Genomic DNA, 56,397 nt, shown 5'->3' with positions numbered 1-56,397 from the left:
ACGCGCCGTGACCGTGCCCCTCCAGACATACACAGGCGCGGGCGACGACCTTGAAGGTGAAGTTGTCCAGTGGTGCCTCGCCGGGCGCGAGCCGGGTCAGCCAGTCGATCAGGTTCTTCAGCATCCCCGGTATCGAACCGCCGTATTCCGGGGTGGCGACGAGCCAACCGTCGGCCCATCGGAGATGCTCCTTGAGTTCCAGAACGCCGGCGGGCAGCGGGATGCGATGCGGCGGACCGACTCGACCCCCTTCGTCGAACAGTCGATGTGGATCGCTGCTCACCGCGTCGAAGAGATCGGCGTCGAGCACCGGCACCGGAAAGTCCTTCAGGTCAAGGAAGCGCACCTCCGCGCCTGCACGCTCTGCGCCGACAGCCATGGCGCGCGCCAGCTTCTTGTTGGCCGAATCCGTGCGCAGGCTCCCGGCGAATGCGATGACGCGTGGACCTCTGGTCTCCATGCGACGCAACCTACCTGTGAAACCCACGAGGATGGCCCGATACAAGATTGCCCGCGCAATCTGGCGCCGCTCCTCTGGCGAGCAGCCGCAAAGTCCGCCGACACGCCGAGGAAAGTGCGCACTTTGCGTCTGCTCGCGAGAAGAGTCAGCCCGTCGGCAACGAGGAGTGGCACAAGCGCACTACGTAATCGCCAGAACCGACTTCAACTGCGTCGTGGCCGGTGTCTCTGGACATTCCCGCAGCCAGGCTTGGATGACGGCGACGTCGGGGTGGTCGGGCGACGGCGTCTCGACCTCTAGTCTCCCGTCGAGGATTTCGCCATCCGTCGCGTCGACCGTGACCGTCCGACCAGCGAGGTCCATCAGGGTGCCTTCACCGCATCCGACCACGCATACCCGGTTGAGCTCGCGGCTCACAACCGCCGCATGCGAGGTGGCACCGCCGATCTCGGTGATCACGGCGACGGCCGCGAGCATGCCGTGGACGTCGTTCGGGTCGGTCGTCGGCCGTGCCAGCACCACATCGACACCCGCGGCGGCCATGTCGTCGGCTTCGTCGGCGTCGGTCACGACAACACCTGACGCCACACCGGGACAGGCGGTCTCCCCGGCGGCCAGCAGCACCGCCTCTGCCTGTGCACGTGGCGCGAGGCGAGGACGGAGGAAGGCTGCCAACTGCTGCGGACTGATCATCGCCAAGGCTTCGCTCACAGAGACGATGCCCTCGCGTTCGAGCGCCACCGCGTGATGGATGGCGGCGGTTGCGGAGCGTTTCGCGACCCTGCATTGCAGGAGCCAGAGTGCTCCCGATTCGACAGTGAACTCGATGTCCAGCACGTTGCGCATCGAGCGCTCGAGTAACTGGGCGGCCGTCATCAATTCCTCGTGGACTTTCGGAAGGGAGCGGCGAAGTTCATCCAACGGCAGCGGTGTATGCCTGCCCGAGACGACGTCTTCACCCTGGCCGCCGGGCAGCCACTCACCGAACGGAGCCGAGGCAGAGCTCACGGGGTCGCGAGTGAACAGCACGCCCGTTCCGGACTTGTCGTCCAGGTTGCCGAACACCATCGCCTGCACCGTGACGGCCGTGCCACCGACATCGGGTATCCCATGGTGTCGTCGATACGCAATCGCGCGAGGCGACTGCCATGATTGGAAGACGGCACCCACCGCGGCTTCCAGTTGTTCCCACGGATCGTCGGGAGGTGCCACACCGACGACGCCGCGGAACTGGTCGGCGAATCTGCGATGAGTGTCCGCGGGATACCTGCTGTCACCGGTCCACTCACACAGACGCTGTTCGACGTCGGTGTTGATGCCCAGGTTGAGGATGGTGTCCATCATGCCGGGCATGCTGCGGGCGGCCCCGGACCGCACCGACACCAGCAGGGGTCGTTCGCCGCCGCCGAAGGTGCGATCGAGTGCTCGCTCCAATGCGGCGACCTCCGTGCGCAACCCCTGCCGTACCTCGTCGGTCAGGGTTCCGCCGGACAGGTAGCGGTTGCATTCGTCGACGGTGAGCACGAACGCCGGCGGTACGGGCAGACCCTGCCGCGCCATCGTGTTGAGGCTGAAGGCCTTGTTGCCGACCAACTCGCGGTTCACGTCGGCGTGATCGCCGATCTTGACGATGGACATCGCTTACCTCACGATGCCGACGGCCGGATCCAGGGCCGGGATGCCCGCCATCTGCGCTGTCGTGCCGACCTTCAAGGCTCTACGGTAATCCCGCCACAGGTTGTAGGACCAGATGTCCTGATCGCCGCCGTAGAACACCCGGCCGTCGCGCTCCCACTCGACCAGGCTGGTCCACGCGAACAGGTTGGGCCGCGGATGAAACGGGCCGCCGTTGAGGCATCGGCCATGTGCCGAGTAGACCCCGCCGTTCTCGTCCTCCAACGCAACCTCCATGACCTCAGGCTTACCGGTGCCCTTGGCACGTTCGACGATGCGGCGGCCGCTGCGGAGACGGATCGTTTCGCCGTCGATCACTCGGACGCCGCCGACAAACGTCAGGTCGCCGTTGCCCGCGCACGCCCAGATGGCGTGCACCCCGTCGGTTTCGTCGGCGACAGCGAAGCTGTACGCGGAGTAGCCGATCCCGTCACCCATATCGGGGCGAGCGCCCCAGGACCTGTCGCGGATCGAGAATTCGTCGAAGTCATAAGCCACTCCGTCGAGTTCCAGGCGGCCGGTGACCCGGCCCATCTGGTCGTAGTGCCCGGTGCCCACCCATGTGAGGGCCTCCATGCTGATCGGGTACACGGGGTGGATGCCGGTGAACGTGAAATCCAACTCGACTCGGCGATCGGTCTCCGCGGGCGACCGATACCTGATGCGATAGCGCTGCAGCGGTTCCAGGCAGTCGATCTCAATTCCGTTGGCAATCGAGATGTTCGGCAGCCTGCCTTCGGGCATGGGCAGTTGCCACTGCCAGTCCCACAACAACATCTCCCACGGCAGATCGGCGGTGTCGTCCCAAATCGCGACACCCGCAGCGCACATCCCGAGATTGGCACGCAGCCACGGATACAACGCCACCGAGATGCGTGGCTCCGGGATGTGGAACTGGAAGAAGTAGGTCTCGGACCACCAGAAGTCTTCCGTGGTCGGGAGATGAAACTCGTCATCGGCTGGGGTGAACATGTTCGGGTCCTTCCCGTCGCAGGATTTCAACGGCGCCGGTGCTGCCGTCCAGGCGAAGCCAATCACCGGACTTCACCCGATCGAGGACGTCGCGGGCGTTGACCACTGCGGGGACGCCGAGCTCGCGAGCGACAACAGCGCAATGCGACATCAGCCCGCCGGTTTCGATCACGATGCCCTCGGCGATCGCGAAGTAGGGCGTCCATCCGGCGTCGGTGTAGGGCGCGACGATGATCTGGCCGTCCTCTAGGTCGACGAGGTCGTCGAGGCCTTTGGCCACACATGCCCGACCCTCGACGACACCCGCGCAGACGCCGATTCCCTTGATCTCGCGCTGGTCATCGTCCTCGAGTTGCCAGTCGAGCGGCTCGGCCCCGTCGATGAACAGCGGAGGATCCGGCGCGTTCTCGAGGGCCTGGACCGCAGCGCTTCGATCGGCCACTATCCGCCGGAGCTCGACCGGCTTGCCGAGCAGCGCTGCTTCCAGTTCGTCAACCGTGAGCAAACCGACGTCGCCTTCGTCGTCCACGCGCCCCGCGGTGGCGATGCGGCGTGCGGCTTCCCTGACGCATTTGCGGATCGCGTCGACACGGATGACCATCACCGCCTTGGTGGCCTCCCGCGCTCGAACACCTGCACGAGCCCATGCCCACAGTGCCCGGGCAAGCGGTCGAACCCACCCCGGGATGCCCGCGAGCGCGACATCGACGTCACCGGACGGTGTTCCGTCGTTCGCGTCGCGTCCATCGCTACGCGTCAACATGCCGTAGAGCGACACGACAAGAGGTCCTGGATCCTCCCGCCACGACGGCGCGGTAGCCACGAACTCCGTCCCACTGCGGTAGCCGTACCGAGCGACGATCGCATCGAATCGGTCGGCGAACTCCGGCGCGACCTGCCGCAAGATGGTGACGGTGTGCTGGGGTGATTGTTCTCGCACCTTCGGAATGATGTCCGCCGCACGGCTGCGCACCTCTGCGGCGAGTTGGCGCAATTCGACTGTCGGCGCCGCGCTTTCAACGCGGCCCACCTTGGTCATCAGTTGGGTGAGAACGCTGTCGTCGGCGGGGGATCCGACCTTCTCGAGGGCGCGGCAGAGCAGCGCGAACACAGCGCTGCTGCCCAGGCTTGTGCGGGAGTGCTCGGCGTTGGCCGACTCCAGGTCCCTACGAAGCCGACGGAGTTCGTCGACGAGCTCGGAATCTTGGGCGCCGTCCAGGGACAGGGCGGCCCACTCGGCGCGCGCTTGCTCGAGCTGTCGGTCGCTGCGCCGGATGGCCCTGACGACATGCGCAACCGCCCGCACAACGAAGGGCGCCTTGATGATCCGTTCGGCAGCGCTTGGCCTTGGCGGTCGCGTCACCTGCATGTCGCGATCCTGCGAAAGGCCCAGGGCGAGGTCGCTGGGTCGAGCACCCGGGAGACGACCGTCCAGCTGCCAGTATGCCCAGGACAGGTTGATGTAGGCGCGCCCGCGATGCAACCGCATCGCCCACGATCCAGGCGGATCGTTCGTCATCATTCCGAGATCTCGCATCAACTGCCGGATTCCGCGGTCGCAGGGAATACCCACGGCCGTCCAATCGAGGGGCCGCACCACGCCCGGAAAGGCCTCACCGATGTTGACCCGGGTCCCGATCGGCATGGTGGGGTCAATTGGCGATTCGAAGGTGTCCGCTTCAGTCACCGAAAGGGCACTCCCGTCGTCGCGGTAGAGAACTAAGTTCACAATGGCCGATAGCGCCCTGTGGGTCAACCCCCAATTTTCCTTGCGGTGCCGTTTTAGGTGAACTAAGTTCAGTCCGGTGGTCGTGGTGAAGCGCGTCAGGGAACGGCCCGCACTCAACGAACGTCGGGTGGTCGACGCGGCCATCGGAATTGCCGACGAGGAAGGGCTGAGTCAACTCAACGCTCGCCGACTGGCGAAGGAACTCGGTGTCGTGGCGAGTGCGTTGTACCGGCACGTGCCGTCCATGGAGGCGTTACACCAGTTGATGCTGGCCGCGGTGTTCGACGAGATCGAGTTGCCGGAGTCTCGGGGACGTTCGCCGCAAGAGCAGATCGTGACAGCGCTTCTCGCGATGCGGCAGGTGCTCAGCCGTCATCCCGGGGTGCACCCGCTGTTCGCTTCGAACGCTCTGTTGACCCCGAACGCTCTGCACGTCATCGACGATGTGCTCGCGAATCTGCTGGCTGCGGGTATGTCACCGGCCGAGGCGATGAGTGCGCTGAGAACACTGGTGGCCTACCTGCTAGGGGACGTCCTGTTCGACCGGGCCCGCTCGGAAACGCTCGCATCCACCACGCTGGCGAAAAGCCGGGCATGGTTTCGACGGCTTCGGCCTGACGAATTTCCCGCGGTCGCAGCATGCGCCGACCAGTTCGTGGACGTCCACGGTGAGAAGACCTTCGAGTCGGCAGTCCGCGGCATACTCGCGGCGATGGTCGGTCCACGCAAACCGAATCCGAATGGGCGAACATGACCTCGGTCGAAACGACGTTCGTCATCTTCCACTTGCTGCGCGTCAAAGGACTCGCCACCACCGGTGCCATCGCCGCCATGGCAGGTGCATCGGAGGCCACCGTCGAGGAATGCCTTCGGGCAGCAGAGGCCGACGGCGAGGTGGTACACCGGTCCGGACGGATGACGGGATGGCGGTTGGCGCCGCAGGCGGCATCAGATCACGCCGCACGTGTACGAGGACTGATCGCTGAGGTGGGCTGCCAAGCCGACGTCGAGACGGCGTATGCCCGATTCCTGCCGCTGAACCAGGGCTTCAAAGAGTTCTGCACCCACTGGCAGGCCGCCCGTGACCTCGCCGATGCGCTACCGCGCCTCAAGGCCATTCACACCGACGTGACGTCGGCGCTTGTCTCTGTGAGCGAGGTGCTGCCGTGGTACTCGGGCTACCTGACCCGGCTGAACTCCGCGTCACAGCGCGCCGAAGCCGGTGATCCGGATGCACTCACCAAGCCGCTGTCGGACAGCTATCACGACGTGTGGATGGAGATCCACCAGGATCTGCTGCTGTTGTTGGGGCGGGAGCGAGCCGCCGCGGACGGCACCTGACGCACCTCCTCTGACGCCACCTCCTCTGGCGAGCAGACGCAAAGTCCGCCGACACGCCGAGGAAAGTGCGCACTTTGCGTCTGCTCGCGAGAAGAGTCAGCCCGTCGGCAATGGTCCGGCCAGGCCGCGTGGTGCGGTGCCGTACAACCAGCCGACCGCCTGGCCGAGCTCCGAAAACTCCAGCGAAACACCGTCTTTGGCGTGGTACCGGCCGGGTGCCTCGGCGAAGCCCTCGATGCGGCTGAGCTTGTGACCGTCGACGCGTAGGATCTGGCCGGTCAGCCACGACGACTCCGCCGACTGCAGCCACGCCACCACCTCGGAACTGCGGGCGGGATCCAGCGCGGGGTCGGCGGCGCGGTCGCCCTTGAAATAGTCCTCACTGATGCGGGTCACCGCCAGCGGTGAGATGGCGTTGGCCACCACGCCGTAGCGACGGCCCTCCATCGCGGTCACGACGGTGAGGTTGGCGATCGCGGCCTTGGCCGCCCCGTAAGCGGCCTGGCCGATGTTGCCCCACAGCCCCGCGCCCGACACGGTGTTGACAATCCGCGCGTCGATCGGGTTGCCCGCCTTCGCCTGTGTGCGCCAGTACGCGCATGCATGCTTGGTCACCGCGAAGGTGCCCTTGAGGTGCACTGCGATCACGGCGTCCCAGTCGTCCTCGGTGGCGTTGGCCACGGTCGCGTCACGCACGATCCCGGCGTTGTTCACCACGCCGGTAAGCGTGCCGAACGTGTCGACAGCGGTGGAGACCATGTCGGCGACGTCGTCCCACGATGCCACAGAACCGGTGTGCGCCACGGCTTTACCGCCCACCGCTTCGATCTCGGCGACCACCTCGGCGGCCGGGCCCGAGTCACCGGCGGTGCCGTCACGCCCGACGCCCGGATCGTTGACCACCACGGCGGCGCCGTGCGCGGCCAACGCCAGGCAGTGACTGCGCCCGATCCCGCGGCCACCACCGGTGACCAACACGACGCGTCCGGACAGTGCTTGGCTCATGGTTCTCCTTTACTCGAACAGGGCGGCGATGAGCCGCCTGCGTTGGGTCCAGTCGGCGCCGCGAAGGTCCGCGTGGCCGGTTTCGGTGACGATCACGTCGACGTCGTAGGCCGGCGTCGACGTCGGCCTGCTGAGTTGCTCGACGAGCGGCGAGCGCCCCTTCACCCTCGACGGGACGGCGATGATCGACAGGCCGCGGCCCATGCTCGCCGCCGCGCAGTAGTCGGGGTGGCCACCGATGCCGCCCACCACCTTCTCGCCGACACCTTCGACGTTGATCTGGCCGACGGGGTCGATCTCGATCGCGGTGTTGACCGCGACCAACGGCACGCCGCGCGACAGCCGCGAGATGTCGTGGGTGTACTCGACGCCCCGCAGGATCGGCTTCCCGTCGGCCCAGTCGAACAGCTCAGAGCTGCCGAGCAGGTATGTGGCCGACGGGATTCCGGTCAAGAGTCCGCGCTCGTCGAGGTCCACAACAGCGTCGGTGAGCAGCCCGGTGTCGACCTGCAGCGGCCGTCGCGCCTGGGCCAGCAGCGCGGTGCCCAACTGTCCCGGACCGTACTGAAGCCGGGTGCCGTCGGGAATGAAACGCAGCACGGCCTCGGCGAGGTTCTCGTGGACGGGCTTGGGGGGCGGCGACGAGAACTGAACTGGGCCGTCGGAGCAATGCCCGAGGATCTGCACCGCGGCCGGCTCAAGTTGCGGTCCGGCGTCGGCGCAGGGCGCGGCATCGTCCACCATCGCGAGCACCGGCACTCCCGCGTCGACGACCGCACGCTGCCACGACACCTCGGTGCCGAAGTGCCACGCGTTGTCGCGGTCGACCAGCCGGGTGATCAGCACGTCCGGACGCAACACCTCCGCGAGCAGCGCGGGCATACCGCTGAGTCGAACGGGTACGAAATGTGCACTGCCCGTGGCAAGTACGTCGCGCACACCCCACCCCGGCATCATCGCGACGACATCGGCGAACGCGTCCGCCGCGAGCCCGTCGAGCGCCGACGGATGCCAGCCCAGCACGAGTTTGACGTCACCGACTTCGCGCGCCACCTCGCTCAGCGCGGCACAGACCGACGTCGGCGTGCCGACGCCGTCTCCGAGCGCGACCGTCATACCGGGCCGCACATGGGCGCGCAGAGCAGCGGTGAGCTGCGTCGAGGTCGACATCTTGGCGGGATCTACTCGCAAGGGGGGCGGGTCACCGCGGCTCTTTGGGCAGGCCCAGCACCCGCTCCCCGAGGATGTTGCGCTGGATCTCGCTGGTTCCACCGAGGATGGTCTGCGCGCGGCCGACCAGCATGGCTCGGATCAACTCCGCCTCGTCGGAGCCCGCGTTGGGGTCGAGGCACGCATCGGTGCCCAGTACCTCCGTCGCGAGATCGCCCAGGCTCTGATCGGTCTCCGATGTCATGAGCTTGAGCACCGAGAACGCCGGCGAGGTCAGGTCGCCCTCGTCGATGGCGCGCTGCCAGGTATACCGCAGCAACCACATTCGCGCCCACAGCTTGGTCATCGACCGGGCCAGGACGGGGTCGAGGTGGTCACGGTCGCGGGCGGCTTGCAGCATCCGCTCGTGCAGCTTGAACATCGCCACGGCCTGCGATCCCAACGTGAGGCGCTCGCGACCCAGTGTGACGATCGCGATCGCCCAGCCCTGGCCGGGTTCGCCGATCAGCGCATCGTCGGACAGTTCGACGTTGTCCAGAAAGACCTCGTTGAACTTGCTCTCGCCGTCCATCTGCACCAGCGGCCGAACCGACACCCCGGGTGCGTCCATCGGGACGATGAACATGCTCAGCCCCGCATGCGATTCAGGTCCGGTGCGGGCGAGCAGCAGACCGTACTGCGCGGAGTTGGCGCCCGAACTCCACACCTTCTGCCCGTTGACCCGCCACCCCTTGGCCGTCTTCTCGGCCTTGGTCCGCACCCCGGCCAGATCCGAACCCGCGCCTGGTTCGGAGAACAACTGGGTCCAGATGTGATCGCCCAGCCTGATGGGCTCCAGATAGCGCGACTTCTGTTCGGCCGTACCGAATTTGATCAACACCGGACCGACCAGGTCGATGCCGGTGATGGCCAACTGGCGCGGGACTCCGGCGCGTGCACACTCCTCGGCGAAGATGGCCTGCAGCGCCACCGGGGCGTCGGCGCCGCCGTTTTCGACCGGCCAGTGCAGGCACGCGTAGCCGTGCTCGGCGAGGTACTTGTGCCATGCCCGGCCGGGGGCGATGTCGTCGGCCGTCGGGGTGGGCCCGTAGTTGCGCAACCCGTCGGGCCTGGGCGCGCGCTCAAGGAACGACCTGCACCGCGACCGCAGTTCGTCGAGGTCGTCGGTGGGTTCGAGCGTGGTGGTCACATCACTCTCCGCCGAGGTAGGCGCCGTACTCGTCGCGAATCGACTCCATCGCGTTCAGTCGGCGGGTCAGCAACAAGATCTCGGCGTCGTCGCCGTCGTCGCCCCGCAGTTGGGCCAGCCTGGCACGGGTGCGGTCGATCTCACCGACGAGGCGCTCGCGCGCCTCGTCCTTGGTCAACAGGTCCTGGTCGGTCCAGTCCGATACGGGTAGCTGCTCGACGGGTTCGACGCCGTCGGAGCTCATGACGCTCGCGGGAAGTTGTACAACTTGCGAGTGTTCAGTTCGACCATCTGATGGACTTCTTCGTCGGGGACGTTCTCGAAGGCCTGCGCGGCGCGCTCCCTGCTGTTCGGCCAGAAAGAGTCCGAGTGGGGGTAGTCGCATTCCCAGGTGATGTTGTCGATGCCGATCCGGTGGCGAGACTCGACTCCGAAGTCGTCCTCGATGAAGCAGCCGTGGAAGTGACGGCGGAACAGGTCGCTGGGCAACACATCCTGGTTGATGTTCTGGTAGTAGCGGTGCTTGCGCCAGGTGCTGTCGCAGCGTTCCAGGATGTAGGGGATCCAGCCGATGCCGCCCTCCGACAGCCCGATCTTGAGCTTGGGGTGCTTGTGCAGGGCGGGGGAGAACAGCCAATCGGTCATGGCGCCCATGCTGATCGTCCCCATCAGGACGATGAACACCGCGAACGGCGCATCCTCGGCGATCGGCGGCGGGAACCCGCCCGAACCGAAGTGCTGCGCGAGCACCAGGTCGGTCTCCTCGAACGCCGACCACAGCGGATCCCAGTGATCGCTGTGCAGCGACGGCAGCCCGAGCTTGTCCGGCAGGTCGGGGAAGCTCACGCACTTGGAGCCTTTTTCGGCCATCCGGTGCAGTTCCTTCACGCTGGCGTCGAGATCCCAGAACGGCAGAATCGAGACCGGGACGAACCGATCGGGCGCGGTCGCGGCCCACTCGTCAATGTGGAAGTCGTTCCAGGCCTGCGTGCACAGCAGCGCGAGTTCCTTGTCCTCGCCCTCGGCGAAGACCGCGCCCGCGAACCGGGGGAACGAGGGGAAGCAGGTCATCGCCTGCACGCCGTCGATGTCCATGTCGGCCACCCGCGCCTTGGGGTCATAGCAGCCGGGGATCATGTCGTCGTAGCGCACCGGTTCGATGCCGTACTCCTCGGGCTTCTTGCCCGCGACGGCGTTGAGCCCGATATAGGGGTAGATGCGGCCCTCGTAGTCCCACACCTGGCACATCTGGCCGGTGCCGGGGTTTTCCCACTCGATGATCTTCGGGCCGGCCTCGAGGTACTTCTTCGGGAGGCGGTCACTCCACACCTTGGGGTGCTCGATCAGGTGATCGTCTACGGAGATGAGCTGCATGTGGGGCTGCAGAGGCACGGGGGCTCCTTCAGAAGCTCTAAACAGGGAAATATTTAGCCATTTCCAGGGCCAGTTTACTCACCGTGCAAAGACGCAGCAAGTATCGTCTGGCTTCACCGATATACCCAGCTCAGATGAGGTTGACGATGGCACGACGTGTGGTGGTGGGCAACGGTGACGACGGCAGGTCTGCGGTGGTTGCCGATGGCCGACCCGATTTGGTTCTCCATGCGCCGCCGGGCGCGGCCGTGCAGGTGCTTACCGGCGGTTGGCCGTCCCAGGCGCTGTCCGAAGGGGAGGCGGTGGTGCACGAGATGTGGTCGGAGACCGCGGTGCCGTCGGGTCGCGCTGACGTCTTCCCGCGACCCGAGGACGCCGGGTTCGAGGTCGCCGAGGGAGCCACCAAATGGATCCTCACCGAGTTCGGTCCCCACGTCGAGGCGCCGATCCATCAGACCGCCACCGTCGACTACGGAACCGTGATCAGTGGTGAGGTGACGCTGGTGCTCGACACCGGCGACGTGGACCTCGCCGCGGGCGACGCGGTGGTGATCGCCGGGGTCAGGCATGGATGGCGGGCCGGGCCCGTCGGCGCCACGGTGAGTACGGTTCTGGTCGGCCTACCGCCTTCCGGCACCCACCGCACCGCGGACCTCCCCGAGATCCGGCGCGGCGCCGCGGATTAGGAGTTGGTCTTCGACTTGCGGCGCCGACGGGTGGCGGCGCCGGCCCGGCGGCGGGCCACCTCGCTGGCCGGCACGTCCGGGTCAATGGCCTTGAGGCAGAACGACACCAGGTAGTCCGCCTCGCGCTGGGTGGGCTGGGTGGCGGCCTCGACGTGTCGGCGCAGGGTGCCGAGCACGGTCGCGTAGACGGCGTCGGCCGCGTGTTCGGGTTCGGCGCAACCGGCCGCGATAATCTGCTCGACCAGCAGGTCGCGAAGCGGAGCGGCGATCTCGTTGTCCTTGTGCGCGGTGAAGTGGGTCATCACCGCCCTGCTCATACTGGTGAGATGGGGATCGCTGACCTGAGCCAGGGTGCCCTCGATCCACCGGGCCACCGCGGTCAGCGGCGTGGACTCCTTGGCCATCTGGTGTTCGAGATAGGACGCCACCAAACCGATCCCGCGCTCCATGACGGCAAGGATGAGATCGTCCTTGCCCGAGAAGTAGCGGTAGAACGCGGCGTTCGAGGTGCCCGCCTGCTCGACGATGTCACTGACCCGCGGCGCCGCGGGGGCCACCCGTTCCATCACCACCAACGCGGCCTCCAGGATCCGTTCCACCTCCTCGGTGGCCTCGCGCTGCCGCAGATCGAGGGCGCGGTCCACGGCCGCCGCTACGCGCGAATTCATCGTTCTCCCAACGCAGGATCGGTGATTCTCAAGGTTCAGAATTCTACTCTCTCGCCAGCCAATCACCACGTTGCCTGCTAGAACGTGATTCTTGTGCCCAAGTATGCCATTCTGTAACGTAAGTCACGCGGGCTTACAGGAGGTCGGAAGATGGATTACAACCCATTGACACCGGAAATGGCGGAAGACCCATTCCCCACGTTTCGGTGGCTGCGGGACAACGCTCCGGTCTACTACAACCGAGAGCTGAACTTCTACGCCCTCTCACGCTACGACGACGTGCTCGCCGCCAGCCTGGATCACGAAACCTACTGCAGCAGTCAGGGAGTCAGCATCGAAGGACTTGAGCAGGGCCTCGATGCGCTGATCATCAAGGACGAGCCCGAGCATGGATGGAACCGCAAGATCCTGACCCGGCGCTTCTCGGTGAGCCGCATCGCCGAACTCGAGCCGCGAGTGCGAGAGGTCTGCAGACAGCTGCTCGACGAGGCCGCGGTCAGGGGCTCGCTGGATGTGGTGTCGCAGTTCTCCTCACGGCTTCCGATGGAAGTGATCGGCGAATTGATGGGTCTGCCGACAGATCAGCGTGACCGGGTCCACGACCTGTGCAACCGCATGCTCACCCGCGAGGGCGCGCCGGGTACCCGGCAGCTTCCCGAGGACGCCACCACGGCGGGCGTCGAGTTGTTCGGGCTGATGTACGAGCTGGTGACCCAACGCCGCGCCGAACCGGGCGACGACCTGGCCAGCCTGCTGGTGCACACGCCCGTCGTCGACGACGACGGCAACGAGACGTACCTCGACGACGCGGTGCTGTGCGGCCGCCTCATCGAGTTGGTCATCGCCGGTCACGAAACGGTGATGAAGCTGGTGGCCAGCGGCACCGTCGCGCTGTGGCGAAACCCCGACCAGCGCGCCGAACTGTGCGCCGACCCGTCGTTGATCCCCAACGCCGTCGAGGAGATGTTGCGATTCGAGCCGCCGTCGGTATACCAGGGCCGGGTCACCACGCGCGAGGTCGAGTTGCACGGCACCGTCATCCCGGCCGGCAGCCGCGTGCTGTTGATGACCGGCGCCGCGGTGCGCGACGAACGGGAGTACGACGACCCCGACACATTCGACATTCATCGAAAGATCCGGCGCCAACTGGGATTCGGCTATGGCGTGCACCTATGCCTTGGCGCCGCGCTGGCGCGTCTGGAAAGCCGTGTCGCGTTCGAGGAACTGCTCGGTCGCTTTCCGGATTACGACGTCGACTGGGACGCGCGGCGCTACACCTACGGCAGCAGCGTGCGCGGTTACCGCAACCTGGTCATCAGGCCGCGCAAACACGCGCCGGTCGCCGGCTGACAAGGAGAGAACATATGGGCAAGCTGGATGGAAAGGTCGCGCTGATCACCGGCGCCGCCCGCGGACAGGGGCGGTCGCACGCCGCGCTGTTCGCCGAGGAGGGCGCCGACATCATCGCGGTCGACCTGTGCGGGAAAGTCGACACCGTCGAGTATCCGATGGCAACGCAGGCCGATCTCGACGAGACCAGCAGGCTGGTCGAGAAAAAGGGCCGCAGGGTCGTCGCCAAACAGGCCGATGTGCGCGACTTCGAGGCCATGAAAGGCGTTGTCGCCGAAGGTGTGGCTGAGCTTGGTCGACTCGACTTCGTGCTCGCCAACGCCGGGATCATGCCGATCATCGGGGAGAGCTCGCAGCAGATGGCCGCATGGCACGACGCCGTGGACATCATGCTGACCGGCGTGTTCAACACCGTCGAGGCCGCGCTGCCCACCCTGCTCGAACAGGACGAGGGCGGCGCCATCGTCATCACCAGTTCCACCGCCGGGCTGAAGGTCGGCGGCGCCCGCCTCAGCACGCTTTCGCGGGGCTCACTCGGATACGCCGCGGCCAAACACGGTGTGGTGGGCCTGATGCGGGCCTGGGCCAACGCGTTGGGGGAGAAGAACATCCGGGTCAACACCGTCCACCCGACTGGGGTCAACTCGCCCATGGTGGTCAACCAGCAGTTCGCGGAGTACACCGCCGAGCACCCCGAGTTCGGCCAGACCATGCAGAACCTGCTGCCCACGCCGCTGGTGGAGCCCGAGGACATTTCGCGGGCGATGCTCTACCTGTGCTCAGAAGACGGTCGCTACGTCACCGGCATCACGCTGTCGGTCGACGCCGGACTGGTCGTCGGGTGAGCGCGATCCTGGCCGCGGGGGACCTCTACCACACCGGAGTCGTGGTCAGCGATCTCGACGCCGCGATGGCGAAGCTGTCGTCGGTGGGCGGCTACCAATGGACCACGCCGCTGGCGTTCAGCTTGCCGGTCCGGGTCGGCGCCGTCGACCGGACCGTCGACTTCCGGTTCACGTATTCGCTGCAGGCACCACATCTGGAGTTGGTGCAGGAGATCCCCGGCACCATCTGGACCGCGAACCCCACCAACGCCGCCCACCACCTCGGGTACTTCGTCGACGACGTCGCGGCCAGGTCGGGGGAACTGGACGCGGCGGGATTCGTCCGGGAGGCCTGCGCGCTTTCAGATGACGGGGCACCGGCGGCGTTCGCCTACCACCTCGACCCGTCGGGCATCCGCATCGAGATCGTCGAGCGCTCGCTGTTCGGCGACTTCGACGACTTCCTGCAGCAGAACCGAGCCTGAGGAGAACCGTGGGAGAACTCGACGGCCGACGCATTCTGGTCACCGGGGCGGCGACCGGGATCGGTAGCGCAGCCGTGGAGGCGTTCGCCTCGCACGGTGCCGCCGTGGCCGCCACCTACCACCAGACCCCGGCACCGCAGCGGCTTGCGGACGCTGCGAGTTGGCTGCGATGTGACGTGCGGTCCGCCCACGACGTGCAGCGCGTCGTCGACACCGTCGTCGAAACCCTCGGCGGCCTCGATGTTCTCGTGCACGCCGCGGGGCTGTGGCAGCCGGGCATTCCCGGCCAGATCACCGCCGAGGACCTGGAGTCCCTGGTCGCGACGAACCTCACGTCCACCGTGCTGACCAATCAGGCCGCGTTCGCCGCAATGCAGGCCCACGGCGGCCGCATCATCAACGTCGGCTCCGCGGAGGGCGTCACCGGTAACCCGATCGCGGCCACCTATTCGGCGACCAAGGCCGCGGTGCACGCATGGACCCGCAGCGCCGCCAAGGCCTGGGCTTACAGCGGGGTCACGGTGAACGCGATCGCGCCTGCGGTGGAAACGCCTGGCGCTCAACGTCTGCGCGACTTTCTCGGGCCCGACGGTGCCGCCCTGCTGGACCAGCAACTGCAGGCCGCCATTCCCATCGGGGGCAAGTTGGGAGACCCGCTGCGCGATTTGACGCCGATGCTGGTGTTCCTCGCAGGCAGCGGATCGCGGTTCATCACCGGCCAACTGCTCGCCGTCGACGGCGGCGTGATGATGCTGGGCTGAGTTAGGAAATCTGGATGATGACCTTGCCCACCGCCCCGCGGTCCGCGACCAGTCGCAGGGCGCGGGCGGTGTCGGCCAGGGTGAACCGCTCGCCGATGTAGGGGCGGATCCCGCCGTCGGTGAACAGCGCGTCGAGTTCCGCTACGTCACGCGCGGACTCCTCGGGAAAGTCGTGGGCGAACGTCCGCAGCTCCATCCCGCGCACGCTGATCCCCTTGAGCAGAACAAGATTGAGTGGGATGGCGGGTATCGACCCGGCAGCATAGCCGAGTGTCACGAAGACACCGCCGCGGCGCAGGGCCCGCAGGGCGGGCTCCGAGTAGGGGCCGCCGACCGGATCGATGACGGCATGGGCCCCGCCGTCGGTGAGTTCTTTGATCCGGTCGCGCAGATCCTCACGTTCGTAGTCGACGACGGCGTCCGCTCCACGCTCGCGGCACACGGCGAGCTTGGTATCGGTGGACGCGGCCGCCAGCACCCTGACGTTCAGTATCTTGGCGATGTCCAGCGTGGCCATCCCGACGCCGCCGGCCGCGCCCAATACCACCACCCAATTGCCCGGTTGCACACCGGCGACCGACCTCAGTGCGTGATAGGCGGTGCGATAGGTGACACCGAACGCCGCGGCGTCGGCGAAGTCGACGCCGTCGGGTATCGGTGTGAGAAGATCGGCCTCGACGGCCACCTGTTCGGCGAAGCCGCCAGTCGGCAGCGCACCGGAGACCCGGTCACCCGGTCGCAGCGACACCCCGTCACCGACCGAGAGCACCTCCCCGGCGAATTCGCTGCCCGGAGTGAACGGCACCGGTTCGCGCACCTGGTACGCGCCGGCGATAAAGAGCACATCGGGGAAGTTCACCGCCGCGGCCCGCACCCGGACCACCGCCTGACCGGGTCCGGGCTCGGGATCGGCCAGCTCGACCAACTCGAGATCTTCGGGCGGACCGTAGCGCGTGCATCGGACGGCGATCACGATTGCACGCTTCCCACACCGTATTTGGCGGTGGCGGCGGCGACGCGATGTGGCAGGAACTCACCGGGCCATTCCGGATCCTCTGCGTCGTAGTGCTTGAGCAGGTGGCGCGCGAGGTTGACCTTGTGAGCCTCGGTGGGCCCGTCGGCCAACCCGAGCGCCAGACCGGACATGAACATCCCGGCCAGTGGTAGCTGATCGGTGAGCCCGAGGGCACCGTGGACCTGCATGGCCCGCAGCGTGATCGACTGAACGACCTTCGCCGCCAGGATCTTGCAGGCGCCGATCTCCGCGCGGGCGGCGGCCTCTCCGGCGGTGTCGATGAGCCAGGCGGCGTGCAGCACCGCCAGCCGGAACGGCATCAACTCGGTGTAGGAGTCGGCGATGAACACCTGTACCTGTTGCTTGTCGGCTAGCGAGCTGCCCTGGGTGAACCGGCTTTTTGCGCGGCGAGCCATCATGTCGATGGCTTTCTGGGCGACGCCGATGCACCGCATGGCGTGGTGCAACCGGCCGCCCGCCAACCGTGACTGCGCCACGTGGAAGCCCTGCCCGGGCTCACCGAGCATCGCGTCGGCGGGTACCCGCACGTTGTCGTAGTGCACCAGCGCGTGGCCGGGATCGCTGGGATGCGCACCGTAGAGATGGTGATTGGCCTCGATGGTCAACCCCGGCGTGCCCGCGGGAACGAGGAACGTCGAGGTGCCGCGGTGCACGGGAGCGTCGGGATCGGTGACGGCCAACACGATGAAGAACGACGCGACGGTGGCATTGGAGGAGAAGTACTTCCTGCCGGTGATCACCCAGTCACCCTCCGACCCGTCGCGGACAGCGCGGGTGGTGAACACCCGTGGGTCGGCGCCGCCTTGCGGTTCGGTCATCGAGAAGCAGGAGAAGATGTCGCCGCCCAGCAGCGGGTCGAGATAGCGGTCCTTCTGCTCCTGGGTGCCGAAGCGCGCCAAGATCTCGGCGTTACCCGTGTCGGGCGCCTGGGTGCCGAACACGATCGGCCCCCACGCGGTGCGGCCGAGGATCTCGTTGATCAGCGTCAGCTTCACCGCGCCGAAGCCCTGGCCGCCGAGTTCCGGGCCCAGATGCGGCGCCCACAACCCCTGATCGCGCACGCGTTGCTTGAGCGGGTCGACCACTTTGCGCCGCTCGTCGTCGAGCGGCAGGTATTCGCATCCGGGGAACAGCGCGTCGAGGGGTTCGATCTCGTCGCGGACGAAGGCCCGGATCCACTCGAGCTTTTCGGTGAATTCCGGCTCGGTGGAGAAGTCCCAACTCATATGAACCTTTCGGGGTCAGGGGATGCCGCCGTCGACGCGCAGCGTGGCACCGCTGGTGTAGCTCGAGGCGTCGGAGGCCAGATACAGTGCTGCGCCCACGATCTCGGGTGGGTCACCGGCGCGTTTGAGGGCGTGCTTGTCCAGTTGGGGCTGGATGGCGTCGCGATCCCAGTGCTTGCTGACATCGGTGTAGAACGGCCCCGACATCAGCGTGTTGACCCGTACCGCTGGGCCATAGGCCAGCGCGAACCCCTCGGTCATCGCGTTGAGCGCGGCCTTGGCCGCGGCGTAGGGCAGGATCTCGGGCGTCGGTCGGATTGATCCGGTCGAGCTCACGTTGACGATCGAACCTCGACCTGCGGCGACCATCCGCTCACTGACGAGGGCGGCGAGTCGAAACGGACCCTTGAAGTTGAGGTTGACCACCGAGTCGAACAGCTTCTCCGTCACCGCGCCAAGCGATTCGTAGGTCGGCGACATCCCGGCATTGTTGATCAGCGTGTCGACCTTGCCGAACCGCTCATACGCGGCGTCGACCAGCCCGTCGAGTTGATCCCACCGGCCGACGTGTACGGCATACGGCAGCGCGGCGCGGCCGGTTTCCTCGGTGATCTTCTTGGCCGTCGTCACGCAGGATTCGTAGTCGCGGCTGGCGATCACGACCTCGGCGCCGCACCGGGCGCACGCGAATGCCATCTCGCGGCCCAGCCCACGGCTGCCCCCGGTGATCAGCACGACGCGGTCGGTCAGGTCGAACAGTTCGTCGGCGTACCCCATGTCAGCGCCGCTTCGTGGTCAGCGACCGGGCGAGTTCGGCGGCGTTGGCGATCAACTCGAGCACGAGCGGACCGAACATCTCGACCTTGGGGTCGACTGCGCCGCCCCGTTGCATGGCCGCGTAGCTCTTCTCGAGGACCACGCCCAGCTTCCAGTTGGCCAGGACCAGGTAGTAGTCGATGTTCTCGGTGCAGCGCCCGCTGACGCGTTCGTAGTGCTCCAAGAGTTCGGTTCGCGTGGGCATACCGCTCACGTCGACGTAGAAGCCGGACTCCTTGGGGTGTTCTCCGTCCCAGCCGAGCAACGCCCAGGCCAGATCCAGAAGCGGGTCGCCGATCGTGGTCATCTCCCAATCCACGATCGCGGCCAGCCTGGTCGGGGCCCCGTGGTGATACATCACGTTGGCGAACTGGTAGTCGCCGTGCATGATGCCCGGCGTGTAGGCCTCGGGCCTGTTGCGTCGCAACCATTCCGCCGCCTCGTCGAGCCCGGGCAGCTCGCGGAACCGGTACTGCCCGAGGAACGCCAGCCAGCGATCGACCTGGCGTTCGTGAAAGCCCTCCGGACGTCCGAACCCCTCCAGGCCCTGTGCGCGCCAGTCGACCCTGCCGAGTCGGGCCGCCCCGTCGACCAACTCGAAGGCCAGTCCGCGCCGCAGGTCGCGGTCCACGTCGAACGGTGAGGGCCAGCCGTCGGCGGCGGGACTCCACCCGTCGACGGCCTTCATCACGTAGAACGGTGCGCCCAAGATCTCGCCGGCTTCGTCGGCCGCGATCAACTCGGCATGCGGGACGTCGGTGCCGGACAGTGCCGCCACCAGTCGGATTTCGCGACGCAGTCCGTCGATCCTGGCCTGGTCGGCGGCGGCCCCCGGCATCCGCAGCACCATCCGGTCGTCGCCACGCCGCACGAGGTAGAGCGTGTTCTGCGAACCGCCGGTGAGTTCCTCGAGGACCGGATCCTCGCCCTGACCCGGTGCACTGCGCGCATCGAGCCAGCGCCCGAGTCGCACCGTGTCGACAGCAGCGTCGCGCATCCAGACTCCCAATCTTGTCAGTCAGAATGGCATTCTAACAGACAAGATCAGGGATTCCAGGGTGGTGGCGTCAGACGATTTTGGCCACCGCGGCGAGCCGATCCCAATGCTGGGCCGGGCTGCCGAACAGCACCTCGTCGGTGCGTGCGCGCCGCACGAACAGGTGTGCGGCGTCCTCCCACGTGAACCCGATGCCGCCGTGAATCTGGACATTGGCATGCGCGGCGTCCCGCAGCGCCTCCGAGCACACCGCCTTGGCCATGCTTGCCCGCCAACATGATTCGTCGGTGGCACTGCCATCGTGTGATTCCAGGGCGGCCTGCGAAGCCGAGCGGGCCCATTCGAGATTGACGAGCATGTCGGCGCATTTGTGCTTGATGGCCTGAAAGCTGCCGATGGGTCGGTTGAACTGCTCGCGGGTGGACGCATATTCGGTGGCGATCTCCAACACCCGTTCACACGCGCCGACCTGCTCGGCGGAGAGCACCGCAAGCGTCATGTCGATGGTTCGGGTGATGATCTCGTCGACCGGTCCATCGCCGGACAGTCGCAGCGCCGCGGCGCGTTCGAGCGTGATCGTCGCCATGGGCCGGGTGCCGTCCAGAACGTTCTCCTGCTGCACCGACACCCCCTCAGCGGCCGTGGCGAGCAGGAAGATCGCGATCTCACCGTCGACGATGGCGGCCACCACGACGTCGTCGGCCGCGGCGGCGTTGAGCACATGTCGCAACCGGCCGGTAAGCGCCCATCCGTCGGAGGTCTGCTCGGCGGTCATGGTGACCGCATTGCGCCGCCACAGGCCGCCGTCACCGGTCAGCGCGGCGGTGGCCGTGCGCTGACCCTCGACGAGTGCGGACAGCCGAGAGTCGGAGTCGGGATCGCGGTCGCGCATGTCGACCAGCAGGCCGGTCGCGAGCACCGCCGAGGCCAGAAACGGGACCGGAGCCAGCGAGCGTCCCAGTTCATGGGCGATGACGCCGAGCGCCGACGGCCCGTATCCGGCGCCGCCGAGATCTTCGGGCAGGCCGACTCCGGCGACCCCGACCTGGGTGCACAGCACCTGCCACAGCTCTCCGTCGAACCCGGGCTGTCGGCCTTCGCCGTCGTAGGCCACCGCGCGTACTCGCCCCTCGGGGGCCAGCCGCTCACAGGCCGCACGCACGGAATGCGCCAGTTCGTAACGTTCGTCCTTGGTCAGCTGGGCCGGCTGCGTCACTGTCTGCCTCCTGAGATCTGCTCGGCGAGCTCACTTTTCGCGACCTTGCCCAGGCCCGTCAGCGGAAAGTCGTCGACCATGACGAGCCGCTCGGGCCATTTCTGTTTCATCAATCCGCGCTGGTCAAGGAACGCGCACATCTCGTCGAGAGTGATGTCGCGCTGCGACGCAGAGCGCTTGACCACCGCGCACACCAACTCGCCACGCACCTCGTCGCGCTGCCCGAGTACCGCGACCTCGTCGATGAGCGGATGGGCGAGCAGTTCGTTCTCGATCTCGTCTGGTGCGATGTTCTCGCCCTTGCGAATGATCAGGTCCTTGATCCGGCCGGTGACGACCAGGCGACCGTCCGGGCGCAGGTGCCCCCGGTCGCCGGTGCGAAACCAACCGTCTGCGGTGATCGACGCCGCCCACTGCGCCGCCTCCACGTAACCGGGTGTGACGTTGGCACCGCGCAACTGCACTTCACCGTCGGCTCCGATCCGGATATCGGCACCGGGGACGGGACGACCGCAGCTGTGGATCTGCTGTTCCTCGCTGTCGGTGGCTTCGCTGACGCACACCATCGGCGCCTCGGTCATGCCGTAGGCGTGCACGATCGGCACCCCCATGTGCGTGCGCACCTTGCGGTGCAGCTCGGGCGGACAGTGTGCGCCACCGCCGATCAGCATTCGCAGGGTGGGAACGAGCGGTTCATCGCTGTCTGACGCGAGCTGTGCCGCCAGCAGCATCTGGTAGAAGGCCGTGCTGGCGCCGGTGACGGTGACCCGGTGCGCGGCCAGTACCTGGGGCAGGGTGCGAGCGTCGACCTTGGGCACCATCACCACCGGAAAGCGACCGATGAGAGCGCAGGCCAGATAGACGATTCCGCCGATGTGGGCGACCGGGAAAGCGATGGTGCCGATCTCGTCGGGCCGATCCCCCAACCCCAGATGCTCGACGTACCCGTGAGCGGCGGCGGTCAGCGACGCATCGGTGTGCCGGACTCCCTTCGGCCGGCCCGTCGTGCCGGACGTGAAGTAGATCCACCGTGTCTCGTCGGGGGACCGCGTGACGTCGAGTTCGGCTGGGGGAGTGGCAGGCATCGCCGACAGCACATCGAGAAAGTCGTCGGGCAGCACGACGACGGATGCCCCGGGCGGAGCTTCGGCCTTCGTCGTCCCATCGACGATCAACACGTCCGCGTCGGCCACCTCCAGCGCGGTCTGGACCTCTCGCCTGCGGTAGAGGTGCAGGATCGGGGCCTGGGTGACCGGTGTCCGGGCGAGCGCGAGCATCAGCACCGCGGCCGCGGAGTGGGAGGGCAGGTGCCACGCGACCGTCATACCGGGGCGCACTCCGGCATCGGCCAGCCAACGGGTGCCCGCGCCCGCCATCCTCGCGACGTTGTCAACCGTCCACCCGGCACCGGCGGTGTCGCGCAGCAGCGGGTCACCGGGCCGCTCGCCGGCAGCGGCGTCGAGCAGCCCGGCGATTGTGCCAACCGTCACTGCAGAGCCTCTCATCCGCCTAAGCTTTAAACATTTAACCAATTTTGAGCGCCGCGCTCCACTTTTTGGGATTTCCTCGCGGTTTGGTGGTCTTCACCAGCCTGATCAGGCGAAACGCTCGGAGAACCGGGTCAGATAGGTCTCGGCGGCCGCAACAGACGTGGCATCGACATGCAGGATGGCCCTGGTCGCCCCTGCCCCTGCCATACCGGCCAGGTAATCCGCGAGTTCCGCCACCGCGGCGGCGTCCTCGAAATTCACTGTCGGCGCAGCGACCTGGATTTCGACGGTGCCGGGGTCACGGTCCGCGGCAACCAGCAGGCCGCGCAGTCTGTCGGCTGCACGGGCGAAGCTGTCCACCGAGTCGATGGCTGCGGTGCGGACCGACGACGTCACCGACGCAGGCGCGACGACCGGGCACCACCCGTTGCCGTGCTCGACCACGCGGCGCAGCGTCGCCGGACTGTTGCCGCCGACCCAGATCGGTGGATGCGGCTTCTGCACTGGCGCATCGAGATGCAGGTGCGCGTCGGGCTGGGTCCAGATCCGACGAAGTGCCGCCAGCGACTCGTCGAAGAGCTTGACCCGATCGTCGAAATCCACTCCGAGTGCGGCGAACTCCGACGGCAGATAGCCCGCGCCGACCCCGGCGATCAACCGGCCCTCAGAGACGATGTCCAACGACGTCAACGCCTTCGCCGCCAGATAGGGGCTGCGGAAGGGCAGCACCAATAGATGGGTGACCAGCCGAATCGACGTCGTCGCCGCCGCGAAGAAGCCCAGTGCGACTGCCGGATCGAACGTGTCATGGCCGCCGGCCCGGCGCCACTTCGCCGACGGCGCAGGATGTTCGGCCACGGCGATCGCGTCGAAACCCAAGGCTTCGGCGCGACCCGCGATCGCGCGCATCACGCTCGGCGTGCGGAACTCCGGGTGGGCATTCGCGACGTCGCTCGGATACTCGACTGTGAATTTCAGCATCAGTAGATCGACCCGGTTCCACCGCCGTCGACGTGCAGGTTCATCCCGTTGAAGAAGTCCGCGCTCGGACTGGCGAGCATCGCGACGGCGTATGCGACGTCCTCGACCTGCCCGATCCGGTGCACGGTCTGGCCGGTGCCCTTCAACACGTACTCCGCGGCGCGGTCGATGTCGTCACCCCAGCCGCGTTTCTCGGCGAAGGTGGTCAGGAACTCACGCAATCCGTCGGTCATGATCATCCCGGGCATCACGGTGTTGACGGTGACCCCGCTGCCCGCCAAGGCTTTCGACAGCCCCATCGACATGTTGATCATCGCGGCCTTGGACGGTCCGTAGTCGGGCTGGCCGGACGTCGGGATGATGCCTGCCGCGGAAGCGATCTGAATGATCCGCCCCCACCCGTTCTCCTTCATGCCTGGGGCCAACGCGTGGATCAGATACCCCGCGGAGAGCACGTTGCGCCGATAGGTGACCTCCCACTCGTCTACCGGCAGCTTGAACCACGACTGGATGCCCGTGTCCGACGCTCCGCCCGCGTTGTTGACCAGGATGTCGATCCCGCCGAACGCAGCGGCGGCGGTCTCCGCCACCCGTGTCGCATCCTCTTGGCTGGACAGGTCTCCCGCGGCCATGTCGGCGCTTGCCCCGCTGTCTCGGATCGCGTCGCGCACCGCGGACAACCGTTCGACGTTGCGCCCGTGCACCACCACCGACACGCCCTCGGCCGCCAGCATCCTGGCGATGCCGGCGCCGATACCCGAACTGCTTCCCGTGACGAGCGCGCGTTTGCCCTCCAGCCCGAGATCCACTCTTGTTCTCCTAGTTCACGAAATCACGGATGGCCGCGGCGGTTTCGGCCGGCCGGTCCAGCATCACGTAGGTCGCGCTGCCGTCGACGACGTGCAGCGTCGCGTTCGGGAAGTCGTCGACCAGGCGTTGCGCGTGGCTGACCGGAAACAGTTGGTCGCTGTCACCCCACAGCATCAGCACCGGCTTGGTCCAGTTCTTGATGGCTGGTTCCGCCCCTGTCGTGTGACGCGGATGCAGCGCGGCGGTGAAGCGGACCGCCTCACGCCGTACCGCGGCCGAGTGCATGAACCCACCGAAGATCGGGCCGTGGCGGTCGGTGGCAAGGCCGTTCCGGGTGACCGCGCGGACGAAGTAGGACCGGCCGGGACCCGTGGCCAGCAGCCGCAACATCGCCCCGCCCGCCACGGCGCTGATGCGGCACAGCTTGACCAGTGGTGCGAACGACTTGGGCGGAAAGTGTTCGTAGCTGTCGCAATTGGTGAACACCAGCCGACCCACCCGGTGCCAGCTGAGGTCGGGATCGCCCAGCGCGGAGAGCACGATGCCACCGCCGCTGTCGTTGGCGATCAGCGTGGCGTCGCCCAGATCCAGCGCGTCGAGCAGTCCACTGATGCGACGACCCGCGGCTTGTACCCCGAGATCCGCCTGCGATCCGACCGGATCTTGCTGCGCCCCGAACGGCCAGGTGGGTGCGATGCATCGGTAGCGCTCCGAGAGCACGGCGATGACGTCGTCCCACAACCGGCCGGTCACGTACGCACCGTGCACGAAGACCAGCGGGGGACCGGAGCCGACGTCGGTGTAGGCGACGGGCACGCCGTCGAGGACGACACTGGACGCGGCCATGAAACTATCTCGTCAGGATCGCGACGGCCGCGGTCCCGGGTGATCCGTACAGCTGGGCGAGCGCGACCTTGGGATTGTTGGGCACCTGGCGGTCTCCGGCGGTGCCGCGCAGTTGTTGGACCAGTTCGTAGACCTGCCGCAGCCCGGACGCGCCGACGGGCTCCCCGTTGGCCAGCAGCCCGCCGTCGGTGTTGATCGGCAGCCGGCCGCCGATCTCGGTGGCTCCGTCGTAGAGCAGCGCCTCTTGCTCGCCGTCCTTGCACAAGCCGGTTTCGGCCATGTGGATGATCTCGGACCCGGAGTCGGTGTCCTGCAGTTGCGCGACGTCGATGTCCTCGGGTCCCACCCCTGCCTGTTCGTAGGCGGCCTTGGCCGCCTCGGCGGTGGTGCCCGGCACCAGCGGGAGCTCGATGGAGGTGCGCAACAACTCGTAGGCGCCCTCCTGGCGACTGCGCAGGGCGGTGGACTTCAGGTATATCGGGGTGTCGCTGTACTTCTTGGCGTCGGCGGCCCGGCAGACGACGACGGCCGCCGCGCCCTCGTTGGGATTGCAGTACATGTACTGGCGCAGTGGTGCGTTGACGACCGGCGACTCCAGGATCGCCTCGACGCTCATCGCCTTGCGCCGCCAGGCGTGCGGGGCGAGCGCGCCGTTGGAGAAGTTCTTGGCGGCCACGCGGGCCAGGGTCTGATCGCTGATGCCGTGATCGTGCATGTAGCGCATGATCTTGGTGCCGAAGTAGTGGGTGGTCAGGAACATGCCCTGATCGCCGTACCACTGCGGCAGCCCGGCCACCGCCGGATCGGCGCCGAACGCGCCGCGCGGGTGCTTGTCGAGTCCCACGCCCACGGCGATGTCGGCCTCGCCGAGTGCGACGTCACGTGCGGCCAGGGTCAGCAGCGAGTTCCCCGTCGCACACCCACTCAGCGTCGCGCGCGCCGGCAGGCCTGTCATCCCGACCAGGCCGGTGACGGCCTCCGGGTTGGCCACCTCGAGGCTGCCCGCGTACAGGCTGCCCACGTCGGCCCAGTCCACGCCGGCGTCGCGCACTGCCCGGCCGATCGCGACCGCACCCATCTCCAGGGCGGAGCGGTCGGCATACCTGCCGAAGGGGTGGATGCCTACGCCGATGATCGCGATGTCGGGTTCGGTCATGCTGCTCCTTGGACGTCGGTCGGCACCTAGCCGCTGAACACTAACTCTATAACTATATATCTGATTCATGGCATAATCGCCCGGACCCGGTACGACTGGTGAGCGAGGACTGGCGGCGTTGAGCATTGCACTGTTGTTGGAAATGGCCGTGTCGGGCGATCCCGACCGGATCGCGGTCGTGGACGGCGATATTCGCCTGACCACGACGCAGCTCAGCGAGGCCGCGGAGCGGGGCGCGGGCGTCATCGCCGGTTCCGGGGGTGAACACGTCGCCTATGTGGGCACCGGCGGCGCGATGCTGCCGGTGCTGATCTTCGGTGCGGCGAAGGCCGGTGTGCCGGTCACCCCGCTGAACTACCGGCTGAGCGCCGACGGTGTCCGCGCGCTCGTCGAGCGGTTGCCCGCACCGTTCGTGGTGGCCGACGCCGAGTACGCCGACGTGGTCACTGGACTGGGCAAGACCGTGATGACCTCCCAGGAGTTCTGGCAGGCATCCCAGAGCGCCGAGCCGGCAGCCGAGTTTCCCGACGCCGACGACGTCGCGATCGTCCTGTTCACGTCCGGGACCACTTCCCAGCCCAAGGCCGTCGAGCTGACCCACAACAATCTGACCAGCTATGTGACGACGACCGTCGAGTTCGCCTCGGCGGCCACCGACGATGCGGCGCTGGTCTGTGTGCCGCCCTACCACGTCGCGGGGGTGGGCGCTGCGCTGTCGAACCTCTACGCCGGGCGCCGCATCGTCTATCTGCGCAAGTTCGAACCGCAGGACTGGTTGCAGTTGGTGCGTGACGAACGGGTGACGACCGCGACGGTGGTGCCGACGATGCTCGACCGCATCGTCACCGCCCTCGACGGCAAGCCCGCGCAGCTGCCGACCCTGCGCAACCTTGCCTACGGCGGGTCGAAGGTGGGTCTTCCGTTGGTCCGCAAGGCTGTCGAGTTGTTCCCGGAGGTGGGGCTGGTCAACGCCTACGGGTTGACCGAGACCAGTTCGACCGTGGCGGTCTTGACGCCTGAGGATCATCGCCTGGCCTACGGCGCGGCCGACGAGGCGGTGGCGCGTCGACTCGGATCGGTCGGCAGGCCGGTGCCGGGCGTGGAGGTGCAGATCCGCGACGAGAACGGCGCCGTGCTGCCGGTGGGGGCGACCGGTGAGCTGTTCGTGCGGGGCCCGCAGGTGTCCGGTCGCTACACCGGGATCGGTTCGGTGCTCGACGCCGAGGGATGGTTTCCCACCAAAGACGTGGCGATGCTCGACGAGGAGGGCTATCTGTTCATCGGGGGACGCTCCGACGACACGATCATCCGCGGCGGCGAGAACATCGCGCCGTCGGAGATCGAGGATGTGCTGATCGAGCATCCTGGTGTGCACGACCTGGCCGTGGTCGGAATGGACGACGAACAGTGGGGCCAGATCATCGTGGCGGTGGTGGTGCCCGAAGCCGATGTCGAGCTGACCGCGGACGAGCTGCGAGACTTTTGCCGGACGCGCCTGCGGGGCTCACGAACGCCTGACCGCATCGTGTTCCGCAACAGCCTGCCGACGACAGCCACCGGCAAGGTGCTGCGCCGTGACATCATCGACGACCTGTACGAAAATGCAAGGAGTACCACATGATCAAGAACGGAACCAGGCTGCAGAGCCAGGTGTGTGACACCCAGGTGATCGTCGTGCGGGCCACCGACGGCCTCGATGATCTGCGCTGTGGCGGGCATCCGATGCTGCCGTTGGACGCCGAGAAGTCGGCGGGCCTGACGTTGGATCCCGGGTTCTCCGAGGGTAATGCGATGGGCAAGCGCTACGTCGACGAAGCCGGTGCGGAGGTGCTGGTGACCAAGGCCGGCGCCGGCACGCTGAGCATCGGCGCCACACCGTTGGCGCTCAAGGAAGCCAAGCCGCTGCCGGCCAGCGACTGAGCCTGCGAAGCGTTACCGCAGATAGGTGTAGCCGCCGTCGACCATCATCGTGGTGCCGGTGAGGTAGCTGGCGTCGTCGGAGGCCAGGAACGCGACGACGCGGCCCACATCCGTTTCGGGATCCCCGATTCGACCGAGCGGCACGTCGGGTAGTAGATCCTCACTTCGAGACAGCCCGAACTGATCCTCGAAGGTGTTCAGGCCAGGCGTCTCGGTGAACGGGCACAACGCGAGGGCCCGGATGCCGTAGCGCCCCCACTCCGAGGCGGCCACCCGGGTCAGGGTGCGCATGGCTTCCTTCGCCATCGCGTACGCCGCCATGCCGGGCGGAGCGGAGATCCCGACGCCGGAGGCGACATTGACGATGAGCCCGCGGGATTGACGGAGTGCCGGAAAAGCCGCCTGCATCAACCGAAACGCCGCCATCGGCCCGGTCCGCCAGGACTCGTCAAGGTCTTCTGGCGCAAGTTTGCGGATGGGACCGTAGTTGAAGCTCTGCGCGGAGTGCACCAAGACATCGAGGCGACCCCACGCCGCTACCGAACTCTCCACAGCGCGGACGACGTCGTCAGGCTCGTTGACGTCACACGCAACGGCGAGCGCCATCGCGCCGCGCTCTTCGATCTCGGCCACGGTGTCCTCGCACCGCTTCAGTGTTCGGCTGGCCACCGCAATCGTGGCGCCCTTGTCAGCCATGGCCAGTGCGATTCCGCGGCCTACCCCACTGCTCCCGCCGGTGATCAGGGCGACCTTTCCCGCTAGCGACGTTCCCATCTATTGGCCCTTCTTCGTCGAATCTGTCAACCCGCTTGCAGTGCGCGCAGGATGAAACCGGTGATCGCGGTGGCTTCCGCGCGGGAGACGGTGGTGCCTTCCAGCACGTGCGATTGCATGACCGAAAGGGTGAGGAAGAAGCCCGCACGCGCATCTGCGCGGGGGTCCGAACTGTGGAACTCACCGGTCGCGACGCCGGCCGTGATGGCGTCGGTCAACATCTCGATCAGCTTGAGCCCCACCGCTCGATACGACTCCGGGTACAGGCTGTTGAGGCGTGCAGCGTGGATCAGCAGGGGCCGCCCGAGCGCCGCGATATCGGGCTGCGACTGGTCGAGGACACCCCGTACCCATGCACTGACCTTCCGGCGCGGCCCGCGAGCGCCGGCCATCGCATCGGCGATGTGCGCCGACAACTCATTGAACAGATCTTCGAGCAGCACCAGCAGGAACGTTTCCTTGCTCTCGAAGTGCCGGTAGAACAGGCGGGTTCCGACGCCGGCCCGGTCGAGGAGTTCGCGAAGGCTCAGGTCGACGCTTCCGGTGTCGCGAATCAGATCCTTGGCCGCCTGCAGGAGATGTCCGACCGCGGCGTCCGCCGCATCGCGGCGCTCTGAAACGCTGCGCGCCACGGCCTGATCGCGCAGTGAGCCGGGGTGCGCCATCGGTGTACCTTCCTTGACAACGGCGTATACGTATGCGAAAACGGTGTTGTCACACCGTACACCGGCGGCAGCGATTTCGCGAGAGGGCAGGCGACGATGACAGACGGCATCAGCCAACTGCTGGATCGCGAGGAGATTCGCGACGTCATCTATCGCTATGCCCGTGGGATCGACCGCCGCGACTTCGAGCTGGTGCGCCAGTGTTATCACCCCGACGGGATCGACCGGCACCCCGGTTTCACCGGCGCTCGTGACGACTACATCGAATGGCTGCGAAACATCCTGCCGCGCTATGCGTTCACTGTTCACTTCGTGGGAAATGTGCTGGTTGAAACCGACGGTGACGAGGCCGCCGCCGAGTCGTATACCGTCGCATACCACGCGTCCGCGGAGGATGTAGACAACGCGCGGGAGAACTTCATCGCCGGTATCCGGTACGCGGACCGCTTCACGCGCAACGGCCGCGGTTGGCGAATCGCCGAGCGCACCGTGATCACCGACTGGGTGCAGCCGTGGCAACCGGATCGTCGGCGGGCCGAGCGCTTCGCGCCGAACGGCGGCCCCTGCATGACGACTACACCTACGCCTTGGGTGTTACCGCACGGCGGATCTGAACATCGGAGGGCGGCATCGTGAAATGGGGCATCGTCTTCTCCAGCACCGGGTTTCCCGACCCGGACAGCGCTGTGGCTCTCGGGCAAGCCGCCGAGGAAGCCGGCTTCGAATCATTGTGGGCGCCCGAGCACGTCATCATGCCCAAGAGTCCTGACGCCACCCCCTACCGTGGCTCGACCGACGGCAGCATGTCCCGACTGGGCCGCCGCGGCGGCATCCCCGATCCGCTGATCTGGTTCGCCTACGTCGCCGCGGCGACGTCTCGGATCCGCTTCGGCACCGGCGTGATGATCTTGCCCGAGCACCAGCCGGTGGTGGTCGCCAAGGCCGCCGCCACGCTCGACCACTTGAGTCGCGGCCGGCTGATGCTGGGTGTGGGCGTCGGCGAGTTACCGGAGGAGTACCAGGCGGTCGGGATGAACTTCCACGACCGCGGTCGTCGGATGGACGAGTACATGGACGTACTGCGCCTGCTCTGGAGTACCGAGACCGCTTCGTATGACGGCCAATACGTCCAGTTCGACCAGGTCGAATGTCGACCCTGGCCGGTACGCGGATCGATCCCGCTGCTGGTGGGCGGAGCCTCCGACGCCGCGATCAGCCGAGCCGCCGTCCGCGGCGACGGATACTTCCCGTTCATCTTCCCCGGCCAGGATCCGGAGGTGGAACTGCCTCGGCTGATCCAGCGTGTGCGCGCCGAGGCAGAAGCGGCCGGCCGGAATCCGAATACGTTGGAGATCACCGCCGGCGGGGCGCGCACGGTTGACGACGCCAAGCGCTATGCGGATTTCGGCGTCGACCGTCTGACCGTGGCCATTCGTGCGCGCACGGTCGGCGACATGCGCGACGAGGTCGCCCGGTTGGGCGACGAACTGGTCGGGCCGACGACCGACGTGTAGGCCGCAATCCGATTTTGCGCACGCTCGCGTCGGGCCGAATACTCTTTTGTCTCTTACGTTTCTGTGGTCACATATGCGGCGCCGAGTGTGCGGCTATGGCGAGATTTCGGCTGATTTTTCGCCGTGGTTGCACGCTCGGCGAATCACCTTGGAGCTTGGCCAGAATTGTCGGTGGCTCGAACTAGTGTTCGAGTATGAGTTCGGATCGAGCGTGCACCGCAGTGGCCGCGATGACTGCGGCCTATCGCGAGCTGGCGGCCGCCGATCTGGATTCGCTTAGCCATCGCGAGCTGCTCGATCTGCAGACTGAGTTGGAGGTGTTGGCTCGCACGCTTCCCACCCAGTCGCATCGCATCCTTGCCCGCCTCGTGGCCGAGGCGTCGCCGGCCGAGTTGGGTGCCAAGTCGATGCGCGAGGTGCTGACCGGTCGATTGCGGATCTCGCAGAACGAGGCGCGTCGGCGGTTGGCCGAGGCGGCCGATCTGGGCCCGCGCACAACGCTGACCGGTGAGCCGCTCGAGCCGATGCTTGCGGCCACCGCGGCGGCTCAAGCCTGCGGCGCGATCGGCTCCGAGCACGTCAAGATCATCCGTAAGACGCTGGGCAACCTGCCTCACTGGGTTGATGTGGTCACTCGTGGGCAGGCCGAGGCGTCGTTGGTGCGCGCTGCGGTCGGGCTGGGTCCTGACGAACTGCGAAAGGCTGCCGAGCGGCTGTTGGCGTTGATCGACCAGGACGGGCCGATGCCCGACGACACTGAACGGGCCCGCCGTCGCTGTCTGAGCATCGGTAAGCAGGGTGCGGACGGGATGAGCGAGATCCACGGCCGGTTGGATCCGCAGGGCCGGGCGACCCTGGAGGCGACGCTGGCCAAGTGGGGCGCACCGGGGATGTGCAATCCCGACGACGAAGCGCCGTGCACCAAGGGCACGCCGTCGCAAGAGCAGATCGACAACGATCAGCGCACGGTCGGCCAGCGCAACCACGACGCGCTGGTGGCGATCGGGCGCAGCGTGTTGTCCTCGGGGGAGTTGGGCCAGCACAACGGGTTGCCGGCCACCATCATCGTGTCCACCACACTGGCCGAGTTGGAGCGGGGGGCCGGGTGTGCGGTCACCGCAGGTGGGTCGCTGCTGCCGATGGCCGATGTGATCCGGTTGGCCTCACACGCCCATCACTATCTGGTGGTCTTCGACCAGCACACCCGCCTCCCGCTGTACCTGGGGCGCTCCCGGCGCTGCGCCTCGGCTGCGCAACGGATCGTGCTCCTTTCGCGCGACCATGGGTGCACCTTCCCCGGCTGCCCCGTGCCCGGTTATGGCACCCAGGTCCACCACATCACCGGCTGGAAGACCAACGGCCGAACCGACATCGACCAAGAGGTGTTGGCCTGCGGACCGCACAATCGGCTGGCCGAACAGGGTTGGCAGGTACGTATCCGCCGCGACGGCAGCGTCGAATGGCGACCCCCACCGCAACTCGACACCGGCCAAAACCGCGTCAACACCTACCACCACCCCGACCGGATCCTCAAAGAACCCGACGAACACGGACCAATCCCACCGGACAGTTGACGCCCCGGTCGCAACGTTTAGGGAGCCCGCCGCGCTCCACCGGTGCGGCGGTGCTCCACACTGCCTGCTGACGCCGGATCTCGATGCAGTAGACCTATAACCATGAGTCGTGAGAACAAGACTGCCGCCACGCTGACCATCCCGGCGGGCGACGTGACGATGGTGGCCGACGCGTACGGTGATCCGGCGGACCCGCCCGTGGTGCTGCTGCACGGTGGCGGCCAGACCAGGCACTCCTGGGGGTCGACAGCAGCGGACCTCGGCGGCCAGGGCTGGTACGCGGTCACCGTCGATTTGCGGGGACACGGCGAGAGCAGCTGGTCGCCCGACGGGTATTACGGCCTCGATCGTTTCGCCAGCGACGTGACCCGGGTGGCCGACTTCCTTGGCCGCCCACCGGTTTATGTCGGTGCGTCGCTGGGCGGCAACGCCTCGCTGGCGGCGATAGGGCTACGGCCAGACCTCGCGCTCGGCCTGGTGCTGGTGGACGTCTCGCCGTTCCTACAACCGTCGGGAACAAGCCGGATCCGCGATTTCATGGTCTCCCATGCCGAATCCGGGTTCGCCACGCTCGAGGAGGCCGCCGATGCCGTCGCGGCCTATGTTCCGCATCGTCCGCGACCGCGCAACCTCAATGGGCTGAAGAAGAACCTGCGGGAGCGCGACGGGCGGTGGTACTGGCACTGGGACCCTGCGTTCATGGCGGCACCCACCGACCAGGCGGTGCAGCGCGACCAACTCATCGATCCTGCGCGCCTGGGCGCGGCGGCCAGGGATCTGCGGTTGCCCACGTTGCTCGTGCGCGGAGGCGAGTCCGACGTGCTCAGCGTCGACGACGCGGTGCGCTTCCTGGAGTTGGTGCCGCATGCGGAGTTCGCCACCGTCGCCGGTGCGCACCACATGGTGGCCGGCGACGACAACGCGGTGTTCGAGGAGGTCCTCGGCGATTTCCTGGAGCGCCGCGTGCGCTCGCGACTCAAACTATTGAGCTGACGCGGCGGGCAGTCAGGCCGCAGATCGCTCGAGAATGTGTACACCACAGGCCGAACCGAGCCCGATCACATGGGCCAGGCCGACGTTGGCGTTTTCGATCTGGCGGTCACCGGCTTCGCCGCGAAGGTGGTGACAAACCTCCCAGATGTTGGCGATACCGGTGGCGGCGATCGGGTGGCCCTTGGACTGCAGCCCGCCCGACACATTGACCGGCGTCGAGCCGTCGCGCCAGGTGGCACCCGATTCGAAGAACTCTGCTGCGCCACCTTCCTCACAAAGCATCAAATTGTCGTAGTGCACCAATTCGGCCGTAGCGAAGCAGTCGTGCAGTTCCACCAGGTCGAGGTCGCCGGGTGCGACACCGGCCTGCTCGTAGGCGATCGCGGCGGCCTTTCGAGTAAGCGTGTTGACGTTCGGCAGCACCTGGCAGCCCTCCTCGTAGGGGTCGGTGGTAAGCACCGATTCCGACACCTTCACCGCGCGCCGCCGCTGTTCTGCCGGCATTGATTTGAGCGTCTCGCCGTTGCAGACGATCGCCGCCGCCGCGCCGTCGCAGTTGGCCGAGCACATCGGCCGGGTGTTCGGGTAGGCGATCATGACGTCGTTCATGATCTGCTCGAGCGTGAACCGCTTCTGATACGCCGCCAGCGGGTTGAGCGTGGAATGGGCGTGGTTCTTCTCGCTGATCTTGGCGAACAACTCGAAACTCGTGCCACCGTACTTGTGCCCGTACTCCATGCCGATCTGGGCGAATACGCCCGGCATCGTCTCGGTACCGATCCGTCCGTCCACCGGTGCTACCGCGCCGTAGCGGCCCTTGGGCTCCCAGACATCGCCGTCGTCGGCCTTCCCGCCGCCAGCAAGAAGTCCTGCACCGGAGAGCTTTTCGACGCCGACCGCCATACCGTAGTCGACCTCGCCAGCCTTAACGGACATGATTGCGGTGCGCAACGCCGTCGCTCCCGTGGCGCAGGCGTTGGCCACGTTGTACACCGGAATCCCGGTCTGGCCGATCTGCTTCTGCAGCTGCTGACCGATACTCGCACTGGCATTCATCAGATTGCCGGCGGCCAGCATGCCGATGTCGCCCATGGTCAGGCCTGCGTCGGAGAGTGCCTCCATCGCCGCTTGCGCGGCCAGGTCGACGGTGTCGAGGTCCGGGTGCTTGCCGAACTTGGTCATCCGGATTCCGACGATCCAGATCTCGTCGCTCGCGCTCATCGTCGCTCCTTTGCGGTCTCTGATACTGAGGTCACGCGGCTGGTTCGAAGCCGAAGCCGATCGCCTCGGTTCCATTGGAATCGGTGCCGATCGGGTAGGTGGCGAGCCGCACCTTCATTCCGGTGCGGACGTGCTCGGGGTCCGGCGCAATGTTGACCAGGTTGGCGCGCACCTGGGTGCCGTCGCAGTCCACCACGGAGGCCACGAACGGCACCGGGATGCCGGGCGCAGCGAATGTGACGATGGTGAACGCGCGCACCGTGCCCTCGGTGGGAACCGGGACGGGCCGAAACTCAGTGCCGAAACATCCGGCGCAGGCGTTACGCCGGTCGAAGAACCGAGCGCCGCAACTACTGCATTCCTGCGCGACGAGGTGTGGTTCGCCGTCGTCAAGTACGAGGTAGTCGACCAGTGGGACCTGCTCAGCCATCAAGACCTCCAATACGCGTTCTGCTGACCGTAGCGGATGCGGGTCCTCCGATCACCGATGATGTCGGTCTCGCGTAACGTTCCGACGTTACCTTCGCGGTTCCCGCGGCAGACCTAGGATCCGCTCGGCGATGATGTTGCGCTGTATCTCTGAGGTCCCGCCGCCGATCAGCAGGCCGAAAGACTCGAAGTAGTCCTCGATTTCGGTCTCGCCGGCGAGCACGGCGAACTTGCGGATCTGATGGTTGAGTTCGGTGGCGATCAGTTTCAGTGCACTGCTGGCCGGGCTCGGCTCGCCGCCGTTCTCCTGTTCGGAGACGCTCTTGTAGAGCAACGCGCGCACGGCGAACGCGTCGTCGGCCAGTTCCTGCAGGCGGTGACGGAGCACGGGGTTCCTGGAGTGTTCCTGCGTCAACTCCTCGACCAACCGTTGCAGCCCGACGATCGTTGCGGCGAACGCGGTGCTGCGTTCGAACGACAGCGTCGTGGTGGCGACCTTCCAGCCCTCGCCGACCCGACCGAGCACGTTCTCCATCGGAATCCGGGCGTCGTCGAAGAACACCTCACAGAACTCCGGCCTGCCGGTGATCGCGGTGATCGGGCGCACGGTGATGCCCGGTGTCCGCATGTCCGCGACGGCGTAGGTCAATCCGCCATAGCGGTCGTCGGGGTCGGTGCGCACCAACAGTTCGCACATGTCGGCCTGCTGCGCGCGGGTGTTCCAGCGCTTCTGCCCGTTGACTACCAGGCAGCCGTCCTCGACGACGGCGCGGGTGCTGATCGCGGCCAGATCCGATCCCGCTCCCGGCTCGGAAAAGCACTGCGCGAACAGCAGATCGCCGTTGAGAATGCCCGGCAGCCAGCGCCTGCGCTGGTCGTCGGTGCCCTCCGCGATGATCGTCGGGCCCGCGTGTGACAGGCCGACGAAGAACGGCTCACCTCCGCGCCCGCCGGCGCGCTGATGCTCCTCGTGGAAGATCAGCTGCCGCAGCGGGGACGCGCCCTGCCCGCCGTACTCCACCGGCCACGCGATCCCCGCCAGCCCGGCCTGCGCCAGCCGCTTCTGCCACTGCCGTTGAGCAGCAAGGTATTCGGCGTCCTCTCCGGCGGACGTCGACACGGGCAGCGCGGGTGCGGGGTTGGCAGCGAACCATTCGTGCAGCCGGTCACGAAACTCCGCGTCGGTCAGCGCCGAGAGGGTGACGGTGCTCATCGTGACTGGCTTTCGACCAGGCGCGCGACCTCGTCGCGATCGACCTTGCCGGTGTCATGCCGGGGGATCGCCTCGACGACGACCACCCGCCGCGGAAGTTCGTAGGCGGCGAGTCGGGCGCGCAAGGCCTCGCGGATTGTCTCCTGATCGCCGGTGGCGCCTGACTGCAGCACCACGGCCGCGACGGGCACCTCGCCCAACCGCTCGTCGGCAATGCCGGCGACCGCGGAGTCGGCGACCCCGGGCAGGTCGTTGAGCGCCGCTTCAACCTGGGCCGGATAGATGTTGAACCCACCACACACCACCATGTCGCGAACGCGGCCGACGACAGAGAGAAACCCGTCGGAGTCCAGCTTGCCGAGATCGCCGGTGCGCAACCACTTTCCGGGGTTCGCGGGCCGGCCGTCGGCACCCAGGTACCCCGACATCGCCGAGGCGGCCCTGGCCGCGATCTCACCGACCTGCCCGGTCGGCACCGCGGCGCCGTCCGGGTCGAGGATGGTGACGTCGACTCCCGGTGCGATGCGGCCGACGGTGCCCTCCGGCCGCCGCCCCGCCGCGACGTCGGACGGCCGTTCGAATGCGATCGCGCCCGCGAACTCCGTCTGACCGTAGTTGCGCAGCACCGGGACGTCGTACTTCGTCTCGAAGGCGATGCGGGTTGTCTCCGGGAGCGCCGCGGTTCCGACGATCACGTTGTCGACGCCAGGCAGCTGCGCGTCAGCGCCGGCCTGCACCATTTCCCACACCATCGCGGGCGTCATGCCCAACGTCCCGATTCGATAGCGCTTGGCCAGGTGGAACACCTGCTCGGGGGAGAACTTTTCGACGATCAGCGCAGGCTTGCCGAGCCACCAGGCCGTCATCGTGCCCAACAGACCGCCCATGTGGGCGATCGGCACGAAGACCACCCGCGGTCCGCGGGCGGGGTCACGCGGCGCACGGCCGTCCTCGGGAAGACCGTTGCCGGTGGCGATTCCGACCAGCGACCCGCGAAGCGCCGAAAACGTCAGCGACGCGCCCTTGGGCGTTCCGGTGGTACCCGAGGTGAACATGACCAACGCTTCGCCCGCCGGCGCGGGATCGTCGGCACCGGTTTCGACCACGTCGACGTCGAGGCCGACGGCCACGGGCGACAAATGGCCCGAGGCCGCGGTCTCCGATGCGCGGCGGTGCACCTCGGTATCGGGCACCATCGTGCTGGCGGTGACCACCGAGCACCCGGCCTGCCAGACGGCGTGTATCGCCACAAGCGACGCCGCGTTGTTGCCGAGCCTGGCCAGCACCCGGGTTCGCGGCACGAGGCGGGATGCGACAGCGTGGCTGGCCGCCGCCAGTTCGCCGAAGGTGTAGGAGCAGTCGTCGACGATCAGCGCCGTGCTCGACGGTGCCAGCGCCGCGCACCGGTCGAGGAGGTTCTGCACACCCTTTCCGGGACCCGTCGTGTTCGGCAACGACGCCGCGTTCATGCGGTACCTCCCTGGTGAGCCCGTGGATTCAGTAAGACCGTACGAGCCACCGCTGCCCGGAGTACACCGCTTCGTGCCCGGTGTGGCGAAAGCCGAATTTTCGGCGAGAACGGGATTTGCTTCCGAAAGGCGGCCGCCGGGTTGCGCCCCCAGCCGCCGACCGAGTTGTCTGATGATGTGGACTTCGCCATGGACGGCGACGTGGTCGCGCTCGTCGACTCCGTCGCGGACTTCTTCGAGCGGCGGCAGGACGCGAAGACGATCGCCGACGCCACCTCGACGTCATCGCCCGCCGATCGCCGACGCTGGTCCGCGCTGTGCGAGATGGGCCTGCCGATGTTTCGGATACCTGCGCCCGACGGAGTGGGCGCGGGCCTTCTGGAGGCCACCGCGCTCGCGGAGAAGACGGGTGCGGTGCTGCTGCCCGAGCCCGCCGTCGAGTCGATCGTGCTGGCCCGCGCCCTGAGTTCGCACCCGCAGGCCAACGGCCTGCTCGACGGGGTGTGCAGTGGGGCGCGCATCACGGCGTTGTGCGGCGCCGATGGACTCGAGTTTTGCGGGGACGGCGGCCTGAGGGGGCAGGCCCGCGTCCCCGACGATCTGAGCGACGCCGTGGCGTTCATCGCGCGCGACCACCACGCAGAGGCGCCGGCGGTCGTCGTCGTCGACAGGGCAGAGCTGCCGACGGCGGACCGCCGCGCGGACCTCGATCCCACCCGACCCGTCGCCGAGTTGACCGTGGATGGGGCCGAGCCGTCCGACGTGCTCCCGCTCGACGAGCAGGAGGTCGACGACATCCGGCGTGAACTCGCCGTTCTCACAACCGCTGAACTCGTCGGTTCCATGCAGAGGGTGCTCGCCGAGACCGTCGGCTACGTCACCGAACGCGAGCAGTTCGGCAGGCCCATCGGCGGCTTCCAGGCCATCAAGCATCGGCTGGCCGACATGTATGTCGCCACCGAACAGGCCCGTGCGGCCGTGCAATACGCGGCGATCGAGTGTGCCGAACGCGGCCTGTCCGCGGCAACGGCGGTGGCATCGGTCGCCAGATGGGTGCCCCGGTCGGCGATCAACCTGTTCGAGGCCGCAATCCACCTGCACGGTGGCATGGGCTACTCATGGGAAGTCGACGTGCACCTGCACCTGCGCCGCGCGCTGGCCACCCACCATAAGATCGAAACCTGAACTGACAGGAGCACGCAATGACCCAGACCACGGACAAGACCGCCGAGGATCGTTTCGAGGAGGCGACGTCGTCTGAGATCGACGACACCGATATCGCCAAAGACCGTGCCGCGCTGGGGGTATGGGCTGCCTCGCGCACCCAGGAGCTGCTGTCCACCGCGACGCCCGAGGCCATCCGCAACTTCGCGCACGGTGTCGGCGACGACAACCCGCTCTACACCGACCCCGCCTACGGGCAGACCACCCGGTGGGGCGGTCAGGTCGCGCCGCAGATCATGGCCGCTGTGCTCAACGCGCCGTTGCGCGGCGACCGGCTGCCCAAGGAGCTTCGTGGCGGCAGTTACCGCGGGATTCACGCGTTCGTCTCCGGTGGCACCTGGGAGTGGTACCGACCCGTCTACAGCGGCGACACCCTGTACAGCTTCTCGGGCCTCGAATCGGTGGAGGAGAAGGCATCCGAGTTCGCGGGGCGATCGATCATCCGGGTGCTGCGCGATGTGAAAATCAACCAGCACGCGGACGTCGTCGGCGTGTACCGCACCCTGGTCATCTACACCGAGCGTAAGAAGGCCCGCGAGAAGGGCAAGTACAGCACCATCGAGGAACCGTCCTACACCAAGGACGACATCGCCGCGCTCGACGAAATCTATGCGGCCGAGACTGTGCGCGGCGCCGATCCCCGGTACTGGGAGGACGTCGTCGTCGGCGAGGAGATGGGCAAGATGGCCAAGGGGCCGCTGACCACCACCGACATGATCGTCTTCCATGCGGGTGGCTACGGTTTCGTGCCCTACGGGCTCAAGACCAGCCGGCTGGCATGGAAGAACCGGCAGCGAATCCCCGCGTTCTACATCGACAACGAATACGGCGTTCCCGACGTGGCGCAGCGCGTGCACTGGGATTCGGAGTGGGCCAAGGCGATCGGCACTCCGCGCGCATACGACTACGGCGTGCTGCGCGAATGCTGGATCCACCATTTCCTCACCGACTGGATGGGCGATGGCGCCTTCGTGGTGCGCCAGCACGACGAGATCCGCAAGTTCAACTACCAGGGCGACATCCAATATCTGACAGGAAAGGTGGAGGGCAAGCGTCAGGAGGACGGGATGGCGCTCGTCGACGTCGCCGTCGAGGTCCGCAACCAACGCGGCGAGACCACCGCCCAGGCCGACGCCACCATCAGCCTGCCTAGCCGGGAAGGCGGTGTCGCGATGCTTCCCGAGGTGCCCCAGGATCTTCGGCGAGACGCGATGCGCATGTTCGACCGGCACGGCGAACTGCTGAGGAGTCAGTCGTGACCGACGCGCCGATCATCGCGGCGTCGGAGGGAGCCGTGCTGACCCTGACCCTCAACCGCCCGGACAAGGGCAATGCGCTGCGGAAGGACGACTGCGCGGCGCTGCTCCAGCAGATCAAGGCGGTCGACGGCGGCGGCGACGTGCGGGCGATCCTCATCCGCGCGGAGGGCCGGCACTTCTGCACGGGGGCGGATCTGGTGTCCGCCAACGCCGATCGGGGCAAACCGCGCATCGGACAACTGAGCCGCGGCCTCGAGGCCGGCGCCCACGGGCTGATCGCCGCCATCTGGAACTGCCCGGTGCCGACCGTCAGCGTGGTGCAGGGCAAGGCGATCGGACTGGGCCTGCATCTGGCCGTGGTCTGTGATTTCGTCCTCGCGTCCAGCGAGGCCTCGTTTGTCGAACTGTTCTGCAAGCGAGGGTTTTCCGTCGACAGCGGGGGATCATTCCTGCTGCCGCGGCTGGTCGGTGTGCGTCGGGCCCGTCAGATGTTGTTCCGGGGCACCCCCGTCGACGCCGACACCGCCGCCGCGTGGGGGCTGATCGACGAGGTCGTCGCACCCGAAACCCTTGACAGCGGGGGCGCCGCGTTGGCGGCCGAACTGGCTGCCGGGCCGACGTATTCGCTCTCGCACACCAAGGCGTTGCTCAACAACCCTCCGCTGGGCGGACTCGACACTGTGCTGGCGCAGGAGGCCAAGTCGGTGGAGGCCACCGTGCGCAGCGCCGACTTCAAGGAGGGTCTGCGGTCTTTCACCGAGCGCCGCGAACCCGCCTTCACCGGCGCCTGACTCGACGAGGTCTCAGCGCAGCCCGATCGCCCGGGTGATGAACGGCAGCACGATGTGCTCGAGGTCCTCGCGGGGGGTCGCGCCGCCGAGGGTGGCCTCATCGGCGGTCATGGCCGAGACCAGATAGAAAATCGCCCGCGCATCGGCCATCGGGTCCTCCGAGTGGAACTCGCCGCTGGCGGCACCCTGTTGAATGGCCTCCACGAGCGGTGTCATCATCTGCTGGACGCACGCCTCGATCGCATCGGGGTACTCCGGCAGCAGTTGGCGCCAGTGCGATGCGAACAGCGAAGACGGCTTGGCCAGTTCCGCGCGGTATGCCATGTCCATGGTGGCGGAGATGAACGCGCGAACCTTGTCCGACGGTGTCGCGGCGGCATCGGTCACCCGGCGCAGGTTGATCGCCGCGCCACCGAGCTCGTACTCCAGCAGGGCCAGCAGCAGGTCGCTCTTCTTGTCGAAGTGACGATAGAAGCTGCGCGTCGACAGTCCCGCCTGGCGCAGCACGCTTTCCACCTTGAAACCCCACCATCCGCTGCGCTGAAGCACCGCCATGGCGGCGTTCAACAACCTGGTGCGCTCGTCCTGGGACTTCTGTGTGTCCGCGGCCCGGCCGGAACTGGTGGTCTGATCGCCGGTAGCCGATGGCATCGCACCTCCCGTTCACTGGCTCCGGCGGCCAGCGTAGTACCCGGCGGTGAAGTCCGGTTTTCACCGACTGCTCTGGCCCTCATGATAAATCCGCGGATACCGTGACCCAATGGCTCTCGACGACCGGATCCGGCGAAAACTCACCCTCCCGGCCATCTGCGCCCCCATGTTCCTGGTGTCGGGCCCGGAGTTGGTGACAGCGGCATGCCGGGCCGGCCTCGTCGGCGCACTGCCGAGACAAAATGCCCGCAGCACAGACGTTTTCGAGAGTTGGCTACGCGAGATCCGCAGCGAGTTGGACGCCCATGCCGAACAGAACCCCGGCGCACGTGTGGGTCCGCTCGCGGTCAACCTGGCCACCCGGTTCGACGCGGACGTCCTGACCGCGGAACTGGACCTGTGTGCGCGCTACGGCGTCGAGATCGTCATCTCTGCTCAAGGGAACCCCGCCGAACTCACGAAGCGCGTACATGATTGGGGCGGGGTGATTTTCCACGACGTCACGACGATGCGGTTCGCCGAGAAGGCCATCGCGGCCGGTGTGGACGGGTTGACCTGCATCGGAGCCGGTGGAGGCGGGCATTCCGGGACGATCAGCCACCTGGTGCTGATTCCCAAGATCCGCAGCATGTTCGACGGGGTGATCGTGCTCGCCGGCGCGGTGTCCAACGGCGCGGCGATCCGCGCGGCCGAAATCCTCGGTGCCGACCTGTCCTATCTGGGAACGCGTTTCATCGCCACCCGGGAATCGCGCGCGGCCGACGAATACAAGGCCATGTTGTTGCGCGGTACTTCGACCGACCTGATGTACACCCCCGACATCGCCGGTGTGGCGGCGAACTGGTTGACCGAATCGATGTCGGCGGTGGGGCTGGATCCGGCGAATCTGCCGAAACCCGAGCAACGCGGGCTGAGCCATGCGCACCTTCCCGACGGCGTGAAGCCGTGGAAGAACCTGTGGTCGGCGGGTCAGGGCATCGACCTCATCGAGGACATCCCCACGGTTGCCGAGCTGGTCACGCGCCTGCGCCGGGAATACGTGGCGGCGTGTGAGACGCCCGATATGGCCGACGTCGCCCGCCTGGTCGACGAGGCCCTGCAGACGTAGCCGCGAACGACTGCGCGAAAACGCGATTCCGCGTTTTGCCCTGCTCGAAGCCTTGTCAGTGGCCGCCCGCACGCGGTTGTCTAATGGCAACTCCGCTGCCCCCAAAGGAGCAATTGATGCGCAACAGGTACGAGGTCGACCGCGATCCGCTGCTGGTAGAGACGGCGATCGAGAATCCGCAGACGGGGGTCTACGCGAAATACCTGCAGGGGCCGCCGGTCTTCGACCGTGGCGACAACACGCCGCTGATCGTGTCCCGCCACGACGACATCGTATTCATCAACCAGCAGAAGACGGTTCTCGGCAACGGCGACGCCGGCCCGCAGATGGGTGATATGCAGCGGCTGATTCCGCTCGACATCGACGGCGAGGAGCACACCAGGTTTCGCCGTCTGCTGGATCCGCTGTTCGCGCCGAAGTCCAAGACCTCGCAGATCGCCGGACTGGAGACCGAGGTGCGCCGCCTGGCCAACACGCTGATCGACGACTTTGTCGACGCCGGCGAGGTCGAGTTGTACAGCCAGTTCTGCACCCCGCTGCCGACCGTCATCTTCGTCAGCCTGCTGGGGCTGCCCGCATCCGACCGGCCCTTCTTCCTGGAATTCAAGAACGACATCGTCCACGCGAAAGGTGATTCACCCGAGGCCATCGCCGAGGTCCGGCAGAACGCCGCGATGCGAATGTTCCTCTACCTCAACGAGCAGTTGGATCTGCGGGAGGCCGATCCGGACTCCTACGACGGGTTGCTCACCGGCCTGACCCAGGCCGAGGCCGACGGCGTCAAGCTGACCAAGCAGGAACAACTCAACGTCGCGTTTCTGTTGATGATCGCCGGTCTGGACACTGTCACCGGTGCGCTGTCGCTGATGTTCAGCCGACTGGCCCGCCACCAAAACGAACAACAGGCGGTGCGCGACGATCCGAGCCTGGCGGCGTCCACGGTCGAGGAGATGCTGCGCTTCGAGAGTCCCGTGCAGTGCGGGCACCGATTGGCCACAGAAGACCTGGAGTTACCGTCGGGCTATCAGGTCAAGGCCGGCGATCATCTGCAGGTGCTCTGGGCGGCGGGCAACCTCGACGAGGCGGCACGCCCGGACGCGATGTCGGTGCAACTCGACCGAAAGGCCAACCGGCACCTGGCGTTCGCCAGTGGCATTCATCGCTGCCTGGGCTCGCATCTGGCCAGGATGGAGATGAAGTGCGCGCTGGAGGAGTTCCACAGCCGCGTCAGCGAATACCACCTCAAGCCCGGTGAATCGGTGCGCTACAGCGGTTCCACGGTGCGCAGCGCCGAGTACCTGCCGCTGTTGGTGAAGGCGCGTTAGCAGTCCCTACCGCTGCAGCACCGTCTTGACGCGGACGAACTCGTCGATGCCCGCCTTGCCGCCCTCGCGACCGAATCCGCTGATACCGTTGCCGCCGAACGGAGCCGAATGCGTCATGCACATGGCGCCGTTGACCGCTACGGTTCCCGAGTTCAGTTGCGGGATGAGGCGGTTCACCCGCCTGCTGTCCTGGCTCTGGATGTAGTTGGTCAAGCCGTAGGCCGTGGAGTTCGCGATCTCGACGGCCTGCTCTTCGGTGTCGAACGGGATGATCGAGAGAACCGGGCCGAAGATCTCCCGTTGCGCGAGGTCGCTGGCCGGGTCGACGTCGGCGAACAGGGTCGGCTCGATGAAGTACCCGGATGCCAGTTCGCCGTCCGGCCGCCGCCCACCGGTGACCAGACGACCCGACTTGGCCGACACCGCGGACTCGATGACACCCTGCACGCGGGTGAGCGCGGCCTCGTTGATGAGCGGACCGATATAGGTCGTCATGTCGAGCGGATCGCCGACGACCAGCGATTCGGCGACCGCCCGAACCTGGTCGACCACGTCGTCGTAGACACCCCGCTGGACGAGCATCCGGGTGGGCAGCGCGCAGCCCTGACCGGTGTTGGCCATCGCGAACATGCACGAGAACGGCACGGCCTCAGCGAGGTTGGCGTCGTCGAAGACGATGTTGGCGCCCTTGCCGCCGAGTTCGAACAGCACCGGGGTGAGGTTGTCGGCGGCGCCGCGCATGATCGCCTGGGCGGTCGGCGGGCCACCGGTGAACGACACCTTGTGCACGCCGGGATGACGCACCAGCGCCTCGCCGGCATCCGGACCGCCGGGCACGACGTTGATCACACCGTCGGGGATGCCGGCTTGGCGGGCGAGGTCGCTGAAGATCATCGCGGTGAACGGCGTGGACTCCGCGGGCTTGAGCACGATGGTGTTGCCCGCCGCCAGTGCGGGCGGCAGCTTCATCGCCAGCGACAACAGCGGGGCGTTCCAGGTGATGATGCTCGCGACCACGCCGTAGGGCTCCGGGCGCGAGTAGACGAAGCCCTCCTGCTCGTTGTGGGCCACCACCTCGCCGTTGAGCTTGTCGGCCCAGCCTGCGTAGTAGGAGCACCAGGCGTAGGCGGAGTCGGCGAACTGTGCCGCGTACAGCGCGGGCATGCCGTTCTCGACCACCGAGAGTTCTTGCCACTTGTCGTAATCCCGCACGAGGGTTGCGAATCTCATCAGGATGTCGCGCCGGTCCGCGCCGGTCATCTGCTGCCAGGGTTTGAGGGCCGCGGTCGCCGCCGCGACCGCCGCGTCCACCTCGGCGGAGCCGGCCAACGGAATCTCGGCCTGAACCTGACCCGAGGAGGGGTTGACGTGTTCGTACACGCCACCGGAGCCGGCCGACCGCTCATCGGCGCCGATGATCAGCTTCACTTTCGGCAGGACCCGCGCGGCGGTCTCTGCGTGGCGTGCGGTCAGGGTGCCGTCGACAGTTTGCATGTGCTCACAGTACGAAGGGCAGGCATGCCCATCCAGGTTCTTCGCAGCATCGGTTTGAGAAGGGCATTTGCGCTTGTGTGCGGGGGCGCCCGGGCCCGACGGCCGTAGGGTTTGAGCAGCGACATTCGACGAAGGGCCACCCTTATGGAGAAGGCAGCGGACGACGATGTGCTGCTGGATATCAGCGATCACATCGCCCACATCACGTTGAACCGGCCCTCGCACGGCAATTCCCTCACCCCGGCGACGCTTGGCTGGTTTCAACGCACCTGGCGTCGCATCGCCGAGGACCCCGACATCCGCTGCGTGCTGATCACCGGTGCCGGCGACCGACATTTCTGCACCGGCGCCGACCTGGGCGGGGTCAACGAGCGCGGCGGCGTCGGCGTCGGACTGGGCCGGCTCAGTCAGGACGTCGGGCTGACCGCCCGGCACAACAACGTGTGGAAACCGACGGTGTGCGCGGTCAACGGGATGGCGGTGGGTGCGGGCCTGCATTTCGTCGTCGACGCCGACATCATCGTCGCCTCGACGAACGCCGTGTTCCTCGACAGCCATGTCAACGTCGGCATGGTCGGCGGACCCGAGAACGTGGGGCTGGCCAAGCGCCTGCCGCTGGGCACGGCGTTGCGAATGTCGTTGCAGGGCCGTAACTATCGGCTGTCTGCGGAACGGGCCTACCAGCTCGGGCTCGTCGACGAGCTGACCGAACCGGACGACCTGCTGGCGACGGCGCGGGGGATCGCCCGCGACATCACCCAGAACTCACCGCACGCCGTTTCGCTGACCCAGCAGGCGATCTGGAGTTCGCTGGAGATGCCCTACTCGCAGGCGACGGAATATGGCTTCGGGCTGGTCAAAACCCAGTGGCACCATCCGGACTTCACCGAAGGCTTTCGCGCGTTCGCCGAGAAGCGCCCGCCGGAGTGGACGACCGGTTAGGCCGACGTGACATCAACGCCGACATCGCCAGACTTCCTGGCGGTTCTGGACCGGCCCGACGCCAGTGTCGTCGCATTGGAGGATGCCGACCGCACGGTGAGCTACGCGGAATTGGGCGATTCCGTGCGCAGGCTCGCCACCGCACTTGCGCACCGTGGTGTCTCATCCGGTGACCGGGTGGCCGCCATGTTGCCCAATTCGGCGGCGTCGGTTGAGCTATACCTCGCCACCGCGCTGCTGGGCGCGATCTGGGTCGGGATCAACCCGAACGCACCGGAAGCCGAACGAGAAAGGCAGGGTGCGCTCGTCGCACCGACGCTGACGGTGACGCCCGACGTGCTCTCCTCGCTGTCGGCCGCCGATCTGCGACCGCTGCGGGCCGAACCGCCGGATCCGTCGGTGCCCTGCGCGATCGGGTTCTCCAGCGGCACCACCGGCACCCCGAAGGCCGTCGTGCACAGTCGAAGCGGGGTGTCGTTGGTCGCCGCGGTGTTGGCGCAGACCCGGAGCCCCGATGACCGCATCGGTGTGGTCCTGCCGATGAGCATCCACAACCTGATCGCGGTGGGCGTGCTGCCCGCGTTGTTCGCGGGCGCGACGTGTGTGGCCGTGAACCGGATGAATGCCGCGGGCGTGGCGGCGGCCTGCCGGGAGCGCCGGCTGACGATGGTCAATGCCCTGGTTCCGGCCACCATTCACGACCTCGTGCACGACGAGGCGATCACCGGCGACACTCTGGCGTCACTACGGATGGCCGGCACGGGTGCAGCGGGGCTGTCCGAGGCGCTGCGCGCGGCGTTCGAGGCCAAGTTCGGCCGTCGACTGGTCGGCACCTACGGCATGACCGAGGCCCCGGGGGTGGTGTGCATCGAGGACGCCGACACGCCACACGTCGCGGGCGCGTCGGGCAAGCCGCTGCCGCACCTGACGGTGGCGGCCTGTGACGGAAACGGCCGGCGGCTTCCCGCGGGACATGAGGGGGAGCTGACGGTGTGTGCCGCGGCGACCGGACCGTGGGCCGGTGTGTGGCGCCCGGCCATCGGCACCTGGACCGAGAGCGGCTTTGAGGCCCGTCCGGAGACTGAGAAGTGTTTGCGTACCGGGGATTATGGACGGGTGAGCGCGGACGGTACCGTCCACGTCACCGGCCGCAGCGCCGACGTCATCGTCCGCGGCGGTGTCAACGTCAATGCCGCGGAGGTGGAGAGCGTGCTCGGTCAGTTGCCGGGTGTGCGTGGCGTCGCCGTCGTGGGGGAGGACGACGAGCGACTCGGGCAGCGCATCGTGGCGTTCGTCGAGCTCACCTCCGGGCATGTGGCCGAGGCGGCGACATTGCGGGATGCGGCCCGCGAGGTGCTGGCCCATGGCAAGGTGCCCGACGACTTCGTGATCGGGGTGCTACCGCGCAACGACATGGGGAAGGTCGCGCGCACACAGTTGCGTCGACAGTAGCCGCGCAACTCGCGTTTTCACGCCGTCGAAGCTGTTGTCAGCGCCGACAGAGACATACAGGATCGTGGCTGTGATGGTCATCGGTGCGGTCGGCGCCCTTGGCGGGTGGGCGGACAGGATGTGAATCGGCTTCCAACCAAACTCGAGGAGGTCGACGCGGCGTTCCTGACCGCGGCGTTGGCAGTGAAGTACCCGGGCACCCGGGTCGGTGGCGTCAGCCACGCCGATCTGCGGCAGGGCACCGCAAGCAGCCTGGGCCTGCAGCTCGACTTTGTCGAGAACCCTCACGATCTGCCCCGGTCGATGTACCTGAAGGGCAACTTCATCGACCACGAGTTCACCTCGGCAGCAGCCTTTTCCGGAGAGGCCCGGTATTTCCTGCACATCGCCGATGACCTTGCGGACGCAGTGACACAGCCGCTCGCGCATTTCGCCGGCGTCGACGAGCAGGGCCAGGCGATCGTCGTTCTGGAGGACTTGGCGCTTCGCAGGGTCCGGTTCGGCGACTGTGAGCAGACCTTGGACGTCGACACGGTCGCGGACGGTGTGCGTCAGCTGGCCGTCGCTCAGGGCCGGTTCTGGGGTGGCCGGGGCCTGGAGCAGCTCGACTGGTTGGTCGATGTCTCGACGGTCGCCTCCCTGATGCGGTTTCTCGTGCAGCCGGAGCATTTCGACGACTACATCGCCCGCGACAGGGCGGCGTTCCTGGGCGCACCGCTGCGCGACCGGCAACGGATCGAGGCGGCGCTGCTGGCGATGTTCGACAGCGACGAGGCGTTACCGAAAACGTTCGTGCACGGTGACGCCCACGTGGGCAATACCTTCCGGGATCCGGCGGGCAAGCTCGGGTTCTGTGATTTCCAGGCGGTGGGTCTGGGACCGTACATCTGGGACGTCACGTACTTCATGACCGGGGCGATGAACCCCGAGGACCGGAGCCGATCAGAACGCGACCTGTTGTCGCTGTATCTCGACGAGCTACGACGCGCCGGTGTCGAGGCGGTGCCGAGCCTCGATGACGCCTTCCTCGCTCACCGCAGGCACATGATGCACGGTTACCTGAACATCGTGACACCGATCGAGATGCAACCCGACCGGTTCGCGGTGGCGATGGGTAGCCGCTTCGCCGCCGCGATGGAGGATCTGGACACTTTCGGCAGCCTTCGAGTGTGAAACTACGGCGGAATTTTGGCCAAAACTCCGCCCTGGTTGCACTTTCGCGATCAGTGCGGCAGATGCCCACCCGATTGCGGCGATGGGGCGCGACGAATTACCGCGGCCGATCCTCGGCCTGCTCACGCGGCAGCCGTCGGCGGGACAGCAGTTCGGCACGCAGCGCCTGGGCGTCGGAGGTCTGCTCGAGCACGGACATCACGTCCGCCGACAGCTGAAGGTGCTGGCGCATACCCATCTGCTCCCACGCGCGCACCAGCATCGTCTTGGTCGCCATCAACGTCGACAGGGGCGCACGGGAAATCTTGGCCGCCATGGCCTCGGTGACCGATTCGAGTTCGTCGCGGGCGACGACCTTGTTGACCAACCCCATTTGCAAGGCGTCCTGCGCCGAAAGTGTCTGGGCGGTGTAGAGATACTCGGCGGCCCGCTTGTAGTTCATGAACACGTAGGGCTCGACCATCGTCTCGCCCCCTGCGAAGCCGAGGCCGGGGACCAGAGGCATCTGGAAATACGCGTCCTCGGCGGCGATGGTGATCTCGGGCAGCAGCGCCCAATAGGTGCCGCCGCCGATCGCGTACCCGTGCACCTGGGCGATCATCGGCTTCGGAAACTCCCAGAAGCGAAGCGTCGGCCACAGGAACAACTCCTTGCTGCCCTGGAAGTTGCTGCCCATCGCGGCTTGGGAGTCGGCGAACTCGGGGTAGGCGTCGGGGGCGATCACATGACCGGCGCAGAACCCCTTGCCGTTGGCCTTGACGATCACGACTTTCACGTCGTAATCGCGCCTGGCCTCGTCCAGGCAGGCATCGACTTGTCGCACCATCTCCGAGGATTGGGCGTTCGCACGCTCCGGCCAGTTGAGGACGATGCGCGCGACGGCGCCTTCGCGCTCGTAGAGGACAACGCCCATGTCAGTCGTGTCCGTCATGTCCGCCTTCCCGGATGGCTCACGGCGCGATGAGCGCCAGTCATCCTTGACCTGACGCTACAACAGCCGTTACCGTGTCGGCTGAACTACACAAACAATAAAAGTGTAGTTGATCGCTCAGGAGGTTGAACCCGTGACTCAAGCGCCGACGTCCGTTACCGAGAGCTTCGACCACCATTCGCCGGAGTTCCGGGAATGTCCGCACGAGACCATCGCCGAAATGCGGTCGCGCTGTCCGGTGACGCGCTCCACCGAATACGGCGGCTTCTGGGCGCTTCTCGACTACCAGTCAGTGTTCGATGCCGCACGTGACGACGACCTGTTCAACTCGTATCCGACCAACGGTATCCCGCCGAGTGGCGCCCCGTACCCCATCCTGCCCATCGAGACCGACCCGCCGCTGACACAGAAGCTGCGCGAGATCACCTTGAGCGCCTTCTCACCGAAACAGGCCGAACGGTTGCGGCCGCGGGTCCGCCAGATGGCCAGGACGATGGTCAACGAGTTCATCGAGCGCGGCCACTGCGACATCGTCGGCGAACTCACCACACCGTTGCCGGCCAAGCTGATCCTGCACATGCTCGGCTTCGACGAATCCGAGTACATGCGATGGGTGCGGTGGGTGCACTCGATGGTGCACGACCGCACCCACGACCAGGAGAAGTCGGGCGCGGCCGTCATGGAGTTGTTCGGCGAGATCTACAAGCACATGTCGGAGCGCCGGGAGAGCGGCGAGCTTGGCGACGATCTGTTCGGCCGAATCCTCAACGGGCGCATCGACGATGTCCCACTCGACGACACCCAGATCCTGATGTACACGGTGTTGATGTTGCTGGGTGGGATGGACACCACCAGCGGCCTGACCGGCAACGTGTTGTTCGCGATGACCGAGCAGCCCGAGCTACGCGAGGCTCTGCTGGCCGATCCGGAGCGGATCCACACGGCCACCGACGAGTTCCTTCGGGTCTACACCCCGACTCTGGGGTTGGCGCGCACTTTGTCGCGCGACACCGAGTTCCACGGGGCACAGCTGAAGGAGGGGGATCGGGCCATCCTGATGTGGGCCGCGGCCAACCGCGACCCCGCGATGTTCGAGAACCCGGACGTCTGCGACCTGAATCGACACAACAGCCGCAAGCAGATGGCATTCGGCGTCGGCATTCACCGCTGCCTTGGCTCACACTTGGCGCGGGTGATGTTCCAGGAGATGCTCGGCGAAATCCTCCAGCGGCTACCGGATTTCCGCCTCGACGGCGAACCCGCCCGCTTCGAGGATGCCGGCGAGGTGTGGGCGATGCGCAAGCTGCCGATCGCCTTCACACCCGGCCCGCGCCTGCCCGTGGAAGGCCTGTGAGCGTCCCGATCGGCTTCATCGGTGCCGGCCAGATGGGCGAACCGATGGTGCACCGACTGCTCGGCGCGGGACATCGCGTGACCGTGTATGCCCGCCGCGAAGAGGTGCGCGACCGTCTTCGCGGCGCCGGGGCGGCTGCCGTCGACACCGTCGCCGACGCGGTGAAGGACCATCCGGTGGTGATCTGCTGTCTGTTCTCCGATCAGCAGCTTCGCGACGTCGCGCTCGGTGCCGACGGGCTGCTGGCCCACTGCGCACCCGGTGCCATCGTGCTGTCGCACACCACCGGGTCGGTGGCCACACTTCGCGAACTGGCGGCCGCCCAGCCGGCGGTCACCGTGCTCGACGCACCCGTCAGCGGCACCGCCGACGACATCACCAACGGGCAACTGACGGTGCTGATCGGGGGGCCGCAGGCCGCCGTCGAGACGGCGGCCACCGTGGTCGACGCGTATGCCGAGACAGTGCTGCGCACAGGAGATCTCGGCTCGGCATTGAATCTCAAGCTGGTCAACAACGTGTTGTTCGCCGCCAACGCACAACTTCTGAGTGCCGCGGTCACGGTGGCCGCCGATTTGGGCATCGACCCCGACGACTTCCTCACCGCCCTGGCGGCCTGCAGCGCGGACAGCAAGGCCGCCGGCCATGCCCGCGCCACCGGTGGCATCGACAACTTCAGTGAGCTGGCCGCTCCGTTCCTGCGCAAGGACGTGGATGCGGCGTTGACGGCCGCCGGGGAGGCGGGCACCGACCTAGGGCTGCTTCACGACGTCATCGCGCGCGGCGCTCTTCCATTGACGACGAGCGCTACGTCGCCCACTGGGTGACCGAGGTCAGCCCGCCGCCGAGGCTGCCGCGGATCCACGGCGGCAGCCGTTTGGGCATGGGCAGCGGCACCACGCGGGCCCCACGCTCTTTCAGCAGCGCCTCGTACGCCGCGGCGTCGCCGTTGAACGGTTGGCCCTCACCGGCGATGAAGCCGTAGAGTTCGCACCCATCGGGGCCGGCTTCCCATGGGCCGAACACGTCGCCCCACTCGAGCATGATGTGGGTGCCGGCACGACAGACCACGTCGCCGCAACGGATTTCACCGGACAGAATGAAGTTGGAGTGGTCGCCGGTGTGCCCGTGCTGAGGAGAGATCGCCCCCGGATCCCATTTGTTCCAGAACGCGAAGTATCTGGGGGACATCTCGATCCACTTCTCCCAGATCGAGGCAGTGCGACCATCGGCGAATTCGTAGCGCAGCATCTCCTCTGCGGGTACATCGTCGAGATGCCTGATCGACGGTCCACCCCTCATGCGGTGTCGCCCTCCCCGGTTACGCCGGGCGGAACGCGTAGGTGAGAAACGTCTCGCCCGCCTCGGTCTCCAGTGTGGTCGTGGTGCTGACCATCTTCTGACCGATGCGCAGTTCCGACGCCGGCACGCCGACGAGCAGAGCCTCGACGAGCACGCGGCCGTCGAGTTCGATGAAACCGACCGCGTAGGGCTTGAAGACGTCCGGCGACTTGTGACCCTGGTAGGGCAGCGGCGGCGGGAACTCCTGGGTGGTGAACGTGAAAAGCGTTCCCTCGGTGGGCAGCTCGACCGGCTCGATGTCGTCCTGGATGGCCGGGTTGGCGTCGTAGAGCTCCGGACGTTCGGCGGGGAACCGCACCACGCCCGTCGACCGCCGTCGTGACCCCAGCAGGACGGCGCGGTCGCCGTCGACGCGGAACAGATTCTCTGCGATGAGTTGAGTCATGTCATGCCACCTCGATAACCATTGCCGCACCCATTCCGCCGCCAGCGCACATCGACAGCACGCCGATGCCGCCACCTCGGCGACGTAGTTCATAGATCGCCGACGTCACCATCCGCGCCCCGGTGGCCGCGATCGGGTGACCCAGGCTGATGCCGGACCCGTACACGTTCACGATCTCCTCGTCGAGACCCAGCTCCCGCGAACACGCCACCGCCTGGGCGGCGAAGGCCTCGTTGATCTCGAACAGCGCGACGTCGTCGAGTTTGCGCCCGGCCAGTTCCAGGGCCTTGGGAATCGCCGAGATCGGGCCGCTGCCAGTGCGATTGGGCGGTACGCCGACCGAGGCCCACGACAGCACATGAGCCAAGACGTCCTTGTCCGTGTCGGGGCTGGCCAGTGCGACCATCGCCGCCGCGTCGTTGATGCCCGACGAGTTACCGGCCGTCACCGAGAAACCGTCGATCTCCGGGTGCAGTACCTTCAAGCCGGCCAGCGTCTCCAGGCTGGTGTCGCGGCGCGGATGCTCGTCCTGGGCGAAGGTGATCGTCGACCCGTCGGCCTGGGGCACCTCGACCGGCACGATCTCGTCGACGAAGGAACCGGCGTCGATCGCCTTGACCGCGCGCTGATGGCTGCGCAGCGCCCACTCGTCCTGATCCTCGCGGGTGATGCCGTACTGGATCGCGCAGTTGTGCGCCACCGTGATCGACATGTCCAGCGCGGGCGCGTCGTCGGTGGGCGGATGCGACAGCGGGAACCACGGGTCCTCGTAGTCCTCGGCGGCCTTGCCCGTGGTGAACGGTTTGCGCTTGCGCAGCATCGGTGCGGTCGAACTCGACTCCATACCGCCGGCGAGGACGGCTTGGCTCATACCGGCCGCCACCTGACCGGCAGCCACCGCGATCGCCGACAGGCTCGACGCGCACTGTCGGTTGACGGCCATGCCGGGAATGGTGGTCAGGCCGAGGTCCACCGCCACGTAGCGCGCGCTGTCGCCGCCGCCCTGCAGGCTTTCGGCCAGGACCAGGTCGTCGAACTCGGTGGCGTCCAGGCCGGACCGCTCGACCGCGGCGGCGACCACCGGTTTGGCCAGTTCGATCGCGGGCATGTTCGCCAGCGTGCCGCGGCGTGCGGTGCCGATAGGGGTGCGGACTGCGGCCACGATCGCGGCGCGCGACGTCGTCGGCGTCATGTGTCTCCCCGGTGTCGTCGGATTCGGCACCCGATCGGGCACCATGGTTCGCGCCCAGAGTATACCGTTAAATAGATAGCGATATTTCGGGTTGACGGGAGCGTGCATGAAGATCATCGGATCCGTTGACGAGGCCGTCGCCGCCGAGGGCTCAGAACTCGGTGTGAGCAACTGGTTCGACATCGACCAGAAGCGCATCGACGGCTTCGCCGACGTGACGCTGGACCATCAGTGGATCCACGTCGACGTGCAGCGGGCCAAGTCCGAAAGCCCGTACGGCACCACCATCGCCCACGGCTTCCTCACCCTGTCGCTGCTTCCGGGGCTGAGCAAGGACAACTTTCGTGTCGAGAACGCCAAGATGGGCATCAACTACGGCCTGAACAAGGTGCGGTTCCTGGCTCCGGTGACCGCCGGTAGCCGAATCCGGGTACGGTCGGCGCTTGCCGATGTGCAGAAAGCAGGTGAAGACACGGTGAACCTGACGGTCCGCCACACGGTCGAGATCGACGGGTCCGAAAAGCCCGCCGCGGTCGCCGACCTCATCGCGCGGTACGTGTTCTGATGGCCGGCCCCTTCGACGGTAAGGCCGTGCTGACCGGCGCAGGCAAGTCTGCGGTCGGGCGCCGCTTGGGCCGCACCGGTCTGGACCTGACCCTGGAGGCGGTGCTTCGCGCGATCGCGGATGCGGGCCTCGACGTCGACGACGTCGACGGCATCGCCAGCTATCCCGGACCGGGCGTGCCCGACCCGGGATTCTCCGGGGCCGACGTCCAAGAGGTGCGCAACGCGTTGGGTCTGCGGTCGCGCTGGTACATGTCGGCAATGGAGACCGCGGGCCAGATCGGGCCGGTGATCGAGGCGTGCATGGCCGTCGCGCTCGGGCTGGCCAACCACGTGGTGGTCTACCGGTCGGTGTGGGAGTCCACCGCCGCGCAGCAGGCCGGCGGTGGCCGTGCCTCGGTGCTGTTCAGCGGCGGCAAGCTGCCCCCACATCTGGCGTGGATGGCGCCATTCGGCGCGTTGTCGGCGGCCAACTGGCTGGCCATGCCCGCTCAGCGGTACATGCACGATTTCGGGTTGACGCGCGAACAACTCGGCGCCATCGCACTCAACGCGCGGCGCAACGCCGCGCGCAACCCCGAAGCGGTCTACCGCGACCCGATGACCATGGACGACTATCTGGGCGCGCGGATGATCTCGGAACCGTTGTGCCTGTACGACTGTGACGTCCCGTGCGACGGCGCGACCGCGGTGATCGTGTCCCGCCGAGACGCAACCAACGGGTTGCCGCGCCACCCGCTGACGGTGGAGTCCGTCGGGCCCGGCATGTACGAGCGTGCCACCTGGGATCAGCGCCGCGACATCACCACGATGGCCGCTCACGATTCCGCGGCCAACCTGTGGGAGCACACCACGCTGAAACCTGCCGATGTCGACATGGCGCAGCTCTACGACGGGTTCTCGTTTCTCACCGTGATGTGGCTGGAGGCGCTCGGGTTCTGCGAACACGGCAGGGTCGGCGAGTTCATCGAGGGTGGTGAGCGCATCGCGCTCGACGGGCCGCTGCCGATCAACACCAGCGGCGGGCAGCTTTCCGGCGGCCGCCTGCACGGCATGGGCTTTCTGCACGAAGCCTGCGTGCAGATGTGGGGTGAAGGCGGTGAGCGGCAGGCGCCCAAGACTCCTGAGGTGGTCGCGGTCGGGGTGGGCGGCGGGC

57 protein-coding genes (2 of these 57 only partly in view) are annotated in these 56,397 nt (G+C 67.0%); 25 read left to right on the top strand and 32 right to left on the bottom strand.

Annotated elements, in window-relative coordinates; all coding sequences use genetic code 11:
* The 4 genes from ABQE89_RS17245 to ABQE89_RS17230 all read right to left on the bottom strand — a co-directional run.
* A protein-coding gene (locus ABQE89_RS17245; protein WP_448418726.1) for an NADPH-dependent FMN reductase crosses the window boundary here: on the bottom strand, positions 1-460 show its 5' portion. The gene continues 197 nt to the left of window position 1, outside the view; 460 of the gene's 657 nt are visible here — the first part of the coding sequence; it begins with the start codon at positions 458-460; the stop codon falls past the left edge of the window.
* A gap of 180 nt (positions 461-640) precedes the next feature.
* Entirely contained in the window at positions 641-2,098 is a 1,458-nt protein-coding gene (locus ABQE89_RS17240; RefSeq protein WP_448418724.1) for a pyruvate, phosphate dikinase, read from the bottom strand.
* Positions 2,099-2,101: 3 nt separating this feature from the next.
* On the bottom strand, positions 2,102-3,106 hold the full coding sequence (locus ABQE89_RS17235) for a DUF7064 domain-containing protein (RefSeq protein ID WP_448418723.1): 1,005 nt from the start codon (positions 3,104-3,106) through the stop codon (positions 2,102-2,104).
* Entirely contained in the window at positions 3,087-4,793 is a 1,707-nt protein-coding gene (locus ABQE89_RS17230) for a PEP-utilizing enzyme (protein WP_448418722.1), read from the bottom strand. The genes ABQE89_RS17235 and ABQE89_RS17230 overlap by 20 nt, the downstream gene beginning before the upstream one ends.
* A gap of 118 nt (positions 4,794-4,911) precedes the next feature.
* Between ABQE89_RS17230 and ABQE89_RS17225 the strand changes: the two genes are divergently transcribed.
* Both ABQE89_RS17225 and ABQE89_RS17220 read left to right on the top strand, forming a co-directional pair.
* Complete coding sequence (locus ABQE89_RS17225) at positions 4,912-5,589, top strand: TetR/AcrR family transcriptional regulator (protein ID WP_448418720.1); 678 nt, start codon at positions 4,912-4,914, stop codon at positions 5,587-5,589.
* Entirely contained in the window at positions 5,586-6,176 is a 591-nt protein-coding gene (locus ABQE89_RS17220) for a hypothetical protein (protein ID WP_448418718.1), read from the top strand. Before ABQE89_RS17225 ends, ABQE89_RS17220 begins: the two co-directional genes overlap by 4 nt.
* Before the next feature lie 96 nt (positions 6,177-6,272).
* On the opposite strand, the gene ABQE89_RS17215 is transcribed toward ABQE89_RS17220, so the two are convergent.
* The 5 genes from ABQE89_RS17215 to ABQE89_RS17195 are packed head-to-tail and all read right to left on the bottom strand — an operon-like array spanning position 6,273 to position 10,932.
* Entirely contained in the window at positions 6,273-7,181 is a 909-nt protein-coding gene (locus ABQE89_RS17215) for an SDR family NAD(P)-dependent oxidoreductase (RefSeq protein ID WP_448418717.1), read from the bottom strand.
* Positions 7,182-7,190: 9 nt separating this feature from the next.
* Complete coding sequence (locus tag ABQE89_RS17210; protein ID WP_448418715.1) at positions 7,191-8,351, bottom strand: acetyl-CoA hydrolase/transferase C-terminal domain-containing protein; 1,161 nt, start codon at positions 8,349-8,351, stop codon at positions 7,191-7,193.
* 31 nt (positions 8,352-8,382) lie between these two features.
* Complete coding sequence (locus ABQE89_RS17205) at positions 8,383-9,540, bottom strand: acyl-CoA dehydrogenase family protein (protein ID WP_448418713.1); 1,158 nt, start codon at positions 9,538-9,540, stop codon at positions 8,383-8,385.
* Between the two features lies 1 nt (position 9,541).
* Positions 9,542-9,784 (bottom strand): hypothetical protein, encoded by a 243-nt coding sequence (locus ABQE89_RS17200; RefSeq protein ID WP_448418711.1) that lies wholly within the window; start codon positions 9,782-9,784, stop codon positions 9,542-9,544.
* Positions 9,781-10,932 carry an amidohydrolase family protein gene (locus ABQE89_RS17195; RefSeq protein ID WP_448418709.1) on the bottom strand — a complete coding sequence of 384 codons (1,152 nt, stop codon included), beginning with the start codon at positions 10,930-10,932 and terminating at the stop codon, positions 9,781-9,783. Before ABQE89_RS17195 ends, ABQE89_RS17200 begins: the two co-directional genes overlap by 4 nt.
* A 128-nt stretch (positions 10,933-11,060) precedes the next feature.
* Between ABQE89_RS17195 and ABQE89_RS17190 the strand changes: the two genes are divergently transcribed.
* Positions 11,061-11,600, top strand: a complete 540-nt coding sequence (locus tag ABQE89_RS17190) for a cupin domain-containing protein (protein WP_448418707.1) — start codon at positions 11,061-11,063, stop codon at positions 11,598-11,600.
* On the opposite strand, the gene ABQE89_RS17185 is transcribed toward ABQE89_RS17190, so the two are convergent.
* Positions 11,597-12,268, bottom strand: coding sequence for a TetR/AcrR family transcriptional regulator (locus ABQE89_RS17185; protein WP_448418705.1), 672 nt, complete (start codon positions 12,266-12,268; stop codon positions 11,597-11,599). The genes ABQE89_RS17190 and ABQE89_RS17185 overlap by 4 nt on opposite strands.
* A 150-nt stretch (positions 12,269-12,418) precedes the next feature.
* Here ABQE89_RS17185 and ABQE89_RS17180 point away from each other — a divergent pair, with 150 nt between their 5' ends.
* Genes ABQE89_RS17180 through ABQE89_RS17165 form a run of 4 tightly spaced genes read left to right on the top strand, consistent with a single transcriptional unit; the run spans position 12,419 to position 15,688 of the window.
* Positions 12,419-13,618: a cytochrome P450 gene (locus tag ABQE89_RS17180; RefSeq protein WP_448418703.1), complete on the top strand. Its 1,200-nt coding sequence runs from the start codon at positions 12,419-12,421 to the stop codon at positions 13,616-13,618.
* Positions 13,619-13,632: 14 nt separating this feature from the next.
* Entirely contained in the window at positions 13,633-14,463 is an 831-nt protein-coding gene (locus ABQE89_RS17175; protein WP_448418701.1) for a mycofactocin-coupled SDR family oxidoreductase, read from the top strand.
* Positions 14,460-14,927: a VOC family protein gene (locus ABQE89_RS17170; RefSeq protein ID WP_448418697.1), complete on the top strand. Its 468-nt coding sequence runs from the start codon at positions 14,460-14,462 to the stop codon at positions 14,925-14,927. Before ABQE89_RS17175 ends, ABQE89_RS17170 begins: the two co-directional genes overlap by 4 nt.
* Before the next feature lie 8 nt (positions 14,928-14,935).
* Positions 14,936-15,688: an SDR family NAD(P)-dependent oxidoreductase gene (locus ABQE89_RS17165; RefSeq protein ID WP_448418695.1), complete on the top strand. Its 753-nt coding sequence runs from the start codon at positions 14,936-14,938 to the stop codon at positions 15,686-15,688.
* A 1-nt stretch (position 15,689) separates the two neighbouring features.
* Here the strand turns inward: ABQE89_RS17165 and ABQE89_RS17160 are convergent, their stop codons facing one another.
* The 10 genes from ABQE89_RS17160 to ABQE89_RS17115 all read right to left on the bottom strand — a co-directional run bounded on the left by ABQE89_RS17160 (position 15,690) and on the right by ABQE89_RS17115 (position 26,262).
* Positions 15,690-16,661: an NADPH:quinone oxidoreductase family protein gene (locus ABQE89_RS17160; RefSeq protein WP_448418693.1), complete on the bottom strand. Its 972-nt coding sequence runs from the start codon at positions 16,659-16,661 to the stop codon at positions 15,690-15,692.
* Positions 16,658-17,950, bottom strand: coding sequence for an acyl-CoA dehydrogenase family protein (locus tag ABQE89_RS17155; protein WP_448418691.1), 1,293 nt, complete (start codon positions 17,948-17,950; stop codon positions 16,658-16,660). The genes ABQE89_RS17160 and ABQE89_RS17155 overlap by 4 nt, the downstream gene beginning before the upstream one ends.
* 15 nt (positions 17,951-17,965) lie before the next feature.
* Positions 17,966-18,727, bottom strand: a complete 762-nt coding sequence (locus tag ABQE89_RS17150; RefSeq protein WP_448418689.1) for an SDR family NAD(P)-dependent oxidoreductase — start codon at positions 18,725-18,727, stop codon at positions 17,966-17,968.
* A 1-nt stretch (position 18,728) separates the two neighbouring features.
* The gene (locus ABQE89_RS17145) at positions 18,729-19,763 is read right to left on the bottom strand and encodes a phosphotransferase family protein (RefSeq protein WP_448418687.1); all 1,035 of its coding nucleotides are present in this window, start codon (positions 19,761-19,763) and stop codon (positions 18,729-18,731) included.
* 70 nt (positions 19,764-19,833) lie between these two features.
* Positions 19,834-20,979: an acyl-CoA dehydrogenase family protein gene (locus ABQE89_RS17140; protein WP_448418685.1), complete on the bottom strand. Its 1,146-nt coding sequence runs from the start codon at positions 20,977-20,979 to the stop codon at positions 19,834-19,836.
* Positions 20,976-22,469 carry a class I adenylate-forming enzyme family protein gene (locus ABQE89_RS17135; protein WP_448418683.1) on the bottom strand — a complete coding sequence of 498 codons (1,494 nt, stop codon included), beginning with the start codon at positions 22,467-22,469 and terminating at the stop codon, positions 20,976-20,978. The genes ABQE89_RS17140 and ABQE89_RS17135 overlap by 4 nt, the downstream gene beginning before the upstream one ends.
* A 105-nt stretch (positions 22,470-22,574) precedes the next feature.
* Complete coding sequence (locus ABQE89_RS17130) at positions 22,575-23,447, bottom strand: TIGR03619 family F420-dependent LLM class oxidoreductase (RefSeq protein ID WP_448418776.1); 873 nt, start codon at positions 23,445-23,447, stop codon at positions 22,575-22,577.
* Positions 23,448-23,449: 2 nt separating this feature from the next.
* Entirely contained in the window at positions 23,450-24,259 is an 810-nt protein-coding gene (locus ABQE89_RS17125) for an SDR family NAD(P)-dependent oxidoreductase (RefSeq protein ID WP_448418681.1), read from the bottom strand.
* Positions 24,260-24,269: 10 nt separating this feature from the next.
* The gene (locus tag ABQE89_RS17120) at positions 24,270-25,106 is read right to left on the bottom strand and encodes an alpha/beta fold hydrolase (protein ID WP_448418679.1); all 837 of its coding nucleotides are present in this window, start codon (positions 25,104-25,106) and stop codon (positions 24,270-24,272) included.
* 4 nt (positions 25,107-25,110) lie between these two features.
* The gene (locus ABQE89_RS17115; RefSeq protein ID WP_448418677.1) at positions 25,111-26,262 is read right to left on the bottom strand and encodes a thiolase family protein; all 1,152 of its coding nucleotides are present in this window, start codon (positions 26,260-26,262) and stop codon (positions 25,111-25,113) included.
* Positions 26,263-26,404: 142 nt separating this feature from the next.
* On the opposite strand from ABQE89_RS17115, the gene ABQE89_RS17110 reads away from it, so the two are divergent.
* Together ABQE89_RS17110 and ABQE89_RS17105 are read left to right on the top strand one after the other, a co-directional pair.
* On the top strand, positions 26,405-27,883 hold the full coding sequence (locus tag ABQE89_RS17110; RefSeq protein ID WP_448418675.1) for a class I adenylate-forming enzyme family protein: 1,479 nt from the start codon (positions 26,405-26,407) through the stop codon (positions 27,881-27,883).
* Positions 27,880-28,182 (top strand): hypothetical protein, encoded by a 303-nt coding sequence (locus ABQE89_RS17105; protein ID WP_448418673.1) that lies wholly within the window; start codon positions 27,880-27,882, stop codon positions 28,180-28,182. Before ABQE89_RS17110 ends, ABQE89_RS17105 begins: the two co-directional genes overlap by 4 nt.
* A gap of 12 nt (positions 28,183-28,194) precedes the next feature.
* Here ABQE89_RS17105 and ABQE89_RS17100 read toward each other — a convergent pair whose 3' ends face one another.
* Positions 28,195-28,956 carry an SDR family NAD(P)-dependent oxidoreductase gene (locus ABQE89_RS17100; RefSeq protein ID WP_448418671.1) on the bottom strand — a complete coding sequence of 254 codons (762 nt, stop codon included), beginning with the start codon at positions 28,954-28,956 and terminating at the stop codon, positions 28,195-28,197.
* 26 nt (positions 28,957-28,982) lie between these two features.
* Entirely contained in the window at positions 28,983-29,621 is a 639-nt protein-coding gene (locus ABQE89_RS17095; RefSeq protein WP_448418669.1) for a TetR/AcrR family transcriptional regulator, read from the bottom strand.
* Between the two features lie 96 nt (positions 29,622-29,717).
* On the opposite strand from ABQE89_RS17095, the gene ABQE89_RS17090 reads away from it, so the two are divergent.
* From ABQE89_RS17090 to ABQE89_RS17075, 4 genes are all read left to right on the top strand, one after another.
* A complete protein-coding gene (locus ABQE89_RS17090) occupies positions 29,718-30,257 on the top strand; it encodes a nuclear transport factor 2 family protein (RefSeq protein ID WP_448418667.1) in 540 nt (179 codons plus the stop codon).
* On the top strand, positions 30,254-31,135 hold the full coding sequence (locus tag ABQE89_RS17085) for an LLM class F420-dependent oxidoreductase (RefSeq protein ID WP_448418665.1): 882 nt from the start codon (positions 30,254-30,256) through the stop codon (positions 31,133-31,135). The genes ABQE89_RS17090 and ABQE89_RS17085 overlap by 4 nt, the downstream gene beginning before the upstream one ends.
* Before the next feature lie 194 nt (positions 31,136-31,329).
* Entirely contained in the window at positions 31,330-32,709 is a 1,380-nt protein-coding gene (locus ABQE89_RS17080; RefSeq protein ID WP_448418663.1) for an HNH endonuclease signature motif containing protein, read from the top strand.
* A gap of 102 nt (positions 32,710-32,811) precedes the next feature.
* Positions 32,812-33,702: an alpha/beta fold hydrolase gene (locus ABQE89_RS17075; protein WP_448418661.1), complete on the top strand. Its 891-nt coding sequence runs from the start codon at positions 32,812-32,814 to the stop codon at positions 33,700-33,702.
* Between the two features lie 12 nt (positions 33,703-33,714).
* Here ABQE89_RS17075 and ABQE89_RS17070 read toward each other — a convergent pair whose 3' ends face one another.
* From ABQE89_RS17070 to ABQE89_RS17055, 4 genes are all read right to left on the bottom strand, one after another.
* The gene (locus ABQE89_RS17070) at positions 33,715-34,923 is read right to left on the bottom strand and encodes a thiolase family protein (protein ID WP_448418659.1); all 1,209 of its coding nucleotides are present in this window, start codon (positions 34,921-34,923) and stop codon (positions 33,715-33,717) included.
* A gap of 31 nt (positions 34,924-34,954) precedes the next feature.
* Positions 34,955-35,353 carry a Zn-ribbon domain-containing OB-fold protein gene (locus ABQE89_RS17065; protein WP_448418657.1) on the bottom strand — a complete coding sequence of 133 codons (399 nt, stop codon included), beginning with the start codon at positions 35,351-35,353 and terminating at the stop codon, positions 34,955-34,957.
* 87 nt (positions 35,354-35,440) lie between these two features.
* Positions 35,441-36,565, bottom strand: coding sequence for an acyl-CoA dehydrogenase family protein (locus ABQE89_RS17060; protein WP_448418655.1), 1,125 nt, complete (start codon positions 36,563-36,565; stop codon positions 35,441-35,443).
* Entirely contained in the window at positions 36,562-38,034 is a 1,473-nt protein-coding gene (locus ABQE89_RS17055) for a class I adenylate-forming enzyme family protein (protein WP_448418653.1), read from the bottom strand. Before ABQE89_RS17055 ends, ABQE89_RS17060 begins: the two co-directional genes overlap by 4 nt.
* Positions 38,035-38,211: 177 nt before the next feature.
* Between ABQE89_RS17055 and ABQE89_RS17050 the strand changes: the two genes are divergently transcribed.
* Genes ABQE89_RS17050 through ABQE89_RS17040 form a run of 3 tightly spaced genes read left to right on the top strand, consistent with a single transcriptional unit; the run spans position 38,212 to position 41,308 of the window.
* Positions 38,212-39,219 carry an acyl-CoA dehydrogenase family protein gene (locus ABQE89_RS17050; protein ID WP_448418651.1) on the top strand — a complete coding sequence of 336 codons (1,008 nt, stop codon included), beginning with the start codon at positions 38,212-38,214 and terminating at the stop codon, positions 39,217-39,219.
* 17 nt (positions 39,220-39,236) lie between these two features.
* A complete protein-coding gene (locus tag ABQE89_RS17045; RefSeq protein WP_448418649.1) occupies positions 39,237-40,517 on the top strand; it encodes an FAS1-like dehydratase domain-containing protein in 1,281 nt (426 codons plus the stop codon).
* Positions 40,514-41,308 carry an enoyl-CoA hydratase/isomerase family protein gene (locus ABQE89_RS17040; protein ID WP_448418647.1) on the top strand — a complete coding sequence of 265 codons (795 nt, stop codon included), beginning with the start codon at positions 40,514-40,516 and terminating at the stop codon, positions 41,306-41,308. Before ABQE89_RS17045 ends, ABQE89_RS17040 begins: the two co-directional genes overlap by 4 nt.
* A gap of 12 nt (positions 41,309-41,320) precedes the next feature.
* On the opposite strand, the gene ABQE89_RS17035 is transcribed toward ABQE89_RS17040, so the two are convergent.
* Positions 41,321-41,959: a TetR/AcrR family transcriptional regulator gene (locus ABQE89_RS17035; RefSeq protein WP_448418645.1), complete on the bottom strand. Its 639-nt coding sequence runs from the start codon at positions 41,957-41,959 to the stop codon at positions 41,321-41,323.
* Between the two features lie 109 nt (positions 41,960-42,068).
* Between ABQE89_RS17035 and ABQE89_RS17030 the strand changes: the two genes are divergently transcribed.
* Together ABQE89_RS17030 and ABQE89_RS17025 are read left to right on the top strand one after the other, a co-directional pair.
* The gene (locus ABQE89_RS17030; protein ID WP_448418643.1) at positions 42,069-43,067 is read left to right on the top strand and encodes an NAD(P)H-dependent flavin oxidoreductase; all 999 of its coding nucleotides are present in this window, start codon (positions 42,069-42,071) and stop codon (positions 43,065-43,067) included.
* A 116-nt stretch (positions 43,068-43,183) separates the two neighbouring features.
* The gene (locus tag ABQE89_RS17025) at positions 43,184-44,392 is read left to right on the top strand and encodes a cytochrome P450 (RefSeq protein WP_448418641.1); all 1,209 of its coding nucleotides are present in this window, start codon (positions 43,184-43,186) and stop codon (positions 44,390-44,392) included.
* Positions 44,393-44,398: 6 nt separating this feature from the next.
* Here ABQE89_RS17025 and ABQE89_RS17020 read toward each other — a convergent pair whose 3' ends face one another.
* Positions 44,399-45,886: an aldehyde dehydrogenase family protein gene (locus tag ABQE89_RS17020; protein WP_448418639.1), complete on the bottom strand. Its 1,488-nt coding sequence runs from the start codon at positions 45,884-45,886 to the stop codon at positions 44,399-44,401.
* Between the two features lie 144 nt (positions 45,887-46,030).
* Between ABQE89_RS17020 and ABQE89_RS17015 the strand changes: the two genes are divergently transcribed.
* The 3 genes from ABQE89_RS17015 (at position 46,031) to ABQE89_RS17005 (ending at position 49,453) form a co-directional block, all read left to right on the top strand.
* Positions 46,031-46,828 carry an enoyl-CoA hydratase/isomerase family protein gene (locus ABQE89_RS17015; RefSeq protein ID WP_448418637.1) on the top strand — a complete coding sequence of 266 codons (798 nt, stop codon included), beginning with the start codon at positions 46,031-46,033 and terminating at the stop codon, positions 46,826-46,828.
* A 6-nt stretch (positions 46,829-46,834) separates the two neighbouring features.
* Complete coding sequence (locus ABQE89_RS17010; protein ID WP_448418635.1) at positions 46,835-48,280, top strand: class I adenylate-forming enzyme family protein; 1,446 nt, start codon at positions 46,835-46,837, stop codon at positions 48,278-48,280.
* Positions 48,281-48,400: 120 nt separating this feature from the next.
* Positions 48,401-49,453 carry an aminoglycoside phosphotransferase family protein gene (locus tag ABQE89_RS17005; protein ID WP_448418633.1) on the top strand — a complete coding sequence of 351 codons (1,053 nt, stop codon included), beginning with the start codon at positions 48,401-48,403 and terminating at the stop codon, positions 49,451-49,453.
* Positions 49,454-49,550: 97 nt separating this feature from the next.
* Here ABQE89_RS17005 and ABQE89_RS17000 read toward each other — a convergent pair whose 3' ends face one another.
* Complete coding sequence (locus tag ABQE89_RS17000; protein ID WP_448418631.1) at positions 49,551-50,384, bottom strand: enoyl-CoA hydratase-related protein; 834 nt, start codon at positions 50,382-50,384, stop codon at positions 49,551-49,553.
* Positions 50,385-50,517: 133 nt separating this feature from the next.
* Here ABQE89_RS17000 and ABQE89_RS16995 point away from each other — a divergent pair, with 133 nt between their 5' ends.
* Together ABQE89_RS16995 and ABQE89_RS16990 are read left to right on the top strand one after the other, a co-directional pair.
* Positions 50,518-51,738 (top strand): cytochrome P450, encoded by a 1,221-nt coding sequence (locus tag ABQE89_RS16995; RefSeq protein WP_448418629.1) that lies wholly within the window; start codon positions 50,518-50,520, stop codon positions 51,736-51,738.
* Positions 51,735-52,565 carry an NAD(P)-dependent oxidoreductase gene (locus ABQE89_RS16990; RefSeq protein ID WP_448418627.1) on the top strand — a complete coding sequence of 277 codons (831 nt, stop codon included), beginning with the start codon at positions 51,735-51,737 and terminating at the stop codon, positions 52,563-52,565. Before ABQE89_RS16995 ends, ABQE89_RS16990 begins: the two co-directional genes overlap by 4 nt.
* On the opposite strand, the gene ABQE89_RS16985 is transcribed toward ABQE89_RS16990, so the two are convergent.
* Genes ABQE89_RS16985 through ABQE89_RS16975 form a run of 3 tightly spaced genes read right to left on the bottom strand, consistent with a single transcriptional unit; the run spans position 52,546 to position 54,677 of the window.
* The gene (locus ABQE89_RS16985; RefSeq protein WP_448418625.1) at positions 52,546-53,040 is read right to left on the bottom strand and encodes a cupin domain-containing protein; all 495 of its coding nucleotides are present in this window, start codon (positions 53,038-53,040) and stop codon (positions 52,546-52,548) included. The genes ABQE89_RS16990 and ABQE89_RS16985 overlap by 20 nt on opposite strands.
* Before the next feature lie 19 nt (positions 53,041-53,059).
* The gene (locus ABQE89_RS16980; protein ID WP_448418623.1) at positions 53,060-53,485 is read right to left on the bottom strand and encodes a Zn-ribbon domain-containing OB-fold protein; all 426 of its coding nucleotides are present in this window, start codon (positions 53,483-53,485) and stop codon (positions 53,060-53,062) included.
* A gap of 1 nt (position 53,486) precedes the next feature.
* Complete coding sequence (locus ABQE89_RS16975; RefSeq protein WP_448418621.1) at positions 53,487-54,677, bottom strand: thiolase family protein; 1,191 nt, start codon at positions 54,675-54,677, stop codon at positions 53,487-53,489.
* A gap of 106 nt (positions 54,678-54,783) precedes the next feature.
* Here ABQE89_RS16975 and ABQE89_RS16970 point away from each other — a divergent pair, with 106 nt between their 5' ends.
* Complete coding sequence (locus tag ABQE89_RS16970; protein ID WP_448418619.1) at positions 54,784-55,242, top strand: MaoC family dehydratase; 459 nt, start codon at positions 54,784-54,786, stop codon at positions 55,240-55,242.
* A protein-coding gene (locus ABQE89_RS16965; protein ID WP_448418774.1) for a thiolase family protein crosses the window boundary here: on the top strand, positions 55,239-56,397 show its 5' portion. It continues 35 nt past the right edge of the window; only the first 1,159 of its 1,194 coding nucleotides appear in the window; the start codon lies at positions 55,239-55,241; its stop codon lies off the right edge, out of view. The genes ABQE89_RS16970 and ABQE89_RS16965 overlap by 4 nt, the downstream gene beginning before the upstream one ends.

This window comes from Mycolicibacterium sp. XJ1819, assembly GCF_053483675.1.
This window is presented reverse-complemented; position numbering and strand designations above follow the sequence as displayed.

Coding starts and splice junctions, on each gene's coding strand:
- ABQE89_RS17240 (WP_448418724.1), bottom strand. CDS start 2,098: ATGTCCATCGTCAAGATCGGCGATCACGCCGACGTGAACCGCGAGTTG.
- ABQE89_RS17235 (WP_448418723.1), bottom strand. CDS start 3,106: ATGTTCACCCCAGCCGATGACGAGTTTCATCTCCCGACCACGGAAGAC.
- ABQE89_RS17220 (WP_448418718.1), top strand. CDS start 5,586: ATGACCTCGGTCGAAACGACGTTCGTCATCTTCCACTTGCTGCGCGTC.
- ABQE89_RS17215 (WP_448418717.1), bottom strand. CDS start 7,181: ATGAGCCAAGCACTGTCCGGACGCGTCGTGTTGGTCACCGGTGGTGGC.
- ABQE89_RS17210 (WP_448418715.1), bottom strand. CDS start 8,351: ATGTCGACCTCGACGCAGCTCACCGCTGCTCTGCGCGCCCATGTGCGG.
- ABQE89_RS17200 (WP_448418711.1), bottom strand. CDS start 9,784: ATGAGCTCCGACGGCGTCGAACCCGTCGAGCAGCTACCCGTATCGGAC.
- ABQE89_RS17190 (WP_448418707.1), top strand. CDS start 11,061: ATGGCACGACGTGTGGTGGTGGGCAACGGTGACGACGGCAGGTCTGCG.
- ABQE89_RS17185 (WP_448418705.1), bottom strand. CDS start 12,268: ATGAATTCGCGCGTAGCGGCGGCCGTGGACCGCGCCCTCGATCTGCGG.
- ABQE89_RS17180 (WP_448418703.1), top strand. CDS start 12,419: ATGGATTACAACCCATTGACACCGGAAATGGCGGAAGACCCATTCCCC.
- ABQE89_RS17175 (WP_448418701.1), top strand. CDS start 13,633: ATGGGCAAGCTGGATGGAAAGGTCGCGCTGATCACCGGCGCCGCCCGC.
- ABQE89_RS17155 (WP_448418691.1), bottom strand. CDS start 17,950: ATGAGTTGGGACTTCTCCACCGAGCCGGAATTCACCGAAAAGCTCGAG.
- ABQE89_RS17150 (WP_448418689.1), bottom strand. CDS start 18,727: ATGGGGTACGCCGACGAACTGTTCGACCTGACCGACCGCGTCGTGCTG.
- ABQE89_RS17145 (WP_448418687.1), bottom strand. CDS start 19,763: ATGCGCGACGCTGCTGTCGACACGGTGCGACTCGGGCGCTGGCTCGAT.
- ABQE89_RS17120 (WP_448418679.1), bottom strand. CDS start 25,106: ATGGCCGCGTCCAGTGTCGTCCTCGACGGCGTGCCCGTCGCCTACACC.
- ABQE89_RS17115 (WP_448418677.1), bottom strand. CDS start 26,262: ATGACCGAACCCGACATCGCGATCATCGGCGTAGGCATCCACCCCTTC.
- ABQE89_RS17110 (WP_448418675.1), top strand. CDS start 26,405: ATGGCCGTGTCGGGCGATCCCGACCGGATCGCGGTCGTGGACGGCGAT.
- ABQE89_RS17105 (WP_448418673.1), top strand. CDS start 27,880: ATGATCAAGAACGGAACCAGGCTGCAGAGCCAGGTGTGTGACACCCAG.
- ABQE89_RS17100 (WP_448418671.1), bottom strand. CDS start 28,956: ATGGGAACGTCGCTAGCGGGAAAGGTCGCCCTGATCACCGGCGGGAGC.
- ABQE89_RS17095 (WP_448418669.1), bottom strand. CDS start 29,621: ATGGCGCACCCCGGCTCACTGCGCGATCAGGCCGTGGCGCGCAGCGTT.
- ABQE89_RS17090 (WP_448418667.1), top strand. CDS start 29,718: ATGACAGACGGCATCAGCCAACTGCTGGATCGCGAGGAGATTCGCGAC.
- ABQE89_RS17080 (WP_448418663.1), top strand. CDS start 31,330: ATGAGTTCGGATCGAGCGTGCACCGCAGTGGCCGCGATGACTGCGGCC.
- ABQE89_RS17075 (WP_448418661.1), top strand. CDS start 32,812: ATGAGTCGTGAGAACAAGACTGCCGCCACGCTGACCATCCCGGCGGGC.
- ABQE89_RS17070 (WP_448418659.1), bottom strand. CDS start 34,923: ATGAGCGCGAGCGACGAGATCTGGATCGTCGGAATCCGGATGACCAAG.
- ABQE89_RS17065 (WP_448418657.1), bottom strand. CDS start 35,353: ATGGCTGAGCAGGTCCCACTGGTCGACTACCTCGTACTTGACGACGGC.
- ABQE89_RS17060 (WP_448418655.1), bottom strand. CDS start 36,565: ATGAGCACCGTCACCCTCTCGGCGCTGACCGACGCGGAGTTTCGTGAC.
- ABQE89_RS17055 (WP_448418653.1), bottom strand. CDS start 38,034: ATGAACGCGGCGTCGTTGCCGAACACGACGGGTCCCGGAAAGGGTGTG.
- ABQE89_RS17045 (WP_448418649.1), top strand. CDS start 39,237: ATGACCCAGACCACGGACAAGACCGCCGAGGATCGTTTCGAGGAGGCG.
- ABQE89_RS17035 (WP_448418645.1), bottom strand. CDS start 41,959: ATGCCATCGGCTACCGGCGATCAGACCACCAGTTCCGGCCGGGCCGCG.
- ABQE89_RS17030 (WP_448418643.1), top strand. CDS start 42,069: ATGGCTCTCGACGACCGGATCCGGCGAAAACTCACCCTCCCGGCCATC.
- ABQE89_RS17025 (WP_448418641.1), top strand. CDS start 43,184: ATGCGCAACAGGTACGAGGTCGACCGCGATCCGCTGCTGGTAGAGACG.
- ABQE89_RS17020 (WP_448418639.1), bottom strand. CDS start 45,886: ATGCAAACTGTCGACGGCACCCTGACCGCACGCCACGCAGAGACCGCC.
- ABQE89_RS17015 (WP_448418637.1), top strand. CDS start 46,031: ATGGAGAAGGCAGCGGACGACGATGTGCTGCTGGATATCAGCGATCAC.
- ABQE89_RS17000 (WP_448418631.1), bottom strand. CDS start 50,384: ATGACGGACACGACTGACATGGGCGTTGTCCTCTACGAGCGCGAAGGC.
- ABQE89_RS16985 (WP_448418625.1), bottom strand. CDS start 53,040: ATGAGGGGTGGACCGTCGATCAGGCATCTCGACGATGTACCCGCAGAG.
- ABQE89_RS16980 (WP_448418623.1), bottom strand. CDS start 53,485: ATGACTCAACTCATCGCAGAGAATCTGTTCCGCGTCGACGGCGACCGC.
- ABQE89_RS16975 (WP_448418621.1), bottom strand. CDS start 54,677: ATGACGCCGACGACGTCGCGCGCCGCGATCGTGGCCGCAGTCCGCACC.
- ABQE89_RS16970 (WP_448418619.1), top strand. CDS start 54,784: ATGAAGATCATCGGATCCGTTGACGAGGCCGTCGCCGCCGAGGGCTCA.